The 56,898-nt window shown below is 72.7% G+C and carries 52 protein-coding genes and 2 pseudogenes (1 of these 54 only partly in view); 33 read left to right on the top strand and 21 right to left on the bottom strand.

Annotated elements, in window-relative coordinates; all coding sequences use genetic code 11:
* Window positions 1-88, bottom strand: partial view of a peptidoglycan DD-metalloendopeptidase family protein gene (locus WCS02_RS01075; protein ID WP_340288444.1) — the start only. It extends 1,361 nt beyond the left edge of the window; only the first 88 of its 1,449 coding nucleotides appear in the window; the start codon lies at window positions 86-88; its stop codon lies off the left edge, out of view.
* 277 nt (window positions 89-365) lie between these two features.
* Between WCS02_RS01075 and WCS02_RS01070 the strand changes: the two genes are divergently transcribed.
* The 4 genes from WCS02_RS01070 to ccsB all read left to right on the top strand — a co-directional run bounded on the left by WCS02_RS01070 (window position 366) and on the right by ccsB (window position 4,579).
* A complete protein-coding gene (locus WCS02_RS01070; RefSeq protein ID WP_340288441.1) occupies window positions 366-1,040 on the top strand; it encodes a TlpA family protein disulfide reductase in 675 nt (224 codons plus the stop codon).
* Window positions 1,041-1,121: 81 nt separating this feature from the next.
* The gene (locus WCS02_RS01065) at window positions 1,122-1,868 is read left to right on the top strand and encodes a cytochrome c biogenesis CcdA family protein (RefSeq protein ID WP_376983896.1); all 747 of its coding nucleotides are present in this window, start codon (window positions 1,122-1,124) and stop codon (window positions 1,866-1,868) included.
* Between the two features lie 151 nt (window positions 1,869-2,019).
* Entirely contained in the window at window positions 2,020-3,564 is a 1,545-nt protein-coding gene (gene resB / locus WCS02_RS01060) for a cytochrome c biogenesis protein ResB (RefSeq protein WP_340288438.1), read from the top strand.
* A 4-nt stretch (window positions 3,565-3,568) separates the two neighbouring features.
* On the top strand, window positions 3,569-4,579 hold the full coding sequence (gene ccsB / locus WCS02_RS01055) for a c-type cytochrome biogenesis protein CcsB (RefSeq protein WP_340288436.1): 1,011 nt from the start codon (window positions 3,569-3,571) through the stop codon (window positions 4,577-4,579).
* 99 nt (window positions 4,580-4,678) lie between these two features.
* Here the strand turns inward: ccsB and WCS02_RS01050 are convergent, their stop codons facing one another.
* The 4 genes from WCS02_RS01050 to WCS02_RS01035 form a co-directional block, all read right to left on the bottom strand.
* Entirely contained in the window at window positions 4,679-5,206 is a 528-nt protein-coding gene (locus WCS02_RS01050; protein ID WP_340288434.1) for a flagellar basal body-associated FliL family protein, read from the bottom strand.
* Window positions 5,207-5,410: 204 nt separating this feature from the next.
* A complete protein-coding gene (locus WCS02_RS01045) occupies window positions 5,411-6,148 on the bottom strand; it encodes a hypothetical protein (RefSeq protein ID WP_340288431.1) in 738 nt (245 codons plus the stop codon).
* A gap of 371 nt (window positions 6,149-6,519) precedes the next feature.
* Entirely contained in the window at window positions 6,520-7,257 is a 738-nt protein-coding gene (locus tag WCS02_RS01040) for a GNAT family N-acetyltransferase (protein ID WP_340288429.1), read from the bottom strand.
* A gap of 134 nt (window positions 7,258-7,391) precedes the next feature.
* Window positions 7,392-7,841: a hypothetical protein gene (locus WCS02_RS01035; protein WP_340288427.1), complete on the bottom strand. Its 450-nt coding sequence runs from the start codon at window positions 7,839-7,841 to the stop codon at window positions 7,392-7,394.
* Window positions 7,842-8,322: 481 nt separating this feature from the next.
* Here WCS02_RS01035 and lnt point away from each other — a divergent pair, with 481 nt between their 5' ends.
* On the top strand, window positions 8,323-9,993 hold the full coding sequence (gene lnt / locus WCS02_RS01030; RefSeq protein ID WP_340288424.1) for an apolipoprotein N-acyltransferase: 1,671 nt from the start codon (window positions 8,323-8,325) through the stop codon (window positions 9,991-9,993).
* Here the strand turns inward: lnt and WCS02_RS01025 are convergent.
* The gene (locus WCS02_RS01025) at window positions 9,898-10,488 is read right to left on the bottom strand and encodes a TetR/AcrR family transcriptional regulator (RefSeq protein WP_340288422.1); all 591 of its coding nucleotides are present in this window, start codon (window positions 10,486-10,488) and stop codon (window positions 9,898-9,900) included. The genes lnt and WCS02_RS01025 overlap by 96 nt on opposite strands.
* 76 nt (window positions 10,489-10,564) lie before the next feature.
* Between WCS02_RS01025 and WCS02_RS01020 the strand changes: the two genes are divergently transcribed.
* Together WCS02_RS01020 and WCS02_RS01015 are read left to right on the top strand one after the other, a co-directional pair.
* Window positions 10,565-10,777: a hypothetical protein gene (locus tag WCS02_RS01020; RefSeq protein WP_340288420.1), complete on the top strand. Its 213-nt coding sequence runs from the start codon at window positions 10,565-10,567 to the stop codon at window positions 10,775-10,777.
* A gap of 47 nt (window positions 10,778-10,824) precedes the next feature.
* Window positions 10,825-11,307 carry a DUF2269 domain-containing protein gene (locus WCS02_RS01015; protein WP_340288419.1) on the top strand — a complete coding sequence of 161 codons (483 nt, stop codon included), beginning with the start codon at window positions 10,825-10,827 and terminating at the stop codon, window positions 11,305-11,307.
* Window positions 11,308-11,319: 12 nt separating this feature from the next.
* Here the strand turns inward: WCS02_RS01015 and WCS02_RS01010 are convergent, their stop codons facing one another.
* Window positions 11,320-12,039, bottom strand: a complete 720-nt coding sequence (locus WCS02_RS01010; RefSeq protein ID WP_340288417.1) for an SGNH/GDSL hydrolase family protein — start codon at window positions 12,037-12,039, stop codon at window positions 11,320-11,322.
* A 401-nt stretch (window positions 12,040-12,440) separates the two neighbouring features.
* On the opposite strand from WCS02_RS01010, the gene WCS02_RS01005 reads away from it, so the two are divergent.
* The 11 genes from WCS02_RS01005 to WCS02_RS00960 all read left to right on the top strand — a co-directional run bounded on the left by WCS02_RS01005 (window position 12,441) and on the right by WCS02_RS00960 (window position 23,331).
* Window positions 12,441-12,791, top strand: a complete 351-nt coding sequence (locus tag WCS02_RS01005) for an NADH-quinone oxidoreductase subunit A (RefSeq protein ID WP_340288415.1) — start codon at window positions 12,441-12,443, stop codon at window positions 12,789-12,791.
* Window positions 12,782-13,984: a hypothetical protein gene (locus WCS02_RS01000; protein WP_340288412.1), complete on the top strand. Its 1,203-nt coding sequence runs from the start codon at window positions 12,782-12,784 to the stop codon at window positions 13,982-13,984. Before WCS02_RS01005 ends, WCS02_RS01000 begins: the two co-directional genes overlap by 10 nt.
* Complete coding sequence (locus WCS02_RS00995) at window positions 13,935-14,903, top strand: NADH-quinone oxidoreductase subunit H (protein WP_340288409.1); 969 nt, start codon at window positions 13,935-13,937, stop codon at window positions 14,901-14,903. Before WCS02_RS01000 ends, WCS02_RS00995 begins: the two co-directional genes overlap by 50 nt.
* A gap of 2 nt (window positions 14,904-14,905) precedes the next feature.
* Window positions 14,906-15,493 carry an NADH-quinone oxidoreductase subunit J gene (locus WCS02_RS00990; protein ID WP_340288407.1) on the top strand — a complete coding sequence of 196 codons (588 nt, stop codon included), beginning with the start codon at window positions 14,906-14,908 and terminating at the stop codon, window positions 15,491-15,493.
* Complete coding sequence (locus WCS02_RS00985; RefSeq protein WP_340288404.1) at window positions 15,490-15,792, top strand: NADH-quinone oxidoreductase subunit NuoK; 303 nt, start codon at window positions 15,490-15,492, stop codon at window positions 15,790-15,792. Before WCS02_RS00990 ends, WCS02_RS00985 begins: the two co-directional genes overlap by 4 nt.
* Window positions 15,789-17,726, top strand: coding sequence for a proton-conducting transporter transmembrane domain-containing protein (locus WCS02_RS00980; protein WP_340288401.1), 1,938 nt, complete (start codon window positions 15,789-15,791; stop codon window positions 17,724-17,726). Before WCS02_RS00985 ends, WCS02_RS00980 begins: the two co-directional genes overlap by 4 nt.
* 3 nt (window positions 17,727-17,729) lie before the next feature.
* Window positions 17,730-19,220 (top strand): complex I subunit 4 family protein, encoded by a 1,491-nt coding sequence (locus WCS02_RS00975; protein WP_340288398.1) that lies wholly within the window; start codon window positions 17,730-17,732, stop codon window positions 19,218-19,220.
* Window positions 19,221-19,229: 9 nt separating this feature from the next.
* On the top strand, window positions 19,230-20,627 hold the full coding sequence (locus tag WCS02_RS00970; protein WP_340288395.1) for an NADH-quinone oxidoreductase subunit N: 1,398 nt from the start codon (window positions 19,230-19,232) through the stop codon (window positions 20,625-20,627).
* Window positions 20,628-21,135: 508 nt separating this feature from the next.
* Entirely contained in the window at window positions 21,136-21,810 is a 675-nt protein-coding gene (locus tag WCS02_RS00965) for a DUF305 domain-containing protein (protein ID WP_340288392.1), read from the top strand.
* A gap of 385 nt (window positions 21,811-22,195) precedes the next feature.
* On the top strand, window positions 22,196-22,561 hold the full coding sequence (locus WCS02_RS21125) for a helix-turn-helix domain-containing protein (RefSeq protein ID WP_422665408.1): 366 nt from the start codon (window positions 22,196-22,198) through the stop codon (window positions 22,559-22,561).
* A gap of 8 nt (window positions 22,562-22,569) precedes the next feature.
* A complete protein-coding gene (locus WCS02_RS00960; protein ID WP_422665410.1) occupies window positions 22,570-23,331 on the top strand; it encodes an IS30 family transposase in 762 nt (253 codons plus the stop codon).
* 173 nt (window positions 23,332-23,504) lie between these two features.
* On the opposite strand, the gene WCS02_RS00955 is transcribed toward WCS02_RS00960, so the two are convergent.
* Window positions 23,505-24,131 (bottom strand): Fur family transcriptional regulator, encoded by a 627-nt coding sequence (locus tag WCS02_RS00955; protein ID WP_340288389.1) that lies wholly within the window; start codon window positions 24,129-24,131, stop codon window positions 23,505-23,507.
* A 105-nt stretch (window positions 24,132-24,236) separates the two neighbouring features.
* Here WCS02_RS00955 and WCS02_RS00950 point away from each other — a divergent pair, with 105 nt between their 5' ends.
* The 4 genes from WCS02_RS00950 to WCS02_RS00935 all read left to right on the top strand — a co-directional run bounded on the left by WCS02_RS00950 (window position 24,237) and on the right by WCS02_RS00935 (window position 27,828).
* The gene (locus tag WCS02_RS00950) at window positions 24,237-25,277 is read left to right on the top strand and encodes a metal ABC transporter substrate-binding protein (RefSeq protein WP_340288386.1); all 1,041 of its coding nucleotides are present in this window, start codon (window positions 24,237-24,239) and stop codon (window positions 25,275-25,277) included.
* Window positions 25,274-26,086, top strand: coding sequence for a metal ABC transporter ATP-binding protein (locus tag WCS02_RS00945; protein WP_340288383.1), 813 nt, complete (start codon window positions 25,274-25,276; stop codon window positions 26,084-26,086). The genes WCS02_RS00950 and WCS02_RS00945 overlap by 4 nt, the downstream gene beginning before the upstream one ends.
* Window positions 26,083-26,967: a metal ABC transporter permease gene (locus WCS02_RS00940; RefSeq protein ID WP_340288380.1), complete on the top strand. Its 885-nt coding sequence runs from the start codon at window positions 26,083-26,085 to the stop codon at window positions 26,965-26,967. The genes WCS02_RS00945 and WCS02_RS00940 overlap by 4 nt, the downstream gene beginning before the upstream one ends.
* 96 nt (window positions 26,968-27,063) lie before the next feature.
* Entirely contained in the window at window positions 27,064-27,828 is a 765-nt protein-coding gene (locus WCS02_RS00935) for a class I SAM-dependent methyltransferase (protein WP_376983893.1), read from the top strand.
* On the opposite strand, the pseudogene WCS02_RS21120 reads toward WCS02_RS00935, so the two are convergent.
* The 7 genes and pseudogenes from WCS02_RS21120 to WCS02_RS00905 all read right to left on the bottom strand — a co-directional run.
* Window positions 27,822-27,935 (bottom strand): annotated as a pseudogene (locus WCS02_RS21120) (IS3-like element IS1141 family transposase); the annotation flags it as partial. The gene WCS02_RS00935 and the pseudogene WCS02_RS21120 overlap by 7 nt on opposite strands.
* A 213-nt stretch (window positions 27,936-28,148) precedes the next feature.
* Window positions 28,149-28,403 (bottom strand): hypothetical protein, encoded by a 255-nt coding sequence (locus WCS02_RS00930; RefSeq protein ID WP_340288374.1) that lies wholly within the window; start codon window positions 28,401-28,403, stop codon window positions 28,149-28,151.
* Window positions 28,404-28,527: 124 nt separating this feature from the next.
* Window positions 28,528-28,755 (bottom strand): hypothetical protein, encoded by a 228-nt coding sequence (locus WCS02_RS00925; protein ID WP_340288372.1) that lies wholly within the window; start codon window positions 28,753-28,755, stop codon window positions 28,528-28,530.
* A gap of 594 nt (window positions 28,756-29,349) precedes the next feature.
* Entirely contained in the window at window positions 29,350-29,682 is a 333-nt protein-coding gene (locus WCS02_RS00920; RefSeq protein ID WP_340288370.1) for a hypothetical protein, read from the bottom strand.
* A 170-nt stretch (window positions 29,683-29,852) separates the two neighbouring features.
* Window positions 29,853-30,911 carry a PDDEXK nuclease domain-containing protein gene (locus WCS02_RS00915; protein WP_340288367.1) on the bottom strand — a complete coding sequence of 353 codons (1,059 nt, stop codon included), beginning with the start codon at window positions 30,909-30,911 and terminating at the stop codon, window positions 29,853-29,855.
* A gap of 11 nt (window positions 30,912-30,922) precedes the next feature.
* Window positions 30,923-31,618 (bottom strand): recombinase family protein, encoded by a 696-nt coding sequence (locus WCS02_RS00910; protein WP_452039069.1) that lies wholly within the window; start codon window positions 31,616-31,618, stop codon window positions 30,923-30,925.
* Between the two features lie 603 nt (window positions 31,619-32,221).
* Window positions 32,222-33,322: a transcriptional regulator gene (locus WCS02_RS00905; RefSeq protein ID WP_340288364.1), complete on the bottom strand. Its 1,101-nt coding sequence runs from the start codon at window positions 33,320-33,322 to the stop codon at window positions 32,222-32,224.
* Window positions 33,323-33,824: 502 nt separating this feature from the next.
* Here WCS02_RS00905 and WCS02_RS00900 point away from each other — a divergent pair.
* From WCS02_RS00900 to WCS02_RS00880, 5 genes are all read left to right on the top strand, one after another.
* Window positions 33,825-34,166: a hypothetical protein gene (locus tag WCS02_RS00900; protein WP_340288361.1), complete on the top strand. Its 342-nt coding sequence runs from the start codon at window positions 33,825-33,827 to the stop codon at window positions 34,164-34,166.
* Window positions 34,159-34,728 (top strand): hypothetical protein, encoded by a 570-nt coding sequence (locus WCS02_RS00895; protein ID WP_340288358.1) that lies wholly within the window; start codon window positions 34,159-34,161, stop codon window positions 34,726-34,728. The genes WCS02_RS00900 and WCS02_RS00895 overlap by 8 nt, the downstream gene beginning before the upstream one ends.
* Window positions 34,725-35,330, top strand: a complete 606-nt coding sequence (locus WCS02_RS00890; RefSeq protein ID WP_340288355.1) for a hypothetical protein — start codon at window positions 34,725-34,727, stop codon at window positions 35,328-35,330. Before WCS02_RS00895 ends, WCS02_RS00890 begins: the two co-directional genes overlap by 4 nt.
* Window positions 35,288-36,781 (top strand): ThiF family adenylyltransferase, encoded by a 1,494-nt coding sequence (locus WCS02_RS00885; RefSeq protein WP_340288352.1) that lies wholly within the window; start codon window positions 35,288-35,290, stop codon window positions 36,779-36,781. Before WCS02_RS00890 ends, WCS02_RS00885 begins: the two co-directional genes overlap by 43 nt.
* A 212-nt stretch (window positions 36,782-36,993) precedes the next feature.
* Window positions 36,994-37,254 (top strand): hypothetical protein, encoded by a 261-nt coding sequence (locus WCS02_RS00880; RefSeq protein WP_340288349.1) that lies wholly within the window; start codon window positions 36,994-36,996, stop codon window positions 37,252-37,254.
* Here WCS02_RS00880 and WCS02_RS00875 read toward each other — a convergent pair.
* Window positions 37,251-38,684, bottom strand: coding sequence for a recombinase family protein (locus WCS02_RS00875; RefSeq protein WP_340288346.1), 1,434 nt, complete (start codon window positions 38,682-38,684; stop codon window positions 37,251-37,253). The genes WCS02_RS00880 and WCS02_RS00875 overlap by 4 nt on opposite strands.
* Window positions 38,685-38,717: 33 nt before the next feature.
* Window positions 38,718-39,191: pseudogene (locus WCS02_RS00870) on the bottom strand (CpaF family protein); the annotation flags it as partial.
* 198 nt (window positions 39,192-39,389) lie between these two features.
* Between WCS02_RS00870 and WCS02_RS00865 the strand changes: the two are divergent.
* The 3 genes from WCS02_RS00865 (at window position 39,390) to WCS02_RS00855 (ending at window position 45,218) form a co-directional block, all read left to right on the top strand.
* Window positions 39,390-43,640, top strand: coding sequence for an FtsK/SpoIIIE domain-containing protein (locus WCS02_RS00865; RefSeq protein WP_340288343.1), 4,251 nt, complete (start codon window positions 39,390-39,392; stop codon window positions 43,638-43,640).
* Window positions 43,641-43,780: 140 nt separating this feature from the next.
* The gene (locus WCS02_RS00860) at window positions 43,781-44,245 is read left to right on the top strand and encodes an ATP-binding protein (RefSeq protein ID WP_340288340.1); all 465 of its coding nucleotides are present in this window, start codon (window positions 43,781-43,783) and stop codon (window positions 44,243-44,245) included.
* A 37-nt stretch (window positions 44,246-44,282) separates the two neighbouring features.
* The gene (locus WCS02_RS00855; protein WP_340288338.1) at window positions 44,283-45,218 is read left to right on the top strand and encodes a SigB/SigF/SigG family RNA polymerase sigma factor; all 936 of its coding nucleotides are present in this window, start codon (window positions 44,283-44,285) and stop codon (window positions 45,216-45,218) included.
* Window positions 45,219-45,261: 43 nt separating this feature from the next.
* On the opposite strand, the gene WCS02_RS00850 is transcribed toward WCS02_RS00855, so the two are convergent.
* Entirely contained in the window at window positions 45,262-45,717 is a 456-nt protein-coding gene (locus WCS02_RS00850) for a hypothetical protein (RefSeq protein ID WP_340288335.1), read from the bottom strand.
* Window positions 45,718-46,153: 436 nt separating this feature from the next.
* Here WCS02_RS00850 and WCS02_RS00845 point away from each other — a divergent pair, with 436 nt between their 5' ends.
* Window positions 46,154-46,402, top strand: a complete 249-nt coding sequence (locus WCS02_RS00845; protein WP_340288332.1) for a WhiB family transcriptional regulator — start codon at window positions 46,154-46,156, stop codon at window positions 46,400-46,402.
* A gap of 95 nt (window positions 46,403-46,497) precedes the next feature.
* Here the strand turns inward: WCS02_RS00845 and WCS02_RS00840 are convergent, their stop codons facing one another.
* Both WCS02_RS00840 and WCS02_RS00835 read right to left on the bottom strand, forming a co-directional pair.
* Window positions 46,498-48,003, bottom strand: a complete 1,506-nt coding sequence (locus tag WCS02_RS00840; protein ID WP_340288329.1) for a sensor histidine kinase — start codon at window positions 48,001-48,003, stop codon at window positions 46,498-46,500.
* A gap of 73 nt (window positions 48,004-48,076) precedes the next feature.
* Window positions 48,077-53,122 (bottom strand): NAD-glutamate dehydrogenase, encoded by a 5,046-nt coding sequence (locus WCS02_RS00835; RefSeq protein WP_340288326.1) that lies wholly within the window; start codon window positions 53,120-53,122, stop codon window positions 48,077-48,079.
* Between the two features lie 88 nt (window positions 53,123-53,210).
* Between WCS02_RS00835 and WCS02_RS00830 the strand changes: the two genes are divergently transcribed.
* Both WCS02_RS00830 and WCS02_RS00825 read left to right on the top strand, forming a co-directional pair.
* Window positions 53,211-53,693: a DUF2505 domain-containing protein gene (locus tag WCS02_RS00830; protein WP_340288643.1), complete on the top strand. Its 483-nt coding sequence runs from the start codon at window positions 53,211-53,213 to the stop codon at window positions 53,691-53,693.
* 21 nt (window positions 53,694-53,714) lie between these two features.
* Complete coding sequence (locus WCS02_RS00825) at window positions 53,715-55,454, top strand: GGDEF domain-containing protein (protein WP_340288323.1); 1,740 nt, start codon at window positions 53,715-53,717, stop codon at window positions 55,452-55,454.
* Between the two features lie 30 nt (window positions 55,455-55,484).
* Here the strand turns inward: WCS02_RS00825 and pruA are convergent.
* On the bottom strand, window positions 55,485-56,898 hold a 1,414-nt coding region (gene pruA / locus WCS02_RS00820; protein ID WP_340288320.1), incomplete at its 5' end, for an L-glutamate gamma-semialdehyde dehydrogenase.

Raw genomic sequence — 56,898 nt, 5'->3', positions numbered from 1 at the left:
TCGTCGACGCAGCAGCCGGTGTGCCCAGAACAACGGCCATCGCGAGCAACACCGCGCAGCAAGATCGCCCCCTGACGTGGTTGCGCACCGCGGACTCCTGCCGGCTCGGCCCCTACCTGCGGACAAAGGCTCAATCTCAGGTCGAGGGTAACAGGCGTACGCCACGCACAGTTGATCGCCGATTTCGGCCGTCGTCCACGTCCGTCGGCTCGACAGCTCTTGTTGTCACAGCTGCGTCGGTTCCCGTCTGCCGGCACAGCAGCACCGGGAAGCGGCAGCTGACGGGGGCCTGGACGAGACACGGCTGAGGCGCCTGAGCCGGGCCGGAGTCAACCCGGCCCAAGACGCGGCGTAGCCTCAAATGCATGGAGGACGGCGCCCGGACCGCGGACTCTCGTCCGGCCGATGACAAAGCTGGGGCCCAGTCCACCACCACCCGCCGAACCCTGCTCGTGGGCGGGTTGGGTGCTGCTGCGGTGGTGGCTATGGGCGCGTCGACGATGTGGCTCGCCGACCGCCCGTCCGACGGTGCTACCGGACCTCCTGGTGGTGACGCCGAATCAGGGGTCTCGGTGTCGCAACCCGTCACCGAGTACCAGGTCGCCGATCGTGGTGCTCCGGTGGCGCTGAGCGGGGGAACCTTGACTGATGACGAGCTGGACCTGGCGGACCTGCACGGCGACGTGGCGGTCGTCAACGTCTGGGGGTCCTGGTGCGGGCCTTGCCGCGTCGAGGCCCCCGTCCTGGCCAAGGTCTCGACGGACTACCGCGAGCGTGAGGTGTCCTTCGTCGGGGTGAACGTGAAGGACAACCGGGCAGCAGCCGTAGCGTTCGAGGAGCAGCACGGCATCGCGTACCCGAGCATCGAGGACACCGACGGCCGGGCCGTGCTGGCACTCAGCCAGTACGTGCCCGCCTCCGCTGTGCCGGTGACGCTGGTGCTGGACCGGCAAGGCAGGGTGGCCGCCAGAGTCCTCGGAGCGGTAAGGGAGGCCACCCTCACGGCTTTGCTGGACAGCACGCTCGCCGAGGCGCCGTGACGTCGGCGTTGTCATGGCCTGGGCGTTGTTGTGACCTCGGCGTTGTTGTGATCTCGGCGTTGTCGTGACCTCGGCCTTGGCGTGACCTCTGTGCTGCAGGACACCGTGCTGAGCGGGTCGATGCTGCTCGCGGTGCCGGTGGCGGTGCTGGCGGGTCTGGTGTCGTTCCTGTCTCCGTGCGTGCTGCCGCTGGTGCCCGGCTACCTGTCGTACGTGACCGGGCTGTCGGGTGCGGACCTGGACGAGCCGCGCCCCGGGAGGGTTGTGGCCGGCACGGCGCTGTTCGTCGCCGGGTTCGCCGCGGTGTTCGCTTCCTTCGGTGCCCTGTTCGGGGGGCTGGGGTCGCTGTTGTTGCAGTACCAGTCACCCATCACCCGTGTGATGGGGGTCGTGATCGTGGTCATGGGGCTGGCGTTCCTCGGGTATGTGCCCGGCCTGCAGCGCGAGCGGCGGTTCCACCTGCGTCCGGCGCGCGGTCTGGTCGGTGCCCCGCTGCTGGGGGTGACGTTCGGACTGGGGTGGACCCCGTGCATAGGGCCGGCGTTGGCGGCGGTGCAGACGCTGGCGTTCACCGAGGCCAGCGCGGGGCGGGGGACCCTGCTGTCGGTCGCCTACGCGCTGGGTCTGGGTGTGCCGTTCCTTGCCGTGGGGCTAGCGGTGCGCAGGACCGCCGGGGCGTTGGGGTGGGTCCGCAGGCACCGGGTGGCGGTGACGCGCGCCGGTGGGGGGCTGCTGGTGCTCACGGGGCTGCTGCTGGCCACCGGGGTGTGGGAGCGCATCATGGTCACCATGCGCATCTGGGCGGCCGCGTTCACGCCGGTCATCTGATGTGCGCTGACCGCGCCCGAGCCCGGCGAGCGACGACGTGACCGAGGTCCAGGACCAGCTCGAGCGCAGCGGGGTCCTGTCGATGCCCGCACGCCCGGAGGGTGGAGGCGGCGCCGGGTGGGCACGCTGGGTCTGGCGGTCGCTCACGTCGATGCGCACTGCGCTGATCCTGCTGACGCTGCTCGCGCTGGCCGCCGTGCCCGGGTCGCTGCTGCCCCAGCGGGGTGTGGCGTCGGATCCCAACGCAGTAGCGGGCTTCTTCCGCGAGAACCCGACGATGGCGCCGTGGCTGGACCGGCTGGGCCTGTTCGAGGTCTACGCCTCACCGTGGTTCGCGGCCATCTACCTTCTCCTCCTGGTCTCCATGACCGGCTGCGTGCTGCCGCGCTGCGCCCGGCTGTGGCGGGCCAGCCGGGCCGAGCCGCCACGCGCACCGGGCAACCTGGCCCGTCTGCCCGGACACCAGCAGGCGGACACCACCCTGCCCCCTGCCCACGTGCTCCGAGCCACCGCGGAGGAGCTCCGCCGACGTGGGTTCCGGGTCGGCGTCGACGCCAGCACGGTCCACGCGGAGAAGGGCTACCTGCGCGAGGTGGGCAACCTGCTGTTCCACCTGTCGCTGCTGGTGCTCCTGTTCGGCATCGCCGTCGGCGCCCTGTTCGGGTTCGAGGGCCGCGTCGTCGTGGCCGAGGGGGGCGGGTTCGCCAACACCCGCTCCCAGTACGACGAGTTCTCGCCCGGGCCCTTCACCGACGAGGCCCGGTTGACACCCTTCTTTCTCACCCTCAACACGTTCACCGCCCGGTTTGAACAGACCGGACCGCAGCGCGGGTCCGCGCGGGACTTCCGGGCCGACGTCACGCTCACCCGGCGCCCCGGCTCGCCCGCGGAGGAGACCACCATCGCGGTCAACTCCCCGCTCGACGTCCGAGGCACCAAGCTGTTCCTCACCGGCAACGGGTACGCACCGCGCGTCACGGTCCGAGACGGTGAAGGGCGGGAGGTCGCCGCCGGACCGGTGATCTTCCTCCCCCTGGACGGGTTCTTCACCTCCGAAGGGGTCGTCAAGGCCCCCGACGCCCGGCCGGAGCAGCTCGGCTTCGAGGGCCTGTTCCTACCCACGGCCGCCTTCGACCCCGTGACCGGGCCCTACTCGCTGTCGCCGGACACGCTGGACCCGCAGCTGCTGCTCACCGCCTGGACCGGTGACCTGGGGCTGTCCGACGGTGCGCCCCAGTCGGTGTACCGGTTGGACACCACAGCCATGGACCAGCTCAGCGAGGGCGGGCAGCCTCTCACCCGGGCTCTTCGACCCGGGGAGACCATGACGCTGCCGGACGGGCTGGGCAGCATCACCTTCGATGGCGTGGCCAGGTTTGCCAACTTCCAGATCGCCTACGACCCCGGAAAAGAAGTCTCGCTGGTGGCTGCGATCATGCTGCTCGTGGGCCTCACCATGTCCCTGACCATCCCCCGTCGCCGGGTCTGGGTCCGGGTGCACCCCACCGACGCAGGCACCACCGGCGTCGAGGTGGCGGCGTACAGCCTGACCCGGCAAGACCCGCCGACGGAGCTGCTCGACGAACTCGTGCGCCTCAGCGCAACCGGCCCTGGAAGCGGCCCTGGAAGCGGCCCGGAGCCAATCGCACGGACCAAGGTGCCCGCGAGGACCGCGACACCCGCGACGAAGGAGTAGACCGATGGACTGGGCCCGGCTGAGCGACACCCTCGTGTATTCCGCAATCGCCGTCTACGCCTTGGCGATGCTCGCCTACGCAGCCGAGGCGGCACTGCGCGGCCGCGCGGCCGTCGTAGTCGACCAGGCCGTCGGGGTCGGACAGGCGGTCCTGGTCCCTGCGGTCCCCTTCAGGTGGGACGAACGCTCCTCGCTCGACTCATCGCCAGGCCCGGGCCCTGCCGCCGGCGGGTCGCGGACGGATCAGCGGCTGGGTCGGGTCGCGGTGTCGCTCACGGTCCTCGCCTTCCTCCTGCACCTCATGGGCCTGATCACCCGGGGGCTCGCGGCGGGCCGGGCTCCCTGGGGCAACATGTACGAGTACGCCGTCGCGGGCGGGCTGGCCGCCACCGGGGCCTACCTCATCTTCCTGCGCCGTCAGCCGGTCAAGGACCTCGGCGCGTGGATCGTCGGCGTCGTCACCCTCACTCTCGGCCTCGCCGTCACCGTCCTCTACACCCCGGCCGGGGACCTGGTCCCGGCGCTCAACTCCTACTGGCTCGTCATCCACGTCGCCGCCGCGATCGTGTCCGGCGGCGTGTTCACCCTCGGTGCCGCCGCGGGCCTGCTGTACCTCCTACGGCTGCGCCTGGACCGAAGCCACGCAGAGGCTCGAACCAGGCCCGGGGAGGGCACTCGAAGCAGGTACGCCGCACACCTGCCGGCCGCAGCCGCACTGGAAAAGGTCTCCCACTCCGCCCACGTGTTCGCCTTCCCGATCTGGACGTTCGCCGTCATCGCCGGCGCCATCTGGGCCGAGGACTCCTGGGGCCGCTACTGGGGCTGGGACCCCAAGGAGACCTGGGCCTTCATCACCTGGGTCCTCTACGCCGCCTACCTGCACGCCCAGTCCACCGCCGGCTGGCGCGGCCGGAAGGCGACCTGGTTCGCCCTGGCCGGCTACCTCGCCTTCCTCTTCAACTTTTTCGGCGTCAACATCTGGCTCCCTGGCCTGCACTCCTACGCCGGCGTCTGACCGCCTCGCCGTCACACCAGAGGCTGCGGCGGGTGGGCCTTCGCCGCGCGAGGCATGCAGGTCGGCCTACGTGCCCGTCCAGGTGTGGCGGTGGACGGGCTACTGCATGACGAAGGAGGTGAAGTACACGTCGTAGACCTCACCGTGGTAAGCCTCGCCGATCTGCTCGACCAGATCAGCCTTGACGGCGTCCCGTTGCTCGGTCGACTGCAGGTCCGTGATCGCTCTGCCCGACAGGGTCGAGATGAGGATGTCCAGCGCGTGGCTACCGTCCAGCTTCTCCTCTTCCTCACCGCCCCCCTCGGGCATAGCCTCCTGCAGGGCGATCCCCACCTGCAGGTAGCGACCCTCTGCCAGGTTGATGGTGACCGGATCCAGCGCGACGACAGCCCCCGGCTCGGGCTCCGGCTCTTCCTCGACGGCCGCCTCGTCGCCGGCACCACCGGTGAACATGACGAACCCGCCGCCACCCGCGCCAAGCAGGGCGACGAGGAGCACCAGCGCACCCACGAACTTTTTCTTCCGCCCGGCCCGGGGGGCCGTCTCGTCGTCGGCGCCGACCGGGGCTCCCTTGCGCTGGCCGGGGACGGTCGCCCCGCCCGTCAGGGTGCGGTCGGTGATGGCCATGGTCTGCTCCTCGGAGGCGGTGGGTCGGGACCCGGACAGCGGGCGGCGTAGCTGGCGGAATGACCCGCGGTCCGCGACCGACGGTCTCGGACCGCCGACCGGGGCGTCACAGCGTCGATCGGCCGTTCTGGGGGGACGAGCAGGCGCCTGGCGCACTGTCACCCGATGTGCGCAGCGACGAGCGCACCTCGAAGCCGCAAGGGCTCAGGGCACGGCCGGGGAGCGGCCCTCGCTCACGCCGATGTGGAGGTGGTCCTTGTGCAGGTCGTCGGTGAAGTACCGGGGCCGTTCACCGTTGAGGTCGAACGGGCCGCCGACCTCCGTGGCACCCAGCTGTCCCGCCTTCGTCATCACCGCGCCCAGCAGGTCGCGGGGGGTTGCGGGGTCGACGACCAGGGCGCCGTCGACTCGCCAGATGTCCACGGCGCGTCCGCGGGAGTGGTTGGACTGGCGGTCGGTCCCGAAGACGTTGACCGGGTGGCCGGTGGAGAAGGTGAGCACCTCGATCGTATGGTCCCGGGCCAATCCGTCCAGGACCACCAGCACGGGGTCGAGCACCGTGCCTGAGCTGACGTCGGCCCGGGCGTCCGCGGGCAGCACCACCCGGGGGTTCGCCAGGACCGCCTCGCCGAGCGGGGTTGGAGAGCCCGGGCCCTGGGCCGGCTGGTCCGGCCCGACAGCCACGACCGACCACCCGGTCGCGGACGGAGCGAGCCGCACGTCCAGGGTCATCCCCCGGACGGAGCTGGTGCCGTCGCCCCGCACCAACGCCTGGTCCAAGGCCACCATGACGCTGGCTTCCGCCGGGGTGAGCCCGCCGTACTGCGGGTAGAGAATGTCCACCACGGCACGCTCGCCGTCATCGTCGAGCAGCCGTGACAGGGCTGCGACCAGCGCCGGGTCGAAGCCCGCGGCCGACAGCCGGCCCGCCGCCGACTCCATGCCGCCAGCACCTTCCCCCCACGTACCGGCAACCTCGACCAGGCGGGCGGCGACAGCCTTGATCTCCGGCTGGACCTCGCCAGGCCCAGGCGCCCACGGCGAGACAGTAGGCGACCCGGCCGCGTCGGCCTCCGGGTCCACGGCCTCCGGGGCCGCACCCTCCGAGTCGACGGGGTCGCCGGGTACGTCGGCCGAGGGCTTCGGGCCTTCGGGGTCCAGCATGACCGTGCGCGCGGGCCGACCTGCTGACGTCGACGGTTCGGAGCAGGCGGCGACGACTACGGCGACCGCGGCCGCACCCAGGCCCGCTAGGGCCGAGCGGCGCGACGCGTCCCGGGGTGCCTCCGGGCGGTCCGGTCGGCTGTTCGCCGTCACCTGTCACCCCGCGAAGCGCCGCGCGCCGGCTGGCCGGGGACCGGGTGCGCCGTTGTTTGGGTCGTCCCTTGCGTGGTGGGTGTGAGGCGGTACGTCGACACGGTGAGGCCGTCTCGGGTGGGGTGCTGCTCCACGAACTGCCAGCCCATCTTCTCGTAGAAGCCGCCGGCCCCGCCCGCCCCGGTCAGCGTGGTCAGCCGTGCGTCCTCTGCCCCGGACAACGCCGCACGCAGAACGAACCGGTCCACCAGCGCCCGTCCCGCGCCGCCGGACCGACAGGTCGCGTCCACGGCAACCGCCGTGATCACCGCGATCGGTGCTGGCGCCGTGTCCTCTCGGGGCCCGGGTGCACCGGGCGCAGCGTCCGGGCGGGCGGGAGGCCTCGTCGAGATGCCGGTCAGGCGGCGCAGGTAGGGCGTGGCGCGGGTGCGCACGAAGTGCACGGCGAGCCGTGGCCGTCGCAGGAGCGCGATGCAACCGGCGACCAGCAGGGGGAACCGGTGCCGGGCGATCACGTCCTGGACCAGGCGGACCTGGTCGGTGCTGCCGATGAGGAAGCCGACGGGTACAGGGCCCGCCTCCCCGAACCGCTCCGCCACCAGGGCGATGCCGTACGGGGAGTCGAGGAACGTGGCGTGCCAGCGGCGCAGGAACGTGTGCCCCAGGTGAGGGAAGAGGCCGTGCGGCAACAGCTCCTCGTGCTGCCGGGCGGTGTAGCCGAGGTCGCTCGGCACCGCGTCTCGGACGATGAGGCGGGAGGGGGACGACGGGGGCATAGCTGACCTTTCGAGGACCGACGTGGGGTGGCACCACCAGGTGCCGGTGCTGTCGAGACACGGGATCTCGCAGCGGGAGGTCGTCGGTTCGCTCAGTCAGGTCGTTCGCGGCCCCCGGCGGCGCGGACTGCCCCCAGGTAGCCCTCGGGCTGACCTTCGGCCACCTGCCGGCTGCCGGGCATCAAGGAGACAGCGGGCAGCGACGTCGCCCCGTGCTCGCCGCCGTGATGGTGGTGACCGCCACCCGGGGGATGGTCCCCCTCGGGTGCTTCGGGGGCACGAAGCTGGCCGGGGACGTCGGAGAGGTCGGCCCCGAAGTAGGCGACTGCGAAGGGGGCGAAGGCCTGGAGGCTGATCGAGCCCTCCTCGGACGGTCCTGAGGCCGCTCGGCTGGACGGCTCGCCCACGTGCTGCGTCACGTGCACGTCGGACGAGGCGATGTCGCTGTTGGTGCCGCTGTCGCTGTCGCCCGGGTGACCGATGACCACTGCGGTCAGCAGGACGAGCAGAGCGACCAGGAGAGCACCGGCTCCCGGGAGCACCCGTGTCCCCCGGCCTGTCCGCTCCTGCACCACTCCCCCAGCGTGCCGCACGCGGAGCCGCGTCCCCACATCGACACACGGCCACCACTCCTGACTCACAGCCCACTGCACAGGCGGCGGAGGGCAAGGGCCTCGTCCCTAGATGCCGCTCGGCCCGTCGAGCATCCCCGGTGACCTCCATCAGCCGGCCCGCCTCGACGATGTACGTGACCCGTCTGAGAGTCACGGAGCGAGCCCGGCTACCGTGCCCTCATCGGTGACACGACCGGGCAAGAAACCGACCGGCACCGAGACCAGTGCTCAGGCGACGAGCCGTCACCATGTCAATGACCCGGGAGACCTCCTGCCCACCGCTGACCGACTGTCCGGCGTCGCTTCGCCCTGGCGCGGGCGTCGGGCGATGGTTAGCCCCCACGAGACCCCCGGGCGTGAGGGTCAGCCGCCGCTACCCGCCTTCGAGAGCGCGGCCTCCAGGTCATGGGTGCGGCATGTCGAAAGGGCGGCCCTGGCACTGGCCGGCGGCTTCCTCACGAACGCCGCCTTCCCCGGACAGGGCTGGTGGCCGCTGGCTGTCGTCGGGGTCGCGTGCCTGCTGAGCGCCCTGCGTGGCCTGCGACTTCGTCCGGCTGCTGGCATCGGGGCCCTCTGGGGCCTGGCCTTCTTCCTGCCCCACGTGCGGTGGGCCGTCGACGCGACCGGGTCCCTGCTGCCGTGGGTCGCGCTGAGCGTGATGCAGGCCTCCTACATCGCCGGCTTCGGGGCGCTGTGGGCCTGGACAGCAGGGAGTCACGCGTTCCGCGACCACCCTGTGCGGGCCGCGGTGGCCGCCTCGTTCCTCTGGGTGGCGGTGGAGCAGGTCCGCGCGTCCTGGCCGTTCGGCGGTCTGCCCTGGGGGGGCCTGGCGTTCTCCCAGACGAACGGGCCCTTGCTCCGCCTGGCCCCGTACGGCGGCGAGATCCTGGTGTCGGCGACCGTCGCCTTCAGCGGTGCCCTCCTCGCAACGGCGTGGCAGGCAGCCGGCAGAGGTCAGCGACTACCCGCCGCGGTTGCCGCCGTCGCCGTCATCGCACTGCTGGTGACGCCGGCTCTGCTCCCGGTCTACGCCGGGGAGGAGGCCGGGTCGTTGCGGGTGGGGGCGGTCCAAGGCAACGTCCCGGAGCGGGGCGCGGACTGGGAGGTCCAGGCCCGCGACGTCACCGGTAACCACGCGGACGGGACGACCCGGCTGCTGGCCAGCGCCACCGAGCAGCTCGACGTCGTCCTGTGGCCGGAGAGCGCCGCGGACATCGACCCCCGCACCGACACCGCCCAAGCCGCGTTGGTGGACGCGGCGGCTCGGGCGGCCGGGGCGCCCGTGGTGCTGGGGACGCAGCGGTTCCCGCCGGGCGAGGACGTCCGGTACAACGAGATGGTGGTCTGGCAGGCGGGACTCGGCGCAGGCGCCACGTACGCCAAGCAGCACCCGGTGCCCTTCGGGGAGTACGTCCCCTACCGCGACCTGTTCCGGCAGATCACCCCGCTCGTGGACCAGATCGGGACCGACATGGCCGCCGGGACGGAACCCTCGCTCCTGCCGGTGCCGATCGCTCGCCTCGACCGTGACGTCCCTGTCGTGGTGGGGATCTGCTTCGAGGTCGCCTACCGCGACCTCGTGCGCGAAGGCGTCCTCGCCGGGGGCGAGCTCATCCTCATCCCCACCAACAACGCCTCCTTCGGGCTGACCGCGGAATCGACGCAGCAGCTGGCCATGTCCCGGTTCAGGGCCGCGGAGCACGGGCGAGCGACCGTCCAGATCTCGACGGTCGGCGTGAGCGCGATCGTCATGCCCGACGGCACGGTGGCAGAACGGACCGGCCTCTTCACAGCCGAGGAGCTCACGGGCGTCCTCCCGCTGCGCACCTCACTCACCCCCGCCGCGCGCCTGGGCAAGACACCCGACCTCGTCGTCCTCGTCGTGACCCTCCTCGTCGTCGCGGCCGCCGCACGGGGGCTCGGGCTCCGCGCGACCGTGACCACCGGGGCTGGCCGCGGGCATCGGGCCTTCCGGACGGGCCGGTCAATGGGGAGCGTGCGTCACCGGCGGCACCTGGCAGCGCAGAGCATCCAGGGCCAGGTGCACCAGCCGCCCCCGGGCTGCGCCCGTCGCCGCTGAGGCAGCCCCCACAGCGTGCAGGCAGAAATCCCCGAGCTCGGCCGCCGGGACATCGTCTCTGACCTCGCCGGCGGCGGCCGCCTCCGTGATCAGGCGTGCCAGCAGGTCCCGCACCTGCTCGCGCGCGTGCCGGACGTGCTCCCCGGCGTGCAGGACCGGGGCCATGTCGCCCGGCTCGGCGTGGACGGAGGCGTAGGCCGATGCGACGAGCACCGCCTCGAGCCGCTGGAGCGGGCTGCCCTCGCGCCCGGCGGCGTCCTCCAGCAGGGCCAGGTGCTGGTGCACCTGGCGGCCGTGCCAGGCCTGGAGCACAGCCTCCATGCCGGTGTAGTACTTGTACAGCGTCGCCCGCCCGATCCCCGCCTGCTTCGCCACCGCAGCCATCGACAGGCCGGGGAGACCTCGGTCCGCCACGAGCTCGGCCACCGCGTCGAGGACCGCGTCCTTGACCGCATCGCGGTGCGACTCCACCGAGGACGACCATAGCCGGGGCACCCACGAAGCATACAGACCGTCCGGTATCAAGACAGGTAGTTGCCCGTAGAGACAGAGTGTCCCGTACGATCGGTTCATGTCCGCTGACCCGTCTCTCCCCGACCGCTCCCCCGACGTGACGGGTGGCCCGCCGTCGACCCCGGGCTGGGTGAAGGCGCTGGGCGTCGTCGTCTTCGTGCTCGTGGTGGGGGTCGTCGCGGCCGCTCTCCTCGGTGGCCAGCACGGGCCGGGTCTGCACAGCGGCCAGGGAGCCCCTAGGGAGCTGTCCGCGGTCGACGCGGTCAGCTGATGGGCCTGCCGAGGGATACGCGCAAGGCCCTCCTCGTCGCGCACGTCGTGACTTCGGTCGGGTGGCTCGGGGCCGTGGTCGCGTTCCTGTCCCTGGCTGTCGTGGCGGTCGCTACGGCGAGCCCGCCGACTGCTCGAGCGCTGTACGTCGCCATGGACGTGCTGGGCGTGGCCGCCCTCGTCCCGCTCAGCCTCGCGTCGTTCGCGACGGGCCTGGTGCAGTCCCTCGGTGGCGCGTGGGGGCTGTTGCGACACTGGTGGGTCGTGGTCAAGCTGGGCATCTCCGTGCTCGCGACGGGGGTGCTGCTGTTGTACGTCCCGACCTTGCAGCTGCTGGGTGACGCGGCCGCGTCGGCGTCGCTGTCCGACGACCGCGGGCTGCTGCCCAGCACCTCACCGGTGCTCCACTCGGCCGGAGCGCTCCTGGTACTGCTGTTCGCAGCGGTGCTGTCGGTCTACAAGCCGCGGGGTCTGACCCGCTACGGCTGGCGGAAGCAGCGCGCCGGACGGCAGGCCGTCTCAGCGGGTTGACCCAGCCCCCCGTCACCCCCAGGTGCGGGCGATCTCCGTCCAGAAGGCGTCTGCCCATACCTGGTAGCCGCGGTCGTTGGGGTGGAAGAGGTCGCCCGAGGTCTGCGTGAGCATCCCCTGCAGCCCCTCGGCGCGGAGCCGGTCGTTGAGGGGGACCACGACCAGCCCGGCCTCGGCGGCGGCCGTCCGGACCGTCCCGGCAGCCTGCGCGGAGTCGGTCTCCCAGCGGCCGTGCATGAAGTACGGGACGTCGGCGACGTACGTGCCCGGCGGCACCCCCGCCACCAGCCGGTCGACGTCGGCGGCGAAGCGGCCGGTCTCGTAGCGGCGGACGTCGTTGCCCCCGATCGCCACCGTGACCAGGTCCGGCTCCAGACCCTCGAGCTGGGGCATCTGCTCCTCGACCACGTCGGCCACGCGGGCGCCGGAGACGCTGAGGTTGACCACCCGGACGGGCCGGCCGGTGCTGGTGCGCAGCCGCGCTGCGAGCAAGCCCACGTATCCCTTGTCGGGGCTGCTCGCCCCGACGCCCTGGGCGGCGGAGTCACCGAGGGCGACGTACAGAAGCCCCTCAGGGTCCCCCTGCGGCTCGGACCAGTACTCCCGGGCCCGCTCCACGCTCTGCTGCGTGCCTATGGCCCGGACCACCGCCAGCACGCCCGCCAGCACCAGCAGGCAGCCGGCCACGGTGAGGACCGGGTGCCGCCGCCACCTGCTCACCGTCCGGGCCACCCGCCCATCGTGGCGGACGGACCAGCGTCGCTCTGCCGAGGGGTCGCGGTTGCAGGGCGAGGGCCCGCGGCATCCGCCCGTGGCGACGGCGCTGTACCCCGGCACGTTCCGGGCGTCCGCAGTCGCGGCAGCGAGGACCTCCCGGCCCTCCGCGCACGTCAATACAGCCCCGGGTAGAGGGGGCCCGGTCTCCCGCGCGACCGCCGCGACCGCTGCGACCGCTGCGACCGCTGCGACCGCCGCGACTAGGTAGAACCGCTCGCGCAGGCACGGTCCGCTGTCGCCGCGTCGCCCACCGAGGCCTGCGGCACCAGGCGTACGGTCACGCAGGCGATGGGCACCTGGGCACGGGATGATGGGAAGGACGTGGGCATGCGTTCAGCGGATAGGAGGCGTCCCCGGTGAGCCAGTACGGCGGGGTCCTGGCCATGCTGGTCGTTGCCCTGCTCTGCGTGGTGGCGGCGTACCTCGCCCACCGGGTGACGGCGGTGGAGGCTCGGCCTGTCGAGGCCCGGCCGTTCCTGTCGGGGCACGAGCCGAGGCAGCATGCGCTGTCCCGGTTCCACGTGCGCTGGTACCCGGTGACGCTGGTCTTCCTGGCCTTCGACGTCGAGATGCTGTTCATGTACCCGTGGGCGGTGGTCGTCGCCGCCTCGGGTAGCGCGGCGGTGGTCGAGATGTTCGCGTTCCTGGGCGTCCTCATGGTCGCGGTCGTCTGGGCGTGGCGGGAGGGCGCTCTGCGATGGGTATGAGGGACCGGCTCACCGGGCTGGCCTTGCGTCGGGTGCACGTGCTCGTGGTGGAGGTCCCTGGCTGGTGGTCGACCCGGGTCGAGGCGCAGCAGCAGCTGTCCGCCCGGGGGTGGCGGGAGGCGTCCTCGCCCGCCGACGCCGACGTTCTGCTGGTGTGCGGGCTCGCCGGTGACCAGTTGGACGCGGCGGTGCAGCGGGTGTGGGAGCAGCTGCCGGGGCCTCGGGCCCGTTGCCTGGCCGAGTCCCCGACCGACGTGGAGGATGCGCTCCAGCGGGCGGCCGCTGCCCTCGCGGACCGCGACGCGCAGCAACACGACGCGCGGGACCGAGACCTCGACCCAGGTCGCCCGGACGGCGGGCCCGAGGACCAGGAGGAGGACACCGGCTCCCACCAGGACATGGCCGGGGAGTCCCGCGACAGGGCCGACATGGCCGACATGACCGACGGCGACATGGACCACGACGACATGGACCACGACGACATGGACGAGGACTCCCACGACATGGCAGGCATGGACCACGGCGACATGGACCACGGCGACATGGAGATGGCTCCGGCGGGGATCCCGCTGGCCGGTGGTGGCGAGGACCGTGACGGCCTGGAGATGGACGTCCTCCAGGTCCCGCTCGGCCCCGTCCTGCCGTGCTGGCCGGCTGGGCTGGTCCTGCACTGCAGCCTGCAGGGCGACGTGGTCGTGGCCGCGGACGTCGAGGTGCTGACCGCAGGCACCACCGCGCCTGACGCAGACCTCTCCAGACGAGCGGTGGCGGCGCGGCTGTGCGACCAGGCGGGCCAGGTGTTGGAGCTGTCCGGTTGGGGGGCCGCAGCGCGGCGTTCGGCCCGGGTCCGGGACGCCCTGCTGGGCGGCGTCGACGCCACCGCCTGCGCGGCCGCCCTGCGGCGGCTCCGGGGCCTGGTGGAGGGGTCCCGGCTGCTGCGATGGTCGTTGCGCGACCTCGGACCGGCCGGTGGCGACGTCCACGGCCGACTGCTGCAGCTCCTCCGCTCAGCGGGTGACCTGCTGCAGGACGCCCCGGACCCGGTCCGCGGACCGGCTGGGTGGACCGGCACCGACCCGCAGGAGCTGCCGCGGTTGGTGACCGGCCTGGACCTGGCCGCCGTCCGGCTCGTCGTCGCGAGCTGTGCCCCCGACACCGCACGACTGGTCACCGCGGGGGTGGAGGGTGGTTGAACCCGTGGTCGGGGCTCTGGTGGTGGCCGTGCTGCTTGGAGGCCTCGCGTTGGCGGCGGCTTCCCTGGACGGCGTCCTGGCCGCCCGAGGTCGGTCGAGCGGTATGGCGGCGGGGTGGTCGGCGCCGCTGGCCGAGGCCGCCCGGTTGATGCGGCAGAGGCGCCGGACCATCGTCGCGGCCGACGTGCTGCTGTGGCGCGTCGGGGGGGCGGCGCTGCTGGTCCTGGCGCTGCTGAAGGCGGTGGTGGTGCCCGTGGGTGGCCGTTCCGTGGCCGACCTCGCGGTCGGGGTGGTCTGGTTCAACGCGATGGACGTCACGGTGTGGGCGGCCGTCTGGCTGCTCGGCTGGGGGGCCAATTCCGCGCACGCGCTCGTCGGCGGGTACCGGTTCCTGGCCCAGGGCCTGGCCTACGAGCTGCCGCTGATGTTCGCCCTCACCGCCCCGGCGGTCGCGGCCGGCAGCCTGCGCCTGGCCGAGGTGGAGGCCGCTCAGCAGGGCGGCGCGTGGTTCGTGCTGTGGATGCCGGTCGCCTTCGCCGTGTTCTGCCTCGGCGTCGTCGCCTTCTCGGTGTGGGGGCCGCTGTCGGTCCCCGCCGGGGTCGACGTGGCCGGCGGCGTGCTGGCCGAGCTGTCCGGGGTGGACCGGTTGCTCGTGCTGGCCGGGCGCTACGCGCTGCTGGCGGCCGGGGCGGCCTTCGCCGTCCCGATGTTCCTGGGCGGCGCCGACGGCCCGGTCCTGCCGGGCTGGGCCTGGTTCGGCCTCAAGGTCGTGCTGCTGCTGGCGTTGCTGGTGGCGTTGCGCCGTCACCTGCCGGTGCTGCGGCCCGACCGCTTCGTGGAGGTGGGCTGGCTCGTGCTCCTCCCGGCGGTCCTCCTGCAGGTGCTCGTGGTGTCCGTCGTCGCGGTCTGGAGGTACTGACGGTGGGAGGTACTGAGGTGCTCGAGTCGGTGGTGTTCTGGGTGCTCGCGGTGGTCGCGGTCGCCTCGGGCGTGGTGGTGTTCCGGGTGGACTCCATGGCCCGGGCCACGTACGCCCTGGCGGTGTCGTTCGTCGCCGTGGGGCTGGCCCTGCTGCTGGTCGACCTGCATTACATCGGCATCATCACCGTGCTCATGATGATGATGGAGATGGCCGTCATGGCCGTCTACATGGTCATGTTCATGGGCATGAACCCGGCGCTGATGCCGATGAGCATGGTCCACGACAACCGCGCCGCCATCGCCGCAGCCGTCGCCACGTTCGTGGTGCTGGCCGGCGGCGCCCTGCTGGTGCCGTGGCCGTCCCGACGGGAACCGGAACCCGGCGCTGTCTTGGGCTCTGCGGCGGAGCTGGGCGAGGCAATCATGGGCTCGCACATGCTCGTCATGCTCACGGTGAGCCCCGCCATGCTGGCCACGATCGTCGCCGGTGTCGTCCTGGCCCAGGCGCGGGGCCGCTACGACCGCCTCGGGGACGACCTGGACCGTCGACCGGCCGACGACCCTCAGCCGGGAGGTGTCGGCCGATGACTCTCGAGGCGGTCCTGGTCGTCGCGGCGGCGCTGTTCAGCGTCGGGCTCTACGGCGCCATCTCCCAGCAGGTGGTCGTCATGGTGATGATGGGCCTGGAGCTCATGCTCAACGGCGTCATCCTCGCCGCGGCCGGCTTCTGGTGGTTCCTGTCACCGGACCCGACCGGGCAGGTGCTGCTGCTGGTGGTGATCGCGGCGATGACGCTGGAGATGGCGATGGGGTTCGCCGTGGCCACGCTGCTGCACCGCTCCCGGAACAGCGACATGACGGACATGGCCACGGACCTGTCCCGATGACCGCCACGCAGGCCACGCAGGCCGCACTGTGGGCTCTTCTCCTGCTGCCGGCGCTGGCGGGGGCCGCGCTCTGCCTGGCCGGGTCCCGTGCCGAGCGCGTCGCGGCACCGGCCGCGCTCCTGGTCGCCACCGGCCTCGTCGTGCTGGCGGGCGTGGTGACGCTCGGGGGCCCGGAGGTGTCGGTGCCGTTCGTGGCCGGCGGCCGGTTCGGACTGGCGGTGGACCCGCTGTCGGCGGTCGTCGTCCCCACCGTGGCCCTGGTGAGCCTGCTCGTCCTCGCGTTCGCAGCCGCCGACGTCCGGACCGGTCGCCACCGCTTCCACGGCCTCATGCTGCTGTTTGCCTCCGCGGTGGAGCTCACCGCGACCGCCACCACGCTGCCCGCGCTGCTTCTGGGCTGGGAAGTGATGGGCGCGACCTCCTTTGCGCTCATCGGCCACGCCTGGCACGAGCAGCACCGGGTCTCCTCGGGCACCGTCGCGTTCCTCATGACCCGCACCGGCGACCTAGGTCTGTACGCCGCGGCCGCCGCCGTGCTCGCCGGGACCGGCAGCATGCGCCTGGCCGACCTGCCGACGCTCGAGGGCCCGTGGCTGCACGTCGCTGCCGCGGGCGTTCTGGTGGCGGCGCTCGGCAAGGCCGCGCAGCTGCCGTTCTCGGCGTGGCTGTCTCGCGCCATGGACGGCCCCAGCCCCGTCAGCGCGCTGCTGCACTCCGCGGCCATGGTCGCCATGGGCGGGTACCTCCTGCTGCGGACCGCCCCCCTGCTGGCCGCGAGCGGCTGGGCCGCGACCACCGCCGCCTGGGCGGGCGCCTTGACCGCCCTGCTGCTCGGTGCGGTGGCCGTCGGGCAGCGGGACCTCAAGCAGCTGCTGGCCGCCTCCACCGCGGCCCAGCTGGGCTTCGTCGTGCTCGGCGCCGGCGTGTCGGCGGTGGCGGCGGGGACGGCGCACCTCGTCGCGCACGCCGCGACCAAGGCGCTGCTGTTCCTGGTGGCCGGGGCGTGGCTGTCGGCGCTGGGCACCAAGCAGCTGACCGCCCTGCAGGGCGTCGCCCGGCGCTGGCCGGTCGTCGGCGTCAGCGCCACGGTGGGCGCGCTGGCCCTGGCCGGTGTCGCCCCGTTGTCGCTGTGGGCGACCAAGGACGAGGTCCTCGCCGCCGCGCTGGGCGCTTCCCCGGCCCTGTACGTCGTGGGTCTGGCCGCCGCAGCGCTGTCCGCCGCCTACGCCGGGAAGATCCTCTTCGTCCTGTGGCGTCGGGCCCCGGACGACGTCGAGGCCGGCTACGACCTCGAGGAGCAGGGCACCCGCCACGTCGGCCCCGCCGAGCAGGTGCCGCTGGTCGTGCTCGCCGTCGGCGCCGCGCTGCTCGGGGTCCTGGCCCTGCCCCCTCTCGGCGAGGTGCTCCGCGAGCGTCTGGACGCCGGACCTTTCGCCACCGCCGGGGTCGCGGAGCTCATCGGCTCCGCGGCCCTTGCCCTGGTCGTGCTGGCGGCCGTCGCCCGCTGGGGCCTGCCGGAACCGCGCCTCCTGCGCGACTGGCTGGACCTGGAACGGGCCACCGACGTTCTGGTCGTGCGTCCGGTGCTGCGGCTGGCCGGGGCCCTGGCCCGCTTCGACGACCACGTCCTGGACGCGACGATCGACCGTACGGTCGGCGCCGTGCTGAACCTGGCGTCCGCCGCCGCCGTCGCCGACGACCGCTACGTCGACGGCGCCGTGCGGACCTCCGCCCGCGGCGGCGACGCCGTCGCCGCCCTCACCGCGCGCACCGACGACCGGGCCGTGGACGGGGCGGTGGAGTCCATCGCCCGCCAGGTGCGTCGCCTCGGCGGGCTCGCCCGGGCGCCGCAGACCGGTCAGCTGCACCAGTACTACCTCCAGGTCGCCGCGACGCTCGCGGTCGGCGTCGTCGTGCTCCTGGTCGTGAGGTGACCCGTGCTCAGCACCATCGTCTTCCTGCCCCTGCTCGCTTCGGTCGTCCTCGCGGGCCTGCCACGGCTGGGTGACCGTGCCGCCCGCTGGACGTGGGTCGTCGCCAGCCTGGTCGAGCTGGCGCTGGTGGGGGTCGTCTGGGCCCGCTACCAGACCCCCGCCCCCGGCACGCTCGCCTTCGAGGAGCAGGTCCCGTGGATCCCCGGGGTGGGGAGCAGCTACCACGTGGGCGTCGACGGTCTGTCGCTGCCGTTGGTCGCGCTCACGGCCGTGGTGTTCGCCGCGTGCGCGGTGTACGCGCTGCGGGAGCAGGACCGGCCCCGGCTGCAGGCCGCGCTGTTCCTGTTCCTGCAGTCGATGTGCCTCGGCCTGTTCGTCGCCGCGGACCTCATCGTGTTCTTCGTCTTCTTCGACCTGTCCATCGTCGGCATGTACTTCGCCATCGCCGGCTGGGGCCACGGCCAGGCCGCACGCTCGGCGCTGAAGTTCTTCCTCTACACCTTCCTCGGCTCCCTCGCCCTGCTGCTGGGGTTCATCGGTCTCTACGTCAGCTCACGGCCCCGCACCTTCGACATGGTCGAGCTCGCCGCGAACCCCCCGCTGGTCGACGACGGCCTCGTCGGAGGGCTGGTCCTGGCCGCGGTGCTGCTCGGACTGGCCGTCAAGACGCCTACCGTGCCGTTCCACACCTGGCTGCCGCCGGCCCACACCGACGCCCCGGCCGTCGGCTCGGCCGTGCTGGCCGGCGTCCTGCTGAAGATGGGCACGTACGGCTTCGTCCGGATCGCCATGCCCATGCTCCCGGACGCCTGGCGCGACTGGGCCTGGGTGATCATCGCCGTCGGCATCGTGTCGGTCCTCTACGGGGCGCTGGTCGCCCTGGCCCAGACCGACCTCAAGCGGATGATCGCCTACACCTCCGTCAACCACATGGGCTACGTCGTGCTCGCGGTCGGTGCGGCGGGCCTTGTCGCGGGAACCGACGAGCAGGCCCGCGCCGTCGCGGTCACCGGCGCCGTCACCCAGATGGTCAGCCACGGGCTGATCACCGGCGCCCTGTTCCTGCTCGCCGGGGTGCTCCACGACCGCGCCGCCACCTACGACATGGGCGCCTACGGCGGGCTCGCCCGACCGGCGCCCCGATTCGCGGCCTGCTTCGCCGTCGCGGCGTTCGCCTCGCTCGGCCTGCCCGGGTTCAGCGGGTTCATCGCCGAGTTCCAGGTCTTCGCCGGCGCGATCGCCGCCGCCCCCGTGGCCGCGATCGCCCTGCCCGGCATCCTGATCACCGCCGCGCTGTTCCTGCGAGCCATCCAGCGGCTGCTCACCGGGCCGACTACCGGCGCCTCGGTGGGGTTCACCGACCTGCGCGCGGCGGAGCTGTGGTCGGTGGTGCCGCTGCTGGGCCTGGCCCTGCTCATCGGGGTCCTGCCCCGGACGCTGCTGGACGTCGTGGAGCCCGCCTCCGAGGTGGTCGTCCAGCTGGTCGGGCGGTAGCCGGTGTCCATGGGCATGGCGATGCAGCCGTCAGCGCTGCTACCGGAGATCTGCCTGCTCGTCGGGGCGCTCGTGACCCTGCTCGGCGGCTCGTTCCTGCCCCGCCGGCGCCAGTGGGTGGCCCGGCTCGTCGCCGTCGTCGCCCTGCTCGCCTCGTCCGCAGCGACGCTGGTCGCTGCGGGCGACCCGGCACTCTTGGTCTACACCGACACCTTCGCCGTCGACGATGCCACCACCGCCGCCCGTCTGGTCGTCGCGGCCGGGACGCTGCTGGTCATCGGCCTCGGCGTGGACGAGCTCACCGGCGCCCGGCAGGAGAGCGAGACGTACACGCTGCTGCTGCTGTCGGCGCTGGGAGCCGTCGTGATGGCGGGCGCGGCAGACCTGCTGGTCCTCGCAGTCGGCTTCCTGCTGGCCAGCATCCCGCTGTACGGCCTGATCGGGATGTCCCGCACCGCCCGCGCGGCCGAGGCGGCGCTCAAGACGTACCTGCTCGGCGCCCTGTTCGGCATCACCATGCTGCTGGGCGTCACCGTCCTGTTCGGCGTCGGTGGCACGACGACCTACACCTCGTTGACCGCGGGCCTGCAGGACGCGCCGGCCGCAGCGGTCGCCGTGGGCGTCGTCGCGGTCCTGGCCGGTCTGATGTTCAAGGCCGGGGCCGTGCCGGGCCACTTCTGGGTGCCGGACGCCGCCCAGGGCGCCGGCACCACCGCCGCCGCCTTCCTCACCACCCTGCCCAAGGTCGGCGCCGTGATCGCGGCCTACCGCCTGGTCGAAGTCGTGGCCGGCGCCGCTGGCACCGGTCTGCTCGTCGCTGGTGTGGCCGTGCTCGGCATGACGCTGGGCAACCTCGCCGCCTTCGCCCAGACCGACCCGCGTCGGCTGCTGGGCTGGTCGACCGTGAGCCAGGTCGGGTACCTGCTGGTGCCCGTCGCCGTGGCGGGCCGCAGCGACCTTGCCCTGCCCTCGTTGCTGCTGTACCTGGCCGCCTACGCCGTCACCAACCTCGCCGCCTTCGCCGTGGTGGCCGCGCTGCCGGAGCGCCGGACGCTCGCCGAATACCGAGGCCTCGGCCGGCACCGGCCCTGGCTCGCCGGCGCACTGCTGGTGAGCCTGCTCGGGCTGGTCGGGACGCCCCCGACAGCGGTCTTCGTCGGCAAGCTGACCACCGCCAGCGCCGCCTGGGACGGCGGCCTGCCCTGGCTGGCGGTCGCCGTCCTCGTCAACACCCTCCTCAGCCTCTTCTACTACCTGCGCTGGCTCGCGCCCGTCGTGGCCCGCACCGACCCGCACGCCACCGCACCGGCACCGAGGCCGTTCGCCGAGGTGGCGGCCCTCCTGGCCGCAGCTGCGAGCCTGCTGCTGGGTCTCATGTCCGGGGTGCTCCTGAGCCCCTGGTCGTGAGTTGGCCGTTCAGGTGGCAGCTGTCGACGCCTCCGGATTGCAGTACGACAACCAAGTACGTAGGTCTCTTCCACCTGGTGGACGGGCAGATCACCCTCTTCCGCGCGCGAGTGCTTCGACCCGCCGATCGTGCAGGGTGTGCGCGGAGGCTTGCCGCCGCCTGCGAGCAGGCCTGGGCGGACCTCCTCTCCACCTTCAGCGGAGGTTGAGACCAATGTGAGTCGGTCGAGCAGGGCGGACGCCGCCGCGGCCGGTGCCGCGGCGGTTTCCGGACCGCCCCCTTCCACCCTGCACCCCGGTCCGCACCTCGGCCTCCGACACCGGTACCGCAGAACTCACGCCGGAGAGACGGTCCCCCACGGCTGCCGTGTCCCCCGCTGGTTCGGTAACGCTCTTCCGGGGTCCCGCCCCGCCCAGGTGACTCAAGCCACAAGTCGCCCGCGTGTATCAGCGAGCCCGCTCGGGGTAAGCATGATCTGACCTTCAACTACCCGTCTGGAGCCCTACCGTGTCTTTTTCCTCCGCTCTGCGCCCCCGGGTCGCCACTACCGCCGCCGTCGCGGCTCTCGCGCTCACCCTGACCGCCTGCGGCGGCAGCGACGACAACGCTGGCGCGACCGCGGCAGCCACATCCAACATGACCATGGAATCCACCGGGACCCCTATGGCGATGGAGCCGTCCGAGGCGCCCATGGCGATGGAATCATCCGAGGCGTCCGTGCCCGTGGACGCCCAGTTCCTCACCGCGATGGTCCCGCACCACCAGTCCGCGTCCGAGATGGCGCAGATCGCCGTCGAGCGGGTACAGGACCCCGAGGTCAAGGCCCTCGCCCAGCGGATCATCGACACCCAGACCGCCGAGATCGCCCAGATGACGGAGATTTCGACCACGGAGTACGGCACCACACCGCCGTCGGACATGATGGCCATGAGCCACGACATGATGGGCATGACCATGACGATGGATATGGCCGCCGACATGGCGATGCTCGAGTCCTCCGCCACCCCCGACGTCACGTTCCTGCAGATGATGATCCCGCACCATGCGTCCGCGCTGATGATGGCGGACGAGGAGGTCAAGCGCGGCACCGACGACGAGGTCAAGACACTGGCGGAGAAGATCAAGTCCGACCAGGCCAACGAGATCGGCGAGATGCAGCAGATGCTCGAGCGCCTCGCCTGACAGCCCCGGCGTATAATTCCACGACCCCCTCCGGGGGGACCTCGGCGTTCGGCCGGGAGCTGCGGGGCATCATGACAAGCTGTCGGTCCTCGTCTCATTGAGGTCCTGCTGGAATCACCCGCAAACGCGGGTGTGAACCTCCTACCGAAGGACCGATTGAGGCGGGCAGTTCGTGCAGGACGTCGGCCCCCACTGGTTCAGCGACAATCCAGCCTCGGTCACCGTCCCGAAGGCGGCCGGCGGGAACAGGGGGTCGTCGCAACACCCGAGGTGAGGGGTGTTGTCGGTGTCGAGGTGGAAGCACGAGCAGCTGCAGCGTCAGGAGCGGTTCTGGGAGCAGGTGCGGCGGGGTACGACGTGTACGGCGGCCTGTGAGGCTGCCGGGGTGGACAGGGCCCAGGGCTACCGGTGGCGGCGGGCAGCGGGCGGGCGGGTCCCGGCGGCGCCGAGGGAGGTCAGCGGACGCTTCCTGAGCCTGCAGGAGCGGCTGCGCATCGCAGACCTGCACCTGGCCGGGCACGGGGTCCGCGGCATCGCCGCGGCGCTGGGGCGGGCGCCGTCCACGATCAGCCGGGAGCTCAGCCGCGGCGGCGCCCCTAGCGCTGGCCCCGGCCGGCCCCGCCCGACAGCCCGGGCCAGCCGCGCCTACGCCCCCTACGCCGCGCACCAGCGGGCCGCGGCCCGGGCCCGTCGCCCGAAGGTCGCCAAGCTCGACGACCCGCTGGTCGGGGCCGAGCTGAGCGCCACGTGAGCCCGAAGATGGACCTGCGGTGGAGCCCGCAGCAGATCAGTACCTCGCTGGTGCGCGCCTACCCGGACCGGGAGGAGATGCGGGTGTCGCCGGAGACGATCTACCAGTCCCTGTTCGTGCAGGGCCGCGGGCACCTGCGCGCTGACCTGCACCGACAGCTCCGCGCCGGGCGCGCGGAGCGCCGCCCCCGCACCGTGGCCGCCCTCGGGTCCTGGTCAAAGGTCCCCGGCGCCGTCAGCATCAGCGAGCGGCCCGCCGAGGCCGCCGAGGCCGCCGTCCCCGGCCACTGGGAAGGTGACCTCATCCTCGGCTCGAACTGCCGCTCGGCGATCGCGACCCTGGTCGAGCGGGCCACCCGCTACGTCCTGCTGGTCCACCTGCCCGGGGCCCACGACGCCCCCACGGTCGCCGCCGCGCTCGCCGCGACGATCCAGACCCTGCCGGGCCACCTGCGCCGGTCGCTGACCTGGGACCGCGGCACCGAGCTGGCCCGCCACGCCGACATCACCCTGGCCACCGACATGGCCATCTACTTCTGCGACCCGCACAGCCCCTGGCAGCGCGGCTCGAACGAGAACACAAACGGGCTGCTGGGGCAGTACTTCCCCAAGGGCACCGACCTGTCGCGGCACCCGGCCGAGCACCTGGCCGCGGTCGCCGCAGAGCTCAACGGCCGGCCCCGGAAGACCCTGGGCTGGGACACCCCGGCCGACGCGATGAACCGCCTACTGTCAGACCCCGATCGTCCAACTGTTGCGACGACTCCCTGAGACCGCCGACCGTTTCCGGACACCCGGTCGCCAGCTGGGACCGACTGAGGGGACGGGGCCTGGGTGGATGGGTAGCCCAAGTCTTTGGACCTGATCCTCGCCCGATGGCACCTCCACCCAATCCCGGTCCGCAGCGGTACTAGGGGTCTGTGTTGTCGGTCAGGCTGAGGCCTTCACTGGCCCGTGCTGTGGCTCGTGCTGTGGCTCGTGCTGTGGCCCGCGCTGTGGCCCGCGCTGTGGCCCGCGCGGTGGCCCGCGCTGAGGCAGGCCCGGCAGGTGCCGGAAAGGGCGACGTGGGTAGGGTCCAGGGTGAAGCCGTGCTGACGGGACAACCGCGCCGCCACGGAACGGAGCATGTCCGGGGGTAGGTCAGTCACCGCACCGCACCGCGTGCAGGAGGCGTGCAGGTGGGCGCCTTCGGGCCGGAGCAGGTGGTAGGCGGTGTTGCCGTGGCCGACGTGGACGTGCTGGACGACGCCGCGCTGGGTCAGCGCCTCCAGGGTGCGGTAGACGCTGGCCCGGTGCACCGTCGGATCGCTCGCGGCGACCAGGCGAACCACCTCCTCGGCGTGGACATGTCCCGCGTGACCGGCCAGGGCCTGGACCACCCGTCGCCGGGGCCGCGTCATCCGCTCCCCCCGAGCACGCAACAGCACCCCGATCTGCGCCACCACGTCCGATTCCCCCACCGTCCCCGCGTTGATGCCGCCTCCGGGCTCCGCGTCTGTCACCCCGCCCGGCATGCCCGGCTCCAGGTTCGGCTGCACGCCCGGCTGCGGGTTGGTTCCCGAATCCACCACCCTCGTAGTCTCCCTCCTCCGCCCGGGGACGTCCCCGAGCCGTCGCGGATGGGGCTAGTTGCGACCGGAGCGCAACAAGGCCGACCTCGTGCCTATGCTCTGCGCGTGACTCCCAAGACCCATCTGCCGGTGATGACCGCCGGTGTGCTCGTCGTACTTCTCGCGGCGTGCGGTGGCGGTGCGACCGACTCCACGTCCGGCGACGGCTCGACCGACGACGGCGCCGATGGCTCGGCGAAGGCGCTGCAAGTCGTGACGACGGTCGCCCCGATCACCTCGATCACGGCGGCGGTGGCCGGTGACCGGGCGCAGATCAACGGGCTCGTCCCGGAGGGCACGAACTCTCACACCTTCGACCCACCCCCCAGCGCCGCGGCCGTCCTGTCGGACGCGGACGTGGTGTTCATCAACGGGCTGCAGCTGGAGGAGCCGACGAAGGACCTCGCCGAGGCCAACATGAAGGACGACGCCGTCCTGGTCGAGATCGGCACGGAGGTCCTGCCGGAGGAGGAGTACATCTACGACTTCTCCTTCCCTGAGGAGGACGGCAAGCCGAACCCGCACCTGTGGACCGACCCGACCTGGGCCATCAGGTACGCCGAGGTCATCCGGGACACCCTCACCGAGGCCGACCCGGACGGCGAGGCGACCTACGCGGAGAACTTCACGGCGTTCGAGGCCCAGGCCACGGAGCTGTCCGACGCGCTGCGCGCGGACCAGGAGAGCATCCCCGAGGGCGGGAAGGAGCTGCTGACCTACCACGACGCCTATGCCTACTTCGCCAAGACCTACGACTGGACGGTGATCGGGGCGATCCAGCCCGAGAACTTCGAGGACCCCACCCCGCGGGAGGTAGCGGGCCTCATCGACCAGATCGAGGCCGAGGAGGTCCCCGTGATCTTCGGCTCCGAGGTGTTCCCCTCCGCCGTCCTGGAAGAGGTGGGCAACGCGACAGGCGCCCGCTACGAGGACACCCTGCGCGACGACGACCTTCCCGGTGAGCCCGGCGACCCCGAGCACTCCTGGCTCGGTCTCATGCGCTACGACTACGTCACCATGATCAACGGTCTCGGCGGGGAAGCGACGGAGCTCGCCGCCCTCGACACCGCACCGGCGGTCCCGGACGACGCGACGTACCCGCAGTGACCGTTCTCGACGCCCCCCGCGGCGCCCTGGTCACGCTGGCCGGGGCGAGCTTCGGCTACGACGGGGCGGTCGTGCTCGACGAGATCAACTTGTCCATCGCCGCGGACGACTTCATTGGCGTCGTCGGGCCCTCCGGGTCGGGCAAGACCTCCCTGCTCCGGCTGCTGCTCGGCACCAGCACCCCCCAGCGGGGGACGGTCACCCGACAGCCGGGCCTGGCCGTGGCCTACGTCCCTCAGCTGGAGACGGTGAACTGGAACTTCCCGGTCACGGTCTTCGAGTGCGTATTGATGGCCCGGACCACCCGAACCTGGCCGTGGCCCACCAAGGCGGAGCGCCACGAGATCCACCAGATTCTGGACCGGCTCGGCATCGGCCAGTTGGCCTCCCGGCACATCCGCGAGCTGTCCGGGGGGCAGCAGCAGCGGATGTTCATCGCCCGGGCCCTGCTCCGCCGCCCCAAGCTGCTCCTCATGGACGAGCCCACCACCGGCGTGGACGTCAACTCCCGCCACGACGTCCTGCACCTGCTCGGCGAGCTGAACGCCGAAGGTGTCGCGATCCTGCTCACCACGCACGACCTCAACGGCGTCGCCGCGCACCTGCCGCGCCTGGTTGCCCTCCACGGCGCGATCATCGCCTCCGGCACCCCCCAGGAAGTCATGAGCCCCGCCGTGCTCGAACTGACCTACGGCGCCCCCATGGAGGTCCTCGAGCACCTGGGCATCCCCTTCGTCCTGGACCGCTTCGAGGAAGCCGGACACCTCAGCCGGACATCAGGCCGGGCATCGGGAAGAGCCTCCGCATGATCCAGGCGTTCCTCGACCCGTTTGGCTACGAGTTCTTCGTCAAGGGCGTCATCGTCGCCACCCTCGCCGGTGGGCTCTGCGGCCTCATCGGGGTCTACATCACCCTGCGCGGCATGAGCTACATCGGCCACGGCCTGTCCCACGCCATCTTCGGCGGCTTCGCCGCCAGCTCCGTCATCAGCCTCAACTACTACCTCGGCGCCGGCGTCTGGGGCCTGGCCTCAGCGCTAGCCATCAACCGGGTCACCCGCAGCCGACGCATCGGCGCCGACGCCGCCATCGGCGTCATCACCACCGCCAGCTTCGCCCTCGGCGTCGCTCTGCTCACCATCTTCGGCAACAAGGGCCCCAGCTTCGACGCCGCCCTGTTCGGCTCCATCATCGGCGTCGCCACCTCAGACGTCCTCGCCCTCGCCGGCATCACCGTCTTCACCGTGATCGTCGTCATCACCAACTACCGGGCCTTGCTCTTCGCGACCTTCGACCCCGAGGTCGCCGACGTCAGCGGGGTCAAGGTCGCCCGGACCGACGCCCTCCTGATGCTCGTCTTGTCGCTCGCGATCCTCGCCACCCTCACCGTCATCGGGGTCACGCTCGTCGCGGCGACGCTCGTCATACCCGCCGTTGTCGCACGGATGCTCACCAACCGGTTCGCGACGATGCTGTGGCTGTCCAGCGGTATCGGCGCAGCCTGCGGCCTCGTGGGAATGAACCTGAGCTACCACCTCGACGTGCCCTCCGGCACCACCATCGTCCTCACCGGGGCCCTCGTCTTCGTCGTCGTCCTCAGCTTCACCGGCAGCCGACGCCTGCAGCGCACCGCCCGGCTGGACCCCTCAGGCCGCGGCAGTGCCCCCGTGGCGGTCACCACGGTCTCCTGATAGCTGCTTCTGGCCCGACGCAGGTGGGGGCCCTCGTCGACGCCCCGGCGGGTACGAGCCAAAGGAAGCAACGCCCCCTGACCCACGGCACGTGCCATGCGTGCCAGACCGACCGCGCCTCGGCCCATGCGTTCTGCAGCGAGCCGGGGGGCCAGACGAGGCCACTGGCACTGCACGCGGTCATCCGATCGCCGGTCGCCCGACCTGACCCGACACTGGGGGATGAGCCGTGAGCGCGAGCACGCCCACCCGGTCTTCGCTCAGGTCTACCGGCTAGTCGCCGCGGCCGGGGAACGCGGCGGCTTCGGCCAGCTGCGCGCGTCGGTGCTGGCCGACGCGAGCGGTCGGCTGCTTATCCTTGGTCTCGGACCCGGCCACGACCTGGCCCACCTGCCCGCCGCCGTGACGTCGGTGGTCGCCGTCGAGCCCGACCCCTCGATGCGCGCCCTGGCCCACGGGCGGGTGACGGCCTGCCCGGTGCCGGTGACGCTGCTCTCGGCCGACGCCCATGCCCTGCCGCTGGCCGACGGCTCGATCAACGCGGTGCTCTGTGCCTGTGTGCTCTGCTCAGTCGCGCAGCCGCCCAGGGCGCTCGCGGAACTGCGGCGGGTCCTGGTCCCCGGTGGACGGCTGCTCCTACTCGAGCACGTTGCCGCCCCTGCAGAGCACTGGGTCGGCCGGCTCCAGCAGCTGCTCCAGCCGTTCTGGGGACGCGCCGCCGGGGGGTGCTCGGTCCGGCGCGACACCTCAGGCGCCGTCACGGCCGCCGGCTTCGACGTCACCGCGGTGCGCACCGCGATGGTCTGGCCGAACCTGCCGCCCGTCGCTCCGACCGTCCTGGGCACCGCCGTCAGCCGATAGGCAATAGGCGACGGCGGCGCCTGGCTGTAGGGGTTGTGGTTGGACACGTGGGGGCGGGAGTGGCTGCGGGTGGCACCGAGGGCGACGAGCAACTGCGCGACGGGTTTGAGGTGTGAAGCCACCTTGGCCGTGGTTGGCCGCTTCGAGAATCAAGGCGCACAAGGTGTCGGTCGTCCACCTGATGTCACCGAGACCCCCACCCCAGGTCGACCGCGCCGCACCAGTTCAGGGCGTGTCACGCAGCCCGCGGACAGGACGGCGACGGGCAGCAGACCGGCGGCCGTGGCGGGGTGAAACCTTATGGCAAAGGCTCCGCACCATTAGGCCGCCGCCGACGAGGACCACGAGAACGGCAGTGAACGTCGGGAGCAGGCGACGGACGGTGCCGAGCGCGGTGCCCGGCCTGCGGCGGGGGCGAGACGTTCGAGCCGGGCGCGCCCGTGGACGAGAAGCAGACCCAACGCAGTCAGCACACCGGCCATGCCGAGCCCGTAGGCCAGCACCAGTAGGACGCCGAACACGGTCCGGCCCAGCGCGATCGCGCCGAGCAGGACGACGAGGGCGGACGGGCTCATACCAGGCCGCCGGCGACGCCGACGCCCACGAGCGACCGCCGGCTGAATCCGCCCGGCCCGTGCGTGTTGCCGCCGGCCCGTGGGTGTGCCGTGGCCGAAGTCGTGACCAAGGCCAGAGCTGTCGTCATACGCGGGGCGTGGACATGGACGTGACGGTGGCGAGGCCGTGGTCCGCACCGGGCACCGCCAGCGGCGTCTGTACCGCGCTACCCAGCGACGTGCGCCGGTCCCGCATGGCGTCGCGGAGCATGAACATCTCAACCACGACGACGAGCAGGCCGCTGACGACACCGAGGTAGCGGAGCACCTCCTCCCCCGCGACGCTGCTGTTCGAGCGGGGGCTGCGACGCAAACCTGTCTCGATGGTCCTGTTGCGGGCGGTGTGACCTCTTCTGAGCCAACGACGGCTGCTGCTGCCCTGGTCATGCAGCAGGGCGTCTACTGCTTCTACTCGCGGCGGCTCGTGAAGGCGATTGCCCGACTCGTCGACGGCCGGTCCTGCCTGGAGGTCGCCCGCCGGGGATGGCACGCTGTCACGGTTCCTCCGCAAGGAAGGTGTCCCCATCACCGCCACCGGCGATTCTAGCTGGGACCACGCCATCCAGTTCGGCGGCGACATCGAGCGGCTGGACGCGCGACAGGCGCTGCGGACCCACGCACCCGAGGTCGTCGCTGCTCGTGGCCGCCCCCCGGCAACACCTTCGAGAAGCACGTGTTCGACTCCCCCAGCGTGGACTCCTACATCCTGCTGACCAGCCGCCGCGCCTTCGCCGCCGGGAACCAGACGCCGACACCGCGCAGAGAACGTGCAGCACGACCTCACCCTCAGCCGCCTCGTCCTACCCGACCACGTCGACGGCGCCGTCTACCTCTTCCGCCGCCGATCTGACCCGCCACTAGAGGCCGAGATCGCCGCACCGCAAAGGCGACCGGGTGGTCGGCGGACCTAGGGGTTGTAGAGCAGCGCCAGCGTCGTCCCCGCGGCCAACAGCAAGAGCAGGCCAGTCAGCCAGTCAAGCCGCAACGGGCGACCGCGGGCCGCAGCGGGCACGACCGCCAGCCACAACCCGGCCGGGACCAGCCACCAGCCCCACACACCGTGCTCCTCCCAGGGCCAGTGCGAGACGTTTCCTGTGGCTATCACCTGCGGGGCGAGCGCGGCGACCGACCCAAGTGGCACGACGACGGCCAGCAGCACCACGAGCCAGGTGAGAGCACAACGGCGGCTGGAGGCGGCAGTGCCCATACCTGCGGCCGGTGGACTCTGCGACAAGGTCACCGCGGCAGCATGCCGCACGGCGACAGTACTGTCGCAAGACCAAGGTTCTGAGACGGCCTCGGTGAGACAGAGGTGCCCCGTTGGACTCAAGCGTGCCGTGACTCACAAGTCGGTCCGAAACAGTGAACGGCTGGCGTGTCTCCTACCCGACTTCTGCGAAAGCCCGGGCCTCAGTGCTCGTGCTGCACGCCGGCGGCGGCGACGTCGCCCCCGGGCAGGGCGAATCCCGGTGCATCGGCCAGGGCGTCGGCCAGCTCGTCGGTGCTGGGAACGACATCTCGAACCGCGGGAGGAAGGGCGTCGTAGCCGGCCACCGCCATCGGGGCGGTGGCCCCGGCCAGGGAGTACCGCACCACCCGTTCGTTGCGGTCCCCGCACAACAGGATCCCGACCGTCTCCGCGTGCTGGTCGCGGCGCCGGAGGTTGTCCTCGACCCAGGCGACGTAGAACCCGAGCTTCCCGGCGTGCTCGGGCACGAACTTCCCGGTCTTCAGCTCCACGACGACGAAGCGGGACTGCACCCAGTTGAAGAACAGCAGGTCGATGTAGAAATCGTCGCCGTCGACCTCGAAGTGCCACTGCCGGCCCACGAACGCGAACCCGTGGCCGAGCTCGAGCAGGAAGGCCTGCAACCGGTCCATCAGCGCGGCCTCGACCTCCCGCTCCCCCGCCCGCTCGGTCAGGTCCAGGAAGTCGAACACGTACGGGTCGCGCAGCATCTGCTGGGCCAGGTCGCTGTCAACCGCGGGCAACCGGTCGGCGAAGTTCGACGGCGCCGCACCGCTGCGCTGCTGCAACCCGGACGTGATCTGGTGGGCCAGGACGGTGCGGGACCAGCCGTGCTCGACCGTGGCCGCGGCATACCAGTCCCGCTGCTCGACGTCGTCGAGCTTGTCCAGCAGCACCGTCACGTGTCCCCACGGCAATCGTCCAACAGCCTGTTGGACGATTGCCTCCTGCGGCCAAGCGGCGGCGAAGGAGCGCATGTAGAAGAAGTTGCTGCGCGACAGACCCCGCATGCCGGGGAACTCCGCCCGCAGGTCCGCGGCCAGCCGCTCGATGACCTTGCTGCCCCACCCATCGGCCTGCTGCCGGGCGAGGACCAGCCGACCCAGGCGCCAGTACAGGCCCACCAGCTCGGTGTTCGCGGCCCTGACCGCCCGCACCCGTGAGGTGCGGACCTCCGCCTTGACCTGCGCCAGCAGGTCCCCGTACCCGGCTGGCAGCACCTCTGACCCACTCACGCCGTCGCCCCCCGCCGAGACGTCGACGCCTTCGTAGATGCCTTCCGCCTCGGCTTGGACTCCGCCACGGACTCCGGCGCGGACTTCACCGCTCGCCCCGCCGCGGTCGGCGATTTCGCGGCCGCCGTGGTGGCGTCGTCGCGCTGCAGCGCGCGGTAGATCGAGGTTCGGCTCACCCCGAGCACTCCCCCGATCTGCTCCACCGTCAGCTCCCGCGCGTCGTACATCCGCCGGGCCTGCCGCCGCTGCTCCTCCGACAACTTGCTCGGCCGGCCCCCCAAACGGCCACGAGCCCGCGCCGCGGCCAGCCCCGCGACGGTGCGGTCACGGATGATCTCCCGCTCGAACTGGGCCAGGCTCCCGAACAGGTGGAACACCAGGCGCCCGCCGGCGGTCGTGGTGTCGATGTCCTCCCGCAGGGACCGGAACCCGACCTGCCGCTCGTCCAGGCCGTTCACGGTGTCGATCAGGTGCCGCAGGGACCGGCCCAGCCGGTCCAGGCGCCACACCACCAGGGTGTCGCCCGGCCGTAGCCGATCCAGGACCTCGTCCAGCTTCGGGCGCCGCTCCAGCGTCCCCGACGCGTGATCGGTCCACACCCGGTAGCAGCCCGCCGCGGTCAGCTCATCGACCTGAAGGTCGGCGCTCTGCTCCGCCGTCGACACCCTCGCGTACCCCAGCAGCTCACCCACAACCGCAAGGTAACGAAACCGTCCCCGCCCAACTGGTACGACACGTTGATAACGGACGGCAGTTCTGGGAACGGCCGACCTGGCCGTTCACCCGCCGCCGAACGCCCTGCGTTCCGTGTCCCAGAAACGAACGTTTGCGATCCACGTGCCCCGTGTACCGACGACTGTCTACCTGGCGCACCTGCCGCGAACGGCCTACCGGCCGGGGCTACCGGGTGACCGAGGCGACGAGCCGTCGGACCTGGAGCCACCAGGCGACGTCGACGTGACAGCGTCGCGTGGCGCTCCGCGAGCCGGTCAGCGGCGTCGATCCGGCCGCTGCTCCGCTGTGTCAGCAGGACGGCCAGGATGGCCACCACGGCGCTGAGGACAGCAATCCTCTCCTCGCTCATGCCCCGCGCCTGCTGAGAACGCGCCGAGCCTACGAGGGGACTGTTGAGGACCCGGCCCTATGGTTCCGCCAACTGGGCCAATTGCATCGCCAGGAGCCTGCTTGAGACCGGCGACTTCCGACCATGGATACCCCCTCGATGGCGATCAACAGAGCCCTCTCAATTTCGCCGGGACTCGTGCACCATATTATTGGACGCCGGTGGAGCACTCTCACTTCCATGCTTGCAAGGCGCTGTTCACGGATGGGGCGTCCTTAACAAGCGACGTCCTCCAGTCAAGACGTCCGCGGTGCTGGAGCTGTCCGACTACTACGATGTGCGCCACGCCCAGCGCAACAGCCACCTCGTTCACCCATGATGCGCTTATTCGGGGCGGGGCGGCAGGAAAGCCGTTCGAGAAGCAAAGGTGCCCTGCCTTGCTGTTCGCTTCCTGCTCCTGGTCGCTCTGCGAGCCGTTCTCGCCGTCAAGGGATTCGACGATGAGCCGATCCGCGTCGACGTGCCGCAGTAAGAGGTGGGCGACTTCGTGAAGCAAGGTGAAGAGCACCTTGTCCAGCCTTTTTCCCCGACCTGACAGGCCAATGACTGGAACGCCTCCGACAAACATTGCACAGCCGTCGATCTTGGCTCCTGGAAATGCCTCGACATACACCAATCGGACTCCAACCTCGCTGAATTGTTCCTCAAGGTCCCTGAAGTCTTCCGCGGACTTAAGCTTTTTGGCCAGCGACTCAGCAAGTGCCAGCAGGGCCGATTCCGAATATTGGGCCTGCGGCAGCGCCTGGCGCGCCCTCTTGCGAACGCATGCCACCCAAACGCGTTGAAGCCCGCTTAGATCCTCACGCGGGTTGGCCCGTCTGGCAGCCGCAGCGATGTCTGGTTCATCCTCTAGGGAGTCGAGCTCGAAGAGATCCATGACCTCGGCCTCCAGCTCTTCGAGGGAACTACCGGTCAGGAATCCGCGTCGTTTGAGCAGTTGTATCGGGCCTTTGTCGTTCAAGCGGGCGCGGCGTCGCACCTCGTCTAGCCTCACCTGCGTCTGTGGGTTCCGTGACTGCTCAACAAGCAGGTGTTGATCTTGGTGGTTGAGCCAATATTCGGCGGTGTGCCCAAGGGCGGCACCAAGCTGGGCGGCTGAGTCCCGGGTGATCTCTTTCTTGCCATTGATGATCTCTGAGACGAATTGGGTGGGGCGGTCCAGCACCACCGCAAAGTCGGCTTGCGTCCACCCTCTCGCTTGGAGCTCCCGCTCCAAGATCTCCCCCACCGGCACGGGCGCGATCGGCAGCGGGTCGTGTCCGGCTGTGCTCATCGCGCTGTGCCCGTCTCTTCGTAGTCCCCGAGATTGAAGAGCACGGCACCCGCGCTCCCGTCGCCCTTGAACGTCAGGCCGATGACACGCCCCGACGTCAAGGTCGCCTGCGCTCGGTCAGGGTCGTCTGGCCCACTTGGCTCGATGCCGAGCAGGCGTGTGTTCCGTAGGTCCGTGTGGACACGGGCCGCGCGGGCGCACTGCACAAGCAGCCGGAAGTCGGCGATCTCAGAGTCACTCCATCCTTCGGGACGGCTGGTTGGGTCGGTAGCGACGCGTCGCAGCTCTTCGTCGAGGTACGACCGGTCCACGCGACTGCTTCCTATCACCCATGGGCTGATGAACATGTCATCGGGAACCATACGGCTGCTTGGCCGGGTGACAACTGCGCGACACTCCGCCTGGCTCGATGACTGTTCATCACCCTAGGGGTGATGGACAGCATGGTACTGTCGGTGACGTTGTTGGATTGGCTGACGACATCGAGCACAGGAGGGCTGCCATGCCGGCACCTGACGCACGCACAGAAGAGGCAGGCACCGCGGCCGAAGGGAAGGGGAAGCCGACTCCACCGGGCCACCTCGTGGTGCAGGTGTACAACGAGGACGCCGGTGGTCCGCCGCTACGCGTCAGCAGCGGCCCGGGCGAAAAGCTGTCCAAGGTCGTTGACGCCGTGTACCGGGCGCTGGGGGTCACGCAAAAATCGGAGGACCGTCTCACCTGCCTGGCGACCGGCGAGGATGTCCGGCAGTACAGCGAGCTGCACCTGAGGGAGTACGCCGCCGGGCAGTGCAGCGACCTGGTCTGGACGTTCGCCCGCGACACCGGCGGCGCCCGTGCCTGACCCGAGCCCGGTCGACCCCCAGGTGGCAGCGGCGCTGTTGAGCGCGCACCTGGCCGACTTCTTCCAGCACTCCCCCCGCGTAAGCGACGCTTCGGGCTGGGCCTACGAGGTCACCGACGACCCCCTCGTCGCCCTGGTCCATCTTCCTGCACGCCCTCTGACGAGCGGTCGGGACGACACCTACACCGTGCGGCTCGATGCCTCCTGCTACGACACCTGGCCGGTGTCGGCCACCTTCGTGGAGCGCCAAGACGGGCACTGGCGGCGGGCCCGACTCGGCACCCCTGCATTCCCCCTGCTCCTCGGCTCCCCCGGCGCACCCCCCGGGCCCGGTCCCGGCTTCCAGTTCGCCCTCCACGACGAGTACCCGTTCACGGACCACCCCGACCAGCTCATCTGCTTCTCCTACAACCTGGGCTACTACCGCAGCGGGCACACACCCGCGGCAGGACAGGCCTGGCGGCCAGGCAAGGACCGCCTCGACGCGACCCTCACCCGCATCCACAGGGCACTCCAGAGCGCTGCCTACGCCGGGCCGTCGCGCACAGCCGACGCCGCATGAGCACCACAGTCCGCGTCCCTGATGCTGTCTGGCAGGACCTTCTCGGCCTGTTCGAACAGCATCAGCCCGGTGTTGAGCGCATCGCCTACCTCGACGGCTTTCGCGTCGACGAGAACGGATACCCCGGCTCGGCCGGCGATGCCGAGGTCTACATCGCGACGACGGTGGTCGTCCCCGACGCCCTCCTGAGGCGTGGGAACTACGTCGTTCCGGCAGAGGCCATTAGCCGGGCGGGGCAGCACCTGCGCACCCGGCGAATGACGCGCGTCGCACAGGTCCACTCCCACGGCGACGATTGGGTTGAGCACTCCGGCACCGACGACGAACGCGCCTACAGCCAGCGCCCCGGGTCCCTGTCCATCGTGGTCCCCTTCCACGGCACCGAACGCCCGGACATCTCCGACTGCGGCGTCCATCTCCGGACCACGAGCGGATGGCAGAGAGTGCCGGCCGAATCGGTCATCACAACCATTCCGTCAGCCCTCGACCACAGGAGCACGACTTGGACGCCCCGGCCGAACCCGACCCCCAGTGGAGGCACCTCCTCCCCATTCCGGGCGTGGACGAGGAGCGTGCTCCGGCGTCTCGGCCCATCCACGTAGTCATCGATGTAGACCCGGATCTCGCTGGCCAGGCGGGCCTCCAGCACCTGCTGTGGCTGCTCGTCGCCCTCCTGACCAGGAGCACGCGAGAGCTCATAGCGAACGTCCGCCTCGAGACCATCGATGCGCCTCTACTACCAGGCATCGACCCCAGCTCCCCCGACGGCGGGCATTCCCTGGTCGCCGCCCTGAAGGCAGCGGCCGACGCTTTCGGGGTCGAGGCCGCGCCTGTTATGAACGACTGGGACGCGGTCGAGCGTCCTGACCTCGTCCTCCAGATCGGCGGCACGGTCGCTGTGCGGAGCGCAAGCAATGTCCTTCACGTCTCGGCGGCCGGATGGGCGGGAGCCGTCACCGCACAACCCGACGGCGACCTCCCGCTCGACCTGAACAGCAGGAACCCCTTCGGCCCGTACGTCGCCGCCTGTCTGGCCGCCGGCCAGGCGTACATGTACGCCCGGGTCCGCGGCCACGAGCTGTCGACCGCCGCCCTCGACGCGTGGTCGCTGGAGCAGGACCCGTCGAACCTGCCGAGGGACGCCGTTGCCTACCGAGGTGAGCCAGCAGTGCACCTCGACCACGTGCTCGCCGGAGTCGGGGCAGTGGGTTCCGCACTCCTGCAGACACTGTGGGCCTACCAGCCCGCGGCCGGGACGGTCCGAGCAGCCGACGCCGACCCTCAAGGCGTGGACGACACTAACCTAAACCGCTGTCTGCCCTTCCATCGCAGCGATCTGGGACAGCCAAAAGCCCACGTCGCCGCCCGCCGGCTCAGCGGACACCACGGCCTGGTGGTCGAACCACTCCACGACGTCGCCGAGACGCTCGTCGGCCCGCGCACGAACCTGGTGAGCGCAGTCGACACACCGGAAGCGCGCGCGGCGCTCCAGGACAAGTACCCGGCGTCTGCGGTCCAGGCCTCCACCGCCGGACTCCGACTGGAGATGCTGCGTGTCGACCCCAACCACGGGACCGCATGCCTGCGCTGCTTCAACCCTCCCCACGAACGGACGCCTGACAGCGAAATATGGGCACAGGTCGCCGAGATGGACGACGACGCCATCGCGGCCCACGCCGCAGCGGTCGGCACCGATCCTCATCAGGTCCGGCACTGGGGCCGTACGGGAGGCTGCGGCCAGGTCGGTGACGCCCTCCTGGCACGGCTTCGACCCTCAGACGGCGGTGCCGCTCAGTTCTCCGTGGGGTTCATGTCGGTCCTGGCCGGCACCCTGCTCGCCGCCCAGGTCATCAAGGACGCCGTCCGCCGCGACGGCGAGCCGCGGGACGCGGCGTACGCGGTCCCACTGAACGGACCGACAGCAAGGTTCGTGACCAACTGCTTGGACTCGGCCCATGCCCCCGCAGGCGCCCGCCGCTACGCCAGAGACAAGACCTGCCCAGCCTGTGAAGGAGTTCGGCGAGACGTCTGGGCCCAGCGCTACACCGGCTAAACCGTGGTGGCCGCGGTCGCGACTTTGCAAGGGAGACAGAGCCACGGCCCGTCACAGTGTCTAGGGCCATCGCAGCCGGACGCGGCGACATATAGGGGCGGTGGTCGAGCACCTCCGGACAGGGGGCGGGTCAGACGACCGCCAGGGCTCGCCTGCCCCCTTGCGTGAAGAGACGGCGCGCCGGCCGTCACCACCGCGTCTGGAGGCCAGCCATGGGCAGCAGCAATGAGCACGCGCCGGCTTGCCTTGAGGCAAACGCGAGCTTCCGCAACGTCCCGATCGCAGATGCCGCAGGCGGGTGTAGGTGGGTAGCCGTCGACCACGACGCCGCCGTCGAGCTGGTGCGACGCACCCGGGCAGCCCAGGGGCTGCCTGCTCGGATCGAGGACCGAGCCGCCCGCGCCCGCGTCCTGGATCTTCTGGCCGGCGCGATGTCGCTCGCTCGCGCGGGACATCACGTCGCATGGAACTAGCTCAGCCAGACGATCTCGACGCGGGCCGCGTCGACCCGGTTGCCGCCGTGCGTCGACGGGTGCACAACCACGGATTGCAGCAACCCGGTCAAGAGCGACCGCTGCTGCTGCAGCGTGAGGGCAGCCCAATGCCCGGTGAACTCGTCCACGGTCCTTGGGACATCTCGTAGAAGCCTGTTGCGGGCCGTCGTCGCGTAGCGCGCCTCGATACTCTCGAGGCGTTGGGCGAGGGCGTTCCTCGCGGTGAGCCACTCGGCGGCGCGGATGGAGCCAGCCGCATAGAGGGCGGCCAACTCCTCGAGCTGCGCTCTCACTCCGGCGGCCCCCTCGTCCACGGGCGGGACCGGATCAGGCTCGAAGGCCACGTCACCTGCCAGCGCCTCAATGACAGCTGCGACGACGAGTCCGTCGAGTGCGTCTGCATTGATCGTCAGACGACCGCATCGGGCCAGGCCCGGCTGCTTCGAACAGACGTACCGGCGCGTGCCGCGAGCGGAGTCAACGTGGCCGGTGAGGGGCGCCCGGCATCGACCACATCGCGCCAGCGCGGCAGACAGCAGGTAGGTGGAGCGCCCAGGACGCCCTCCCGTCCTGCGTGCCGGGTCTCCGAGCAAAGCCCTCAGTCTCTCGGTCGTCTCGCGGTCCAAGATGGCGGGCCAGGTCCCCGGCGCGACGAGTTCGCCGGTCCCTCGACCGCGGCTGCGCTCGCCACGACCCGGCGTCGGCGTGTGCTCCCGCCAGCCGCAGTAGCGAGCTGCGGTGATCATGGACCGAAGGTTGGGTCCCCGCCATGTGCCCGTGCGACCGCTGGGGGTGGGGACCTGGCGCTCATTGAGGGATTGAGCAATGCCAGCCAGGCTGTCGCCGCGCAGGATGCGATCGCTGATCTCGCGCACCACAGCGGCTTGCACGTCATCGACGGCGAAGCTGCCGTCCAGGTTGCGCCGGTACCCGTAGCCAAGCTGGCCCTGAACCTTGCCGGCCTGTGCCTCCTGCAGCCGGGCCCTCCGGACGCGTTCAGACTTCTGCTCGCTCTCGTGGCGCGCTGCCGCACCGAGCATTCGGGCGACCATTCGCCCTGCCGCCGTAGACAGGTCGAGGTCGCCGGCTCGCACAGTGAGCGTCGCGACATTCTGCCGATCACACGCCTCGATGTAGGCCTCGAGCTCGGAGGGCGAGCGGTGCAGTCGGTCGGTGTGCCAGGCGACGACCGCGTCGAGTTGACCGGTCTGAATGTCGTTCAAGAGGGCTTGGTACCCCGGTCTTGTCCTGCCGCTGTAGGCCGAGATGTCGTTGTCCTCGTACACGGCGACGACCGGCCAGCCGCGCTGCTCGACGAGCTGCTCGCAGTCCTGTCGCTGTCGGGAGACCCCCAGCCCTGCACCTGTGCGGTCGGCGGAGATGCGGCAGTAGATGCCAACCCTCGTCACCCCTGCAGGGTACTTCTAAGAGTGGGCTGTCTTGACGGCCCAGTGGCGCCGCGTGATGTCGGGGATGACCACGTGTAGCCGGGAGCCGTCCGGCAGCGTCGCGTCGACGAACGGGCTCGAGAGGTCCACCCGTCGCCCGCTCGTCTTGAGCATGCGCTCGACGAGGTCGCGCACCGCGGCGTCGGTGAGGATGGTGGTGGTGAGCTCGGAGATCCCCTGCCGGGCGACGAACACCTTGCCCGGCTCGTTGATCCACACCTCCTCGACCTCGGGGTCGTCGAGGTAGGGCTGGAGGGGACCGAAGCCGACGACCGCGTCGAGCACCTGCTTGACCGTGGACGACGCGTCGAGGACGGGCGCGAGGGTGCCCGACAGCGAGCGCTCGTCGTAGTCGGCGACCAGGTCCTCGACCAGACGGCGCATGCCGCCCGGGTCCCGGTCGGGGTCCAGGTTGCGTCGGCGGATGAGCTCGCGCGCCTCGCCGACGACCGCCGTCACCGCGTCCACGCCACCCCCCTCGGTCGCCCGCGGACCCCTGCCGCCGGCGCTCGCACCATACGAACTCCGAGACCGGCGGTGCTAGAGCCGGACGGGCCACCTGTGGACGACGCTCCGGCGTCCACAGCCTCCGGTCCGTGACCACCGCCGTGCACCCGCGGACGGGCAGCGTGTCCTCGACGGTGGTGGGCACGGGAGGGGGGCGCGGTGAGGCTGCGGTGGACGGTCGTCGGGGCGGGCGCGGAGGCGCCCGCTGTCCTCGACGTCCTGGTCACGTGCCCGCGGGGCACCCGTCTGCCTGCGGTGCTCGACCTGCTCCCGCCCCCGCTGTCGCTCGGCGGGCCGGGCGCCGCACCTGACGTCTCCGTCTCGGGCGTCGTCGTCGACGGCACGTCCGAGGTGGGGCACGCCCCGCTGCTCGACGGGGCCGTCCTCCGCCTCGGCAGCCCGCCGCCGGGCCGACCCGTCGCCCAGCACCTGCTCGAGCTGGCCGTGGTGGCCGGGCCGGACGCGGGCACGGTCGTCCCCCTCGCCCGTGGTCGGCTGCGGCTGGGGCGGTCCGCGACGTGCGAGGTCAGGCTCACCGACCCGCGCCTGTCGCGCGAGCACTGCGTCCTCACGGTCACCCCGGCAGGCGTGCAGGTGCAGGACAACGGCTCGACCAACGGCACGGGCGGTGCCGGAGTCTCCTCGCACGTCGCGCTGGAGCAGGAGTGGCGTGCCGGGGCCGGCCGGTTCGTGCTGCGGCCGAGCACACGCCCTTGCGGAGCACGTCCTCTGCCGGACGGGCCGGGCGACGGCACGGTCCCCGTCAGGCCGCCCCCGCGCACCCGGTCGGTCGAGCGGGCGCCCGAGCTGCGTCTGCCTGCCGCCGCCCGGCAGGGACGGACGTCGACGTTCCCGCTGCTGGCCGTGGTCCTCCCGGCTCTCGCGGCCACCGGCCTGGCCTGGTGGACCGGCTCGGCCGTGTACCTGGTCCTCGCCGCGCTGGGTCCGCTGCTGGTGGCCGGGTCGTGGTGGACGTCGCGTCGGGACGCCCGCCGCGAGGGCCGCCTGGGACGGAAGGAGCACGCCCGTGCCGTCGCCGAGGTGCACGCTGCGGCCCGCGCCGCCGCCGACGCCCTCGCGCGGGCGCAGCGGCAGGCCGTGCCCGACGCGACCGTCCTGCTCGAGCAGTGCGTGGACGTCGGCGGTCGCCTCTGGGAGCGCCACCACCGCGACGCCGACGCCCTGCGCGTGCGGCTGGGCCACTGCGTGCCGGGCGACGACCCCGGGCACGCCTCGCTCGCCCACCGGGTGCGGGTGACAGACCCGGCGGGCGGTTCCGTCACGGTCCGCACCGAGGACGACCTCGTCGTCCTCGACCTGCGGGAGGGCCCCGTCGGCGTCGTCGAGCCCGACGACGACCCGTCGTGCGCGCGCTCGGTCGTCGGGCAGCTCGTGGCGCTGCTCCCGCCCACGTCCCTCACCGTGGTCCCGGTCGTGAGCGGCGCGGCGCGCGACCGGTGGCGCTGGCTGGGCCTGCTCCCCCACGACCAGGACGAGGACACGACCTCAGCCGGCGCCGGGCTGCCGGACCCGGCCGCCGCGCTCGACCGTGCGCTCCGGACCGTCACCGCGCGGGCGGCGGTCACCCGACCGTCGTCCGCGGGCGACGCCACGGACGGGACCGGGCAGCCGGCCGCCGTGCTGGTCCTGGTCGACGACCCGGACGGCACGGTGGACGACGCCAGGCTCCAGCGGCTGTCGGCGGCGGGCACCGTCGGCGTCCACGTGCTCGTGGTCGCCCGCAGCACGGACTCGCTCCCACGGACGTGCGCGCTCGTCGTGCACCCCGCCAGTCCCGACGGCGTGGAGGGCGTCCTGCTGCGGCCCGCGGACGGCGCCCGGGAGACGGCGGTCCTGGACCGGGCAGGGCCGGTGTGGGCGCTCCGGCTGGCCCGGGCGCTGGCCCCGCTGCGCCCGGCCGGTCCCGGCCCGGACGGCGCGCTGCCCGGCACCGTCTCCCTCGCCGACCTGGTGGACCTCGCCCCGGCCGCGACCGCCCGTCGGTGGGCAGAGCCGCCCGACGGGCTGCCGGTACCTCTCGGTGTCGGCCCGGCGGGGCCGGTGGTCGTCGACCTCACCACGGCGGGTCCGCACGCCCTGGTGGCCGGCACGACCGGGGCGGGCAAGTCGGAGCTGCTGCGGTCGTGGGTCCTGGCCATGGCGGCGACGCAGCCGCCGGACCGGCTCGCCGTCCTGCTCGTGGACTACAAGGGTGGTGCCACCTTCGACGACCTCTCCGGGCTGCCGCACTGCGTCGGGCTCCTCACCGACCTGGACGGGGGCACGACGAGCCGGGTCCTGCACTCGCTGCGTGCCGAGGTGCGGCGCCGCGAGCGCCTCCTCTCTGGCGCAGGCGCGCGGGATGTCACCGGGTACCGCCGAGCAGTCGGGGTCGCGGGCCCGGCGCTGCCGCGGCTGCTCGTCGTGGTCGACGAGTTCCGCGTCCTGGCCGACGACGCACCCGACGTCCTCGACCAGTTCGTGCGGCTGGCAGCGACCGGCCGCTCCCTCGGCATCCACCTCGTGCTGGCCACCCAGCGGCCGGGCGGGGTGGTGTCCACGGACATCCGCGCGAACGCCGGGCTCCGCATCGCCCTGCGGGTGCAGGACGTCGCCGAGTCGCGTGACGTGGTGGACCGGCCCGACGCCGCGTGGCTCCCTCCGACGGCACCCGGCCGGGCCGTGGTCGTCGGCGCGGGCATCGAGGCGACGGTGCAGACCGCCTGGACGGGGGCCGGTGCCCAGCCACCCCGCACCAGCGTGCTGCCGGTCGACGGATGGAGCACGGCCGCGCCGGTCCTCACCCGACCGCCGGCCCGGCCGCCCGTCACAGCACCGTCGCCGGACGGGCCCGGAGGGGCCAAGGCCGTCGTCGACGCCGTGGCGGAGGCGGCGCGGCTCACCGGCGCCCGCCCGGCGGTGGGCCCGTGGCTGCCCCCGCTGCCTGCCCGCCTCGAGGCCGAGGACCCCGTCGTCGTGGACGCGCCCCTCCGGGAGGACCGCGACGGACCCGGCACAGCCGTCGGCGCGCAGGACGACGGCGGGGACGGCCTCGTCCTGGCCGTGGCAGACCTGCCGTGGTCGCAGGCCCGGGCGCTGGTGCGGTGGCGACCGGTCCTCGACGGGCCGCTGCTCGTGCTCGGGAGCAGCCGGAGCGGGCGGTCGACGACCCTGCTGACGACCGCCCGGGCGGCAGCCGGTGCCGGCATCCCGGTGATGTGCCTGCGCGGGGGCGACGGGCTGGACGACCACACCGTCGACGTCCTCGTCGCCCTGGCGTCCTCACCTCCGGGTGGGGCTGCCATCGGCGGCGGGGAGGGACATGGCGCAGATGACCAGGTGGCCGCGTGCCGGGTGCTCCTGCTCGTCGACGACGTGGACGAGCTGCTCGACCCCGGCGCGGACCCCGAGGCCGCCGACCTCCTGCTGCGCCTCGTCCGCTCGGGCCACCGGGACGGTGTCGGCCTCGTCCTCGCCGGCGGCCGGGCCCTGGCGGCGTCGCGCCTGGCGGCGGGTGCCCGCGCACGGCTGGTGCACCGGACCGTCGACCGTGGCGACGCGATGCTCGCCGGGGTCCCGTCGGAGGCACCCGTCCTGCCGCACCACACCGGCCGCTGCCACGTCGTCGGCCTCGACACCCTGGCCAGCGACGCCGGGCTGGACGCCGGGACGCCTGTGCCCGCCGTCGAGGCGCAGGTCCTCGACCCTGGCTCGCCCTCCCAGCCCTCCGGTCCGGCGCCCGGCTGGCTCCCGCGGGCTCTGCCTGCCTCGCTGGCCCTGTCGACGCTGCCGACCGCGCGGGGCCTGGTGGTCGCGCTGGGCGCGACCCCCTCGGGTGGGCCCTGGTGGCTGGACCTCGGTCGCGGCGGGCTCGTCGTCGTCGCGGGCCCGGCAAGGAGCGGGCGCACCACCGCACTGGGGTCGGTCGCAGTGCAGGCGGCTGCCGCAAGGCTGCGGGTCGCCCACCCAGGTGACGCCTCATCGGCTGCGGCCATGGGCGTCGGGACGCTGCAGGAACCCACCCCGCCCGACAGGGCGGCCACAGCCGACAGACCCGCCGCGCCCGCCGACCTCCTGCTGCTCGACGACGTCGACCGCAGTCCGGCCGACGACCTGGCGGCGCTCGAGCAGTGGCTCACGACAGGCGGAGGACCGCTGCAGCCCCTGCTCACGGTCGGGGCGACCGTGGTCGTGGCCGGGTCGACGGCGTGGTTGGCCGACGGCTTCCGCGGGCTGCCCGCCCTGGCGCGGCAGGTCGGGCGGGGCCTCGTCCTCTCCCCCGGGCGCACCGACCTGCGCGACGTCCTCGGCGTCCGGGGTGGTCCGGTGCAGCGCGAGCACCGTCCGGGGCGGGGGCTCGCGGTCGACCGCGGCGAGGTCACGCGTGTCCAGATCGCCTACCCGCAGTGACCAGGTGGGAGCCGGGCGGCACCGTTCCGGGTGGGGACCCCCTGAACGGGTATGGCGGACGACCGACCTACGACAACCGCGCCCAGCGCGCTCCCCCGGCCCGATACCGTCAGCAGCACCCGAACGAGAGGTCCCACCCCATGACGTCCGCGCCCTCCGCGCCCCACCAGCGCGACGGACACGTCGACCGCAGCGACACCCCGCTCTCCGTCGACCAGCTCGGTCCGGACGTCGTCGAGATCGAGCTGCCCGCCGACCCCGCCTACCTCGGGGTCGTCCGGACGGCGTGCGCCGGCCTCGGTGCCCGCCTCGACCTCACGCTGGACGAGATCGAGGACCTGCGCATCGCTGTCGACGAGGCCTGCACGCTCGTGCTCCCCGCCGCCCGTTCCACCACCCCCAGCACCGCGGTCCGGCTGCGCGCCACGTTCCGGGTGTCCGACGACGCCCTCGCCGTCCGGGTGCAGGGCCCCAACCCCGCCCTCCCCGTCGAGACCAGCTACGCCTGGGCCGTCCTCGAGGCGCTGGCCGGCGACGTCAGCAGCGGTGTCGAGGCCGGCGGCTCGTGGATATCGCTCGCCCACTCACGTGCCAGAGCGGCCTGACGTGCCCGCCCGTACCGCGGGCGGTCGCCCCCCGGCGATGAGGACGGCCGTCGACGAGACCGCCCTCGACGTCCCGGCGCCGGCAGCGGCCGTCGAGACCGAGGGCACCGACGGGTCGGCCGCCGACGCACCCGCGCCTCCCGCAGGCCCTGCCCCGAGCGACCCCGCGCCCGCCGACGAGCCCCACCCGGACGAGATCGAGCACCACGCGCTCCCCACCCCGTCCGTGGCGGACCGGACCGAGTCGGAGAAGCTGCTCCAGCGCCTCGCCGAGACCCCCGAGGGCGACCCCTCCCGCGCCGCCCTGCGCGACGCGGTCGTCACCAGCCACCTGCCGCTCGTCCACCACATCGCCCGCCGCTTCCACGGTCGCGGCGAGCCCCACGACGACGTCGTGCAGGTGGGCACCATCGGGCTCATCAAGGCCGTGGACCGCTTCGAGCCCGGTCGCGGGGTGCCGTTCGCCGGGTACGCCGTGCCCACCGTCACCGGGGAGATCCGCCGGTACTTCCGCGACCGTGCGGGCAGCGTCCGGCTCCCCCGCCGGGTGCAGGAGTTCCAGGTCGCCGTCACCCAGGCCCGCGAGACGCTCACCCACCAGCTCGGCCGCACGCCCACCGTCGAGGAGGTCGCGCACCTGGCGGGGCTCGACACCGACACCGTCCTGGAGGTGCTCGAGAGCGCGTACTCGCTGAGCACGGTGCCGCTCGACGTCGACAACGGCGTCAGCGAGTCCCTCGGCGAGGAGGACGTCGCGCTCGACGAGGTCCTCACCCGTGCCACGCTGCGCCCCGTGCTGGCCAAGCTCGCCCCGCGCGAGCGCCGCATCATCGCGCTGCGGTTCGTGCGCGGGATGTCGCAGGCGCAGATCGCCGAGGAGGTCGGGCTCAGCCAGATGCACGTGTCACGGCTGCTGAGCAAGACCCTCGCCCGGCTCCGCGCCGAGATGTCCAAGCCCGACCCGTCCGCCTGACCCGGACCCGACCGCCTGCCACGACCTCCCGCGACGACCGCCCTCAGAACACCGGGGGCGGCTCCTCGGCGTCGGCGGCGCCCGCCCGGTCGGTCGCGAGCATCGACACCGCGACCAGCCCGGCGACCGCCAGCGCCAGCGCGACGACGGTCACGACGCCGATCCCGGGGTTGTCGGCGAAGGTGAGCAGCGCCCGCCCGCCCAGGCTCAGCGCGACCAGCGCGACCAGGACCTGCACGGTGAGGAAGATGCCGGTCGGCCACCGCCGGCCGCGCAGGAAGCCGCGGGCCGCCTCGAGCAGCAGGTAGGCGGCACCGGCCGCCACCCCGCCGACGGCGGCGGCCAGGACGAGCGAGCCGCCCTGCACCCCGGCCAGCAGAGCTGTGACGGCTCCCCCGGCGGCGACGAGGGCCTCGACGCCGGCGACGCCCGCCGCGAGCAGCCGTCCGGTGCGTGCCCGCGAGGGCCGGGGACCGGGCTGTGCGGGGGCCTCGTCCATGCCCCCACGCTAGCCACCGACCCTCGGTGCCAGCGTCCCGGCGGGCCACGGCCGAGCCCGAGGGCACCCGGGAACAAGCCGTGGGAGCGCGCTCTTACCACAAGCAGACGACCACCGACGCCCCGGGTGGTGCGGCGAGGTTTGGTTCCTGCTGTCACGGGTAGGAGTCACTACAGAGTCAGTCACATCACGGGCAGACGACGGCGGGGTTACAGGCTTGTGACGCAGTTGGCACAACTAACTGCGCCGCGGGTGTTGTGAAGCCCTTCACGAGGTGGTTTCTTAGTACCAGGAAGGCGCGGGGCACGACAGCCCGCGCCGAGCGACGGATGGTGGCACCCCCTTGCCGCTGTGCCCGGGCGTCCTCCTGACGCGGGGCCCGACCGACGTGAAACTCGCACGGCCCCCCGTGCGTTGACGCGAAGTGGAGAGAACCATGGACTGGCGTGACCGTGCTGCGTGCCTCGACGAGGACCCGGAGCTGTTCTTCCCGATCGGCAACACCGGCCCCGCGATCCTCCAGATCGAGGAGGCCAAGGCGGTGTGCCGCCGCTGCGACGTGGTGGACACCTGCCTCAAGTGGGCCATCGAGTCCGGCCAGGACTCGGGCGTCTGGGGCGGCATGAGCGAGGACGAGCGACGCGCCCTCAAGCGCCGCGCCGCCCGCGCCCGCCGCGCCGGCTGAGCAGCCCGCACCAGCACCTCACGGAGGGCGTCCCACCTGCGGGTGGGGCGCCCTCCGTCGTCGTCCCCGCGGCGCTCTCGGCAGACACGAGCGTTTCAGCGCAGGACGACCTCGATGGTCGCCCGGGTCCCGCCCTCGGGCCGGGTGCCCCGGACGAACGAGCCGTTGAGCTCGGTCCGGACGAGGTTGTCGACGATCCGGGTGCCCAGGCCGTGGGTGTGGTGCCCGTCCATCCCCTGCCCGTCGTCGTCGACGTGGACGACCAGCCGGGACCCCTCGCGCTGGGCGTTGACGGTGATCGTGCCGCGCGTGGTCCCCTCGACCGCGCCGGCCGGGAACCCGTGCTCGGCCGCGTTGCTCACGAGCTCGTTGAGCACGAGGACGAGCGGGGTCGCGTCGGCGGCCTGCACCCGGCCGAAGCTGCCCTCCCGCACCAGGCGCACCCGGCCGTCGGCGGTGGCCAGGTCGAGGGCGTTGCGGAGCCCGGTGTCGACGACGGAGTCGAACGGCACCGACTCGTCGATCTCGTGGGCGAGGGTGTCGTAGACCCCGGCGATCGCGGCGATCCGGCGCCCGGCCTCCTGCAGCTCGCTGCGGGCCTCGTCGCTGGAGGTGCGCCGGGCCTGTAGCCGCAGCAGGGCGGACACGGTCTGGAGGTTGTTCTTCACCCGGTGGTGGATCTCCCGGATGGTCGCCTCCTTGGTCATGAGCGCCCGCTCGGAGCGCCGGACCTCGGTGACGTCGCGGACCAGGACGAGCGCGCCGACCCGCTCGGGCACCGCGCCGGAGCCGCGCATGAGCGGGACGGCCCGCAGCGACAGCACCGACCCGCGCATCTCCAGGTCGCAGCGCCACGGCGCGCGGCCCATGACGACGAGCGGCAGCGCCTCGTCGACCGGGTCGCGCTCCTGCAGGCTCGCGGTGACGACCTCGGCCAGGGAGCGCCCGCTCACCGTGACCACGCCGACCCGCCGGAACGCCGACACGGCGTTGGGCGAGGCGTAGGTGACCACGCCGTCGGCGTCCATCCTCAGCAGGCCGTCGCCGACGCGGGGAGCCCCACGGCGGGGACCGGTCGGGGTGGAGCCGTAGGGGTAGCTGCCCTCGGCGAGCATGCCGAGCAGGTGCGACCCGCTCTCGCGGTACACCAGCTCCAGCCGGCCGGGGGTGCGGGTGGAGCTCGGGTCGGTGCTGCGGACCACGACGCCGATGACGTCGGTGAGGCCGGCCTTGTCGCGCCGGCGCACCGGGAACAGGTCGACCTGCCACTGCTGGTCGGCGTCGTCCAGGGGCTGGCCGTCCTCCGCGAGCGGCACGTCCACCGGGACGGCGGTGCCCTGCGCGGCGCAGTCCAGGCGCTGGGTGAGCCCGGGTCGGGCGACGCTGCCCACGACGTCGTCGTAGTAGACGGTCGCCCACGTGCTCGGGCGGGCGTGGGCGACGGCGGACCAGCCCCCGGACCGGTCGCGGACCCACAGCACGAGGTCGGCGAAGCACAGGTCGGAGACGAGCTGCCAGTCCCCCACCAGGGTGCGCAGCCACTCCACGTCGGGCTCGGCGACGTCGGCGTGGCGCCGGACGATGTCGGTGATGGTGGTCACCGCCCCAGGGTGCCGTGGCCGGCCGCGGCACGACCACGCGGGGTCACCCGGGCGGCCCCGTGCACGTCGCCGCTCACCGGGCGTCGTCCGCGGAGCCGGACTTCACCACGCTGCGCAGCGTGCGCAGCGCCACCGACAGCGGCGCCAGGTCGCGCCCGGGCAGCCGCTGCACCTCGTCGAGGACCAGGCGGGCCCGGTCCAGGGCCGCGGTGTTCGCCGACTCCCACTCCGAGATCCGGGCGACCGCGTCGTGCTCGTGCGAGGTCCGCACCACCACGGTCGTGAGCTCCTCGAGCGCGGCGTACAGGTCGTAGCGCAGGGCTGCGCGGGCCAGCGCCTGCCAGCGGTCGGTGCGGGGCAGCTCGGTGATCCGGCTGAGCACCCCGTCCACGGCGTACCGGTCGGACAGCGCGAAGTACACCGCGACGACGTCGGCCGGGTCCTCGTCCTCGCGCAGCGAGATCTCCGCGACGTCGAGCAGGCAGAACTCCTCGAGGAAGCCGGCCGCCCGGTCGGCGAGCGCGTCCGGGACGCCGAGGGCGCGCAGCGCCTCGGACCGCTCGACGACCTGCCGGCCCTCGACGCCCGTGACCCACTCCGCGAGCCGGCCGCGCAGCCCCTGCACCACCGGGGCCAGTCGGGCGGTCTCCGCCTCGACGTCCAGCGGGTCCGGCCTGTTCTGCAGCAACCACCGGCAGGCCCGGTCGAGCAGCCGGCGGAAGGCCAGCAGCAGCTCCAGCCGCACCGGGGTGGGCAGGTGGGCGGCGTGCTGGTCGACGGCCTGGTGCCACTCCGCCTGGCCGAACACCTCGCGCGCCACCGCCCAGGCCCGCACCGCCCGGTCGGCGCTGGCGCTCAGCTCCTCCCCGAGCCGGAACACGAACGTCGTCCCGGACGAGTTGAGGATGGCGTTGGTCAGCGACGTCGCGACGATCTCGCGGCGCAGCGGGTGGGCGAGCACCTGCCGGGGGTAGGTCTCGCGCAGCCGGTGCGGGAAGTAGTCGACGAGGTAGCCCTGGCTCCAGGGCTCGTCGGGCACCGTCGACTCCAGCAGCTGCCGGGTGAGGACGAGCTTGCCGTAGGCGGACACGACCGCGAGCTCGGGCGAGACCAGGCCGCGGTCGGCGGCGGCGCGCTCGTCCCAGACCGTGTCGTCGGGCAGCGCCTCCAGCGCCGGGTCCAGCGCGCCGGTGCCGGCGAGCCAGCCGACCAGCCGCCGGTGGACGGGCAGCATCTCTGCCGCCTGGTGGCGGGCGTTGCCGAGCTGGACGTTGCCGTCGACGTTGTGGCGCAGCACCGCGGCGGCCACGTCGTCGGTCATGTCGACGAGCAGGGCGTCGCGCTGGCGGCCGGTGAGGTCGCCCTCGGCCACCACCCGGTCGAGCAGGATCTTGATGTTGACCTCGTGGTCGCTGGTGTCGACGCCGGCGGAGTTGTCGATGGCGTCGGTGTTGACCCGCACGCCCGCGAGCGACGCCTCGATCCGGCCGCGCTGGGTGAGGCCCAGGTTGCCGCCCTCGCCGACCACCCGGCAGCGCAGGTCGCGCCCGTCCACGCGCAGCGCGTCGTTGGCCTTGTCGCCGACCTGGGCGTGGGTCTCCGAGGACGCCTTGACGTAGGTGCCGATCCCGCCGTTCCACAGCAGGTCGACCGGGGCGGTGAGCGCGGCCCGGATGACCTCGGTCGGGGTCAGCGTCACCTCCTCCTCGGGCAGGCCGACCGCGGCCGCGGCCTTCGCCGGCAGCGTGATGGCCTTGGCCGCCCGGCTGTGGACGCCGCCGCCCTCGGACAGCAGCGCGGTGTCGTAGTCCGCCCACGAGCTGCGCGGCAGCCGGAAGAGCCGCTCCCGCTCCTCGTAGGAGGTCGCCGGGTCCGGGTCGGGGTCGATGAAGACGTGCCGGTGGTCGAAGGCGACGACGAGCCTGATCGCGCGGCTCAGCAGCATCCCGTTGCCGAACACGTCTCCGCTCATGTCGCCGACGCCGACCACGGTGAACGGGTCGGTGTCCACGTCGGCGCCGAGCTCGTCGAAGTGGAACCGGACCGACTCCCACGCCCCGCGCGCGGTGATGCCCATCGCCTTGTGGTCGTAGCCCTTGGACCCGCCGGAGGCGAACGCGTCGCCGAGCCAGAACCCGCGCTCGAGCGAGATGGCGTTGGCGACGTCGGAGAACGCGGCCGTGCCCTTGTCGGCGGCGACGACCAGGTAGGAGTCGTCCCCGTCGTGGCGGACCACGTCGCGCGGCGGGACGACCGGGGCGGGGTCGGTACCGGTGGACAGGTCGCGGTCGTCGGTGACGTCGAGCAGCGCCCGCACGAAGGTCCGGTAGCACTCGGTCCCGGCGGCGTACCAGGCGTCGCGGTCGACGGCCGGGTCGGGCAGCCGCTTGCCGACGAACCCGCCCTTGGCGCCGGTGGGGACGATGACGACGTTCTTCACCTGCTGCGCCTTGACCAGGCCGAGGATCTCGGTCCGGAAGTCCTCGTGGCGGTCCGACCAGCGCAGCCCGCCCCGCGCGACGGCGCCGAAGCGCAGGTGCACGCCCTCGACGTCGGGCCCGCAGACCCACACCTCGTGCGCCGGGCGGGGCTCGGGGAGGTCCGGGACCTGGCGGGGGTCGAGCTTGACCGCGACCGTGGGGTTGGGCCGGCCGCCGGGGCCGTCGGCGTAGAAGTTCGTCCGCTGGGTGGCGGCGACCGTGGCCAGCAGCGCGCGGAGGATCCGGTCGTGGGTGAGGTTGTCGACGTCCTCCAGCGCCCGGGCGACGGCGGCGACGGCGCGCTCGCCGGCGCCCAGGCGGGCCGGCGACGGGCGCTGGCCCTCGGCCTGGGCGAAGCGGTCGGGGGCGAAGCGGGTCTCGAACACCGCGACGAGCAGGCGGGCCACCTCGGGGTTGGCCCCCAGCACGCCGGCCATGTACTCCTCGGAGAACGTGGTCCCGGTCTGGCGCAGGTAGCGGCAGTAGGTCCGCAGCACGACCACCTGGCGCCACGTCAGGCCGGCGCGCAGGACGAGCCGGTCGAAGCGGTCGGACTCGCTCGTGCCGGTCCAGCCGGACACGAAGGCGTCGGTGAACCGCCGGGCCAGGCGCGCCGGGTCGGTCGTGGTGCCCGGCTGCACCGCGACCGAGGGCAGGCGCAGGCCGAAGTCGTACACCCAGTGGTCCACCGGCACCGGCGCGGTCCCGCCGGCGTGCCCGTCGGCCCCGGCCGGCTCGCTGAGGAGGTGGTACGGCCGCTGGTCGACGACCTCGACGCCGAGGTGGTCGAAGAACGGCAGCACCTCCGACAGCCCGAGCGGCTCACTGCGGAAGATCTTCAGCCGCGAGTGCCGGGCCGGGGTGCCGACCGGGGTGTAGAGCAGCAGGTCCAGGTCGGGCGACGCGCCGCGGCCCGCCTCGAGCGCCTCCAGCCGGACCAGGTCGCCGACCGCGACCCGGGGGGCGACGTCCTCCTTGTAGGCCTCGGGCAGCGCTCCGGCCCAGCGCCGGCTCATCCGCACCGACTCCGCCTCGCCCAGCCGGGCGGCGAGGCCGTCGGCGAGGTCCTCCTCCCACGTCCGGGTGGCCTCGACGAGGCGCTGCTCGACCGCGGCCAGGTCGACGTCGGCGCGCACCCCGCGGGTGGCCAGGCGGACGACGAAGTGCAGCCGCGCGAGCACCGACTCCGACACCCGCGCGGAGTGCTCGACCGCGGTGCCGCCGAAGGCCTCGAGCAGCAGCTCCTGCATGACCAGGCGGACCTTCGTGGTGTACCGGTCTCGCGGCAGGTAGACCAGGCAGGACACGTAGCGACCGAAGGCGTCGTGGCGGACGAACAGCCGGGTGCGGCGCCGCTCCTGCAGCTGGAGCACGCCGAGGCTGATCCGGGTGAGGGTCTCCACGTCGGCGGCGAAGAGCTCGTCGCGCGGGTAGGTCTCGAGGATCGTCAGCAGGTCCTTGCCGGAGTGGCTGCGCGGGCCGAACCCGCTGGTGGCGAGCACCGCGGCGACCTTGCGGTCCACGACGGGCACCGAGGCGACGCTCTGGGTGTACGCCGCGGAGCTCAGCAGGCCGAGGAAGCGCCGCTCCCCCACCACCTCGCCGGTCTCGTCGTAGACCTTGACCCCGACGTAGTCCAGGTACGTCGAGCGGTGGACGGTGGCACGGCTGTTGGCCTTGGTGAGGACGAGGACGTCGTGGCGGCGGGCGTGGGCGGTGACGTCGGCGCTCAGCCGGTTGACGGTGGGCTCGGTGCCCGCGTCGCGCGCCACGCCGAGGCCGGTGCCGGGCAGGGACTCCAGCACCGCGGTGTCCGGCGTCGCCCCCGGCCGCAGCGCGTACTCCCGGTAGCCGAGGAAGGTGAAGTGCTCGTCGGCGAGCCAGCGCAGCAGCCGCGCCGCCTCGGCGGCGTCGCCCGGGTCGAGGGCGCCCTCCGGCAGCCGCCGGGGCAGCGCCTCGACGTCCTCGGCCACGGCCCGGGCACGGGCCTGCATGGCCGGCCAGTCCTCGACGGCGGCACGGACGTCGGCGAGCACGTCCTGCAGCGCACGTCCCAGCGCCGCGTCCGCCTCGGGGCCGCCGTCCGCGGCCTCGGCCCCCTCGTCGCCCTGCCCGTCCGGCGCGCCGGTGCCGTCCGCCGGGGTGCTCCGGTCGACCTCGACGTGGATCCACGACTCGACGAGGACCGAGCTGTCCACCTCGTCGGGGTCGGTCTCGCCGTGCGTCACCTGGAGGACCTCCAGCAGCGCGCCGGCGCGGTCGCGCCGCACGACGACCTGCGGGTGCACGACCAGGTGGATGCCGCGCCCGGCGCGGCTCAGCTCGTTGACGACGGAGTCCACGAGGAACGGCATGTCGTCGGTGACCACCTGCACGACGGTGTGCGGGGTGGTCCAGCCGTCGTCGGCCACGGTCGGGGTGAGCACCCGGACCCGCGTGTGCCCCGGCGGGCGGTGCTCGGCGAGGCGGCGGTGGGCCAGCACCGCGCCGGCCACGTCGGTGGGGTCCCGCGGCAGCAGGTCCGCGTCGGACACGTCCGCGAAGTAGCCGGCCACGAGCAGCCGGTCGCCCTCGGAGCAGCCGCGGTCGGCGGCCACGGCCCCGGCCTCGGTGAGCAGCGTCGCTCGTCGGTCCACCATGGCGCCGACCGTAGACCTGCCGCCCGACCCCGGCCACGGCTCCAGGCTGACCGGCGGCCCCCGCTGCATTACGGTGCCGGACGTGGACATGCAGCAGACGCTCCGCTGGCCGGTCGCCCCGCAGCAGGTCGTCCGGGCGAGGTGCGACGCCGGCTACCTCGAGGCGCTGTGCCGCCGCACCGGCGCCGTCGAGCACGACGTGCAGGTGGACGGCCTCACGACGGTCGTGCGCCGCACCATGCCCACCGACCGCTTCCCCGACTTCGCGCGGAAGCTCACCGGGCAGACCATCACGCTGGTCGAGACCACCACGTGGCAGGCCGAGGCCGACGCCGCCGGGTCGCGCCACGGCGAGGTCCGCCTCGTCGTCGAGGGTGCGCCCGTGGGCGCGACCTCGACCACGGTCGTCCGCCCGGACGGCACCGGCGCCGTCGAGGTCGTCAGCGGCCAGGTGACCGCCAAGGTGCCGCTCATCGGCGGCAAGATCGAGAAGGCCGTGCTGCCCGCCCTCGAGGCCGCCCTGGACGCCCAGGTGGACACCTACCGCGCCTGGGCCGCCCAGGATGGCTGATCCCGGGGCGGTCCGGGGCGGGTGAGCACCGGGGGCGCGCCGGACCCGACCGCGGGCCCGGCCCGGCCGGGGCTGCTCGACGTCCAGGGGCTGACGGAGGCCGAGTCGCGCGCCCGGTCGCTGCTGGCGGACGACCCGCTGGCCGCCGACGAGCTCATGACCCGCACGCTCCAGCGGCTGGAGCGCGCGGACCGCGACGGCCACGCCGCCGCGGACGTCGACCCCGGCGTGGACCTGCGGCACTGGCGCGCCTGGTTCATCTACGCCCGCTCCGCCCAGCGGCACTACCGCAACGAGCCCAAGGCCCTGGCGGACCTGCAGCAGGCCGCCGAGATCGTCGACCCCCGCTCGGACCCGCTGCTCGCGGCCCTCGTCCTCAACGGCCGGGCGATCTGGGAGGGCTTCGAGGGCCGGATCGAGCAGCAGGTCAGCACCCTCACCCAGGCGCTGGACATCCTCGACGGCGACCCCGGCGCCGACCCCGGCCGCTCGGCCGTGGTGCGCGTCGCCGTGCGGATCGGCCTCGCGGAGATCCTCCTGGACCTCGGGGAGGCGGAGCGGGCGCTGTCGCTGCTCACGGCCGCGCTGCCGGACTCCCTCGAGCTCGGCGACCCCGAGCAGCTGGAGCAGATCCACTCCACCGCCGTGACGGTGGCCGGGCTGTGGCTGTCCCGCCCGGACGGCGTCGAGCCCGCCCCCGACGAGCGCCGCCCGGGCCTGGTCGGCGACGTCGAGCGCTGGGCCCGCACCGCGACCGAGGCCGGTCTCGCGGCCGCCGGGCGGGACCCGGTCGTGTCCAACAGCCGCCACGCCACCTACGCCGCCGCCCGGGCCGCCCAGCTGCGCGGGGACCTCGAGGGCGCCCTGGACCTGGCGAGCACCGCGCTGCGGCTCACGTCCGCCCTGGGCGAGCCCGACCACGTGGTCCGCTGCCAGGCCCTGGTCGGGGAGCTGCTCGTCGCTCTCGGCCGGCACGAGGAGGCGCTGGCCCCGCTGCAGGAGGTCGTCGCCGGCGAGGGCGTCATCACCACGGCGTTCCAGCTGACCTCCTGGTACCTGGTCGCGGACTGCCTGGAGGCGCTCGGCCGGTACCGCGAGGCGATGAGCGCCCTGCAGGAGTACGTCCGCCACTCCGGGCGCAGCCGCGACGTCCGGCTCCGCAACACCGCGTCCATGGCCGCCGCGGACGTGCTGCGGGAGCGGGCGGAGGCCGAGCGCGACCTGGCCCGCGAGGACAGCCGGCACGCCCGTCACCTGGCCCGCCAGGACGTCCTCACCGGCATCGGCAACCGGCTCGCCTTCGAGGACGCGCTCGCCGAGGTCGCCACCGACGGCGGCCCCACGTGCCTGGCGCTGCTCGACCTCGACCACTTCAAGGTGGTCAACGACGTCCACGGGCACCTGGTCGGCGACGAGGTGCTGCGCGTGGCGGCGGGCACCATGAGCCGGCGCCTGGCCGAGGTCGACCCCCGCGCCCGGCTGTTCCGGATCGGCGGCGAGGAGTTCGCCGTGGTGCTCGGCGCCCGCGGCGACGACGCCCAGGGCCGGGCGGTCGAGGTGCTCGAGGAGGTCCGCCGCGCGGTGGCCGCCGCCGAGGTCCGCACCGGCGGCTCGACGATCACCCTCACCGTGTCGGCCGGCCTGGCGGTCGGCGAGCTCGGGGAGGTCGGCGACCGCTCCCACCGCTCGCTGCTGAGCCACGCCGACCAGAACCTCTACCGCGCCAAGCGGCGCGGCCGGGACCGGGTCGTCGCGGACTGACGGCCCGGCCCGGCCTGTCCCGCCCGGCGCTCAGCCCATGTGCGGGTAGCGGTGCTCGGTCGGCGCGACGAACGTCTCCTTGATGGTGCGCGGGGACACCCACCGCATGAGGTTGTGCACGGCGCCGGCCTTGTCGTTGGTGCCCGAGGCCCGCCCGCCGCCGAACGGCTGCTGCCCGACGACCGCGCCGGTCGGCTTGTCGTTGACGTAGAAGTTGCCCGCGGCGAACCGCAGCGCGCTCGTCGCCTCGTGGACCGCGTACCGGTCGCGGGCGAACACCGCGCCGGTGAGGCCGTAGTCGGTGACGGACTCCATCTGCGCGAGCATCGCCTCCCAGCCGCCGGGCACGGAGTCGTCGTAGACGTGGACGCCGAGGACCGGGCCGAAGTACTCGGTCGTGAAGATCTCGTCGGTGGGGTCCTCACCGACGAGCACCGTGGGGCGGACGAAGTACCCCTCGGAGCCGTCGTAGGTGCCGCCGGCGAGCACGTCGATGCCGGGCGTCTGCCGCGCGCGGTCGATCGCCTGGGTGTTGCGGGCGAACGAGCGGTCGTCGATGACGGCGCCGCCGAAGTTCGACAGGTCGTCGACCGGCCCGTAGGTGATGGACTCCGTCATGGCGGCGAGCTCGTCGCGGACCCCGGCCCGCCACAGCGAGGCCGGCACGTAGGCCCGGCTGGCCGCCGAGCACTTCTGGCCCTGGTACTCGAAGGCGCCCCGCACCATGGCCGTCACCAGGCTCCCGGGGTCGGCGCTGGCGTGGGCGACGACGAAGTCCTTGCCCCCGGTCTCGCCGACCAGCCGCGGGTAGGCCGCGTAGGAGGAGATGTTCTCGCCCACCGTGCGCCACAGGCTCTGGAACACCGTGGTCGACCCGGTGAAGTGGATGCCGGCCAGGTCCCGGGCCCTGAGCACGACGTCGCTGACCACCACGCCGTCGCCGGTGAGCAGGTTGACCACGCCGTCCGGGAGCCCGGCCTCGCGCAGCAGGTCCATGAGGACGACCGCCGCGAGGGTCTGGGTCGGGGCGGCCTTCCACACCACGGTGTTGCCCATGAGGGCGGGCGCCGTGGACAGGTTGCCGGCGATGGCGGTGAAGTTGAACGGGCTGATCGCGTACACCGGGCCCTCGAGCGGGCGGTGGTCGAGCCGGTTCCACACCCCCGGCGAGTTCTCCGGCGGCTGCTCGGCCAGCAGCCGGCGGGCGTAGTGGACGTTGAAGCGCCAGAAGTCGGCCAGCTCGCAGGCGGCGTCGATCTCGGCCTGCTGGGCGGTCTTGGACTGCCCGAGCATGGTGGCGGCGTTCATCCGCGCCCGCCACGGCCCGGTGAGCAGGTCCGCGGCGCGCAGCAGCACCGCGGCGCGCTCGTCGAAGGGGAGCCGCCGCCACGGCCCGGCCGCGCGGCGGCAGGCCTCGAGGGCGTCGGCGGCGTCGGCGTGGCTG

It is taken from the genome of Aquipuribacter hungaricus, assembly GCF_037860755.1.
Classification (GTDB): domain Bacteria; phylum Actinomycetota; class Actinomycetes; order Actinomycetales; family JBBAYJ01; genus Aquipuribacter; species Aquipuribacter hungaricus.
This window is presented reverse-complemented; position numbering and strand designations above follow the sequence as displayed.

Excerpts from the sequence above, each read along its gene's own strand:
- WCS02_RS01070 (WP_340288441.1), top strand. The coding sequence starts at position 366 with ATGGAGGACGGCGCCCGGACCGCGGACTCTCGTCCGGCCGATGACAAA.
- resB (WP_340288438.1), top strand. The coding sequence starts at position 2,020 with ATGCGCACTGCGCTGATCCTGCTGACGCTGCTCGCGCTGGCCGCCGTG.
- ccsB (WP_340288436.1), top strand. The coding sequence starts at position 3,569 with ATGGACTGGGCCCGGCTGAGCGACACCCTCGTGTATTCCGCAATCGCC.
- WCS02_RS01050 (WP_340288434.1), bottom strand. The coding sequence starts at position 5,206 with ATGGCCATCACCGACCGCACCCTGACGGGCGGGGCGACCGTCCCCGGC.
- WCS02_RS01045 (WP_340288431.1), bottom strand. The coding sequence starts at position 6,148 with ATGGAGTCGGCGGCGGGCCGGCTGTCGGCCGCGGGCTTCGACCCGGCG.
- WCS02_RS01020 (WP_340288420.1), top strand. The coding sequence starts at position 10,565 with ATGTCCGCTGACCCGTCTCTCCCCGACCGCTCCCCCGACGTGACGGGT.
- WCS02_RS01000 (WP_340288412.1), top strand. The coding sequence starts at position 12,782 with ATGGGTATGAGGGACCGGCTCACCGGGCTGGCCTTGCGTCGGGTGCAC.
- WCS02_RS00985 (WP_340288404.1), top strand. The coding sequence starts at position 15,490 with ATGACTCTCGAGGCGGTCCTGGTCGTCGCGGCGGCGCTGTTCAGCGTC.
- WCS02_RS00980 (WP_340288401.1), top strand. The coding sequence starts at position 15,789 with ATGACCGCCACGCAGGCCACGCAGGCCGCACTGTGGGCTCTTCTCCTG.
- WCS02_RS00970 (WP_340288395.1), top strand. The coding sequence starts at position 19,230 with ATGGGCATGGCGATGCAGCCGTCAGCGCTGCTACCGGAGATCTGCCTG.
- WCS02_RS00960 (WP_422665410.1), top strand. The coding sequence starts at position 22,570 with ATGGACCTGCGGTGGAGCCCGCAGCAGATCAGTACCTCGCTGGTGCGC.
- WCS02_RS00940 (WP_340288380.1), top strand. The coding sequence starts at position 26,083 with ATGATCCAGGCGTTCCTCGACCCGTTTGGCTACGAGTTCTTCGTCAAG.
- WCS02_RS00935 (WP_376983893.1), top strand. The coding sequence starts at position 27,064 with ATGCGTGCCAGACCGACCGCGCCTCGGCCCATGCGTTCTGCAGCGAGC.
- WCS02_RS00930 (WP_340288374.1), bottom strand. The coding sequence starts at position 28,403 with ATGAGCCCGTCCGCCCTCGTCGTCCTGCTCGGCGCGATCGCGCTGGGC.
- WCS02_RS00905 (WP_340288364.1), bottom strand. The coding sequence starts at position 33,322 with ATGAGCACAGCCGGACACGACCCGCTGCCGATCGCGCCCGTGCCGGTG.
- WCS02_RS00900 (WP_340288361.1), top strand. The coding sequence starts at position 33,825 with ATGCCGGCACCTGACGCACGCACAGAAGAGGCAGGCACCGCGGCCGAA.
- WCS02_RS00890 (WP_340288355.1), top strand. The coding sequence starts at position 34,725 with ATGAGCACCACAGTCCGCGTCCCTGATGCTGTCTGGCAGGACCTTCTC.
- WCS02_RS00880 (WP_340288349.1), top strand. The coding sequence starts at position 36,994 with ATGGGCAGCAGCAATGAGCACGCGCCGGCTTGCCTTGAGGCAAACGCG.
- WCS02_RS00860 (WP_340288340.1), top strand. The coding sequence starts at position 43,781 with ATGACGTCCGCGCCCTCCGCGCCCCACCAGCGCGACGGACACGTCGAC.
- WCS02_RS00855 (WP_340288338.1), top strand. The coding sequence starts at position 44,283 with ATGAGGACGGCCGTCGACGAGACCGCCCTCGACGTCCCGGCGCCGGCA.
- WCS02_RS00850 (WP_340288335.1), bottom strand. The coding sequence starts at position 45,717 with ATGGACGAGGCCCCCGCACAGCCCGGTCCCCGGCCCTCGCGGGCACGC.
- WCS02_RS00845 (WP_340288332.1), top strand. The coding sequence starts at position 46,154 with ATGGACTGGCGTGACCGTGCTGCGTGCCTCGACGAGGACCCGGAGCTG.
- WCS02_RS00835 (WP_340288326.1), bottom strand. The coding sequence starts at position 53,122 with ATGGTGGACCGACGAGCGACGCTGCTCACCGAGGCCGGGGCCGTGGCC.
- WCS02_RS00830 (WP_340288643.1), top strand. The coding sequence starts at position 53,211 with ATGCAGCAGACGCTCCGCTGGCCGGTCGCCCCGCAGCAGGTCGTCCGG.